This window comes from Pseudoalteromonas sp. SWYJZ98 (assembly GCF_015864495.1).
Classification (GTDB): Bacteria; Pseudomonadota; Gammaproteobacteria; order Enterobacterales; family Alteromonadaceae; genus Pseudoalteromonas; species Pseudoalteromonas distincta.
The window spans coordinates 1-51,288 of the sequence record NZ_JADYXA010000028.1; the positions used below are offsets into that span (position 1 = coordinate 1).

50 protein-coding genes and 1 tRNA gene are annotated in these 51,288 nt (G+C 39.7%); 17 read left to right on the forward strand and 34 right to left on the reverse strand.

Going from position 1 to position 51,288, the window contains the following annotated elements; all coding sequences use genetic code 11:
* Window positions 1–154 precede the first annotated feature (154 nt).
* From I6F10_RS14415 to I6F10_RS14440, 6 genes are all read right to left on the reverse strand, one after another.
* Window positions 155–1,906: a DEAD/DEAH box helicase gene (locus I6F10_RS14415; protein ID WP_165744039.1), complete on the reverse strand. Its 1,752-nt coding sequence runs from the start codon at window positions 1,904–1,906 to the stop codon at window positions 155–157.
* A gap of 127 nt (window positions 1,907–2,033) precedes the next feature.
* Complete coding sequence (locus I6F10_RS14420) at window positions 2,034–2,570, reverse strand: hypothetical protein (RefSeq protein WP_024603759.1); 537 nt, start codon at window positions 2,568–2,570, stop codon at window positions 2,034–2,036.
* A gap of 146 nt (window positions 2,571–2,716) precedes the next feature.
* Window positions 2,717–2,971 carry a hypothetical protein gene (locus I6F10_RS14425; RefSeq protein ID WP_002958531.1) on the reverse strand — a complete coding sequence of 85 codons (255 nt, stop codon included), beginning with the start codon at window positions 2,969–2,971 and terminating at the stop codon, window positions 2,717–2,719.
* 25 nt (window positions 2,972–2,996) lie between these two features.
* Window positions 2,997–3,473, reverse strand: coding sequence for an FKBP-type peptidyl-prolyl cis-trans isomerase (locus tag I6F10_RS14430; RefSeq protein ID WP_007585579.1), 477 nt, complete (start codon window positions 3,471–3,473; stop codon window positions 2,997–2,999).
* A gap of 2 nt (window positions 3,474–3,475) precedes the next feature.
* Window positions 3,476–5,896, reverse strand: coding sequence for a Lon protease family protein (locus I6F10_RS14435; RefSeq protein WP_231619972.1), 2,421 nt, complete (start codon window positions 5,894–5,896; stop codon window positions 3,476–3,478).
* Window positions 5,897–5,973: 77 nt separating this feature from the next.
* Entirely contained in the window at window positions 5,974–6,432 is a 459-nt protein-coding gene (locus I6F10_RS14440) for a zinc ribbon-containing protein (protein WP_007585575.1), read from the reverse strand.
* A 196-nt stretch (window positions 6,433–6,628) separates the two neighbouring features.
* Here I6F10_RS14440 and leuS point away from each other — a divergent pair, with 196 nt between their 5' ends.
* The 13 genes from leuS to lipA all read left to right on the forward strand — a co-directional run bounded on the left by leuS (window position 6,629) and on the right by lipA (window position 19,381).
* Window positions 6,629–9,217, forward strand: coding sequence for a leucine--tRNA ligase (gene leuS, locus I6F10_RS14445; protein WP_007585573.1), 2,589 nt, complete (start codon window positions 6,629–6,631; stop codon window positions 9,215–9,217).
* A 1-nt stretch (window position 9,218) separates the two neighbouring features.
* On the forward strand, window positions 9,219–9,710 hold the full coding sequence (locus I6F10_RS14450) for an LPS-assembly lipoprotein LptE (protein WP_010554703.1): 492 nt from the start codon (window positions 9,219–9,221) through the stop codon (window positions 9,708–9,710).
* Entirely contained in the window at window positions 9,710–10,747 is a 1,038-nt protein-coding gene (gene holA, locus I6F10_RS14455; RefSeq protein ID WP_010554702.1) for a DNA polymerase III subunit delta, read from the forward strand. The genes I6F10_RS14450 and holA overlap by 1 nt, the downstream gene beginning before the upstream one ends.
* Window positions 10,748–10,768: 21 nt before the next feature.
* On the forward strand, window positions 10,769–11,404 hold the full coding sequence (gene nadD / locus I6F10_RS14460; RefSeq protein WP_024603762.1) for a nicotinate-nucleotide adenylyltransferase: 636 nt from the start codon (window positions 10,769–10,771) through the stop codon (window positions 11,402–11,404).
* A gap of 55 nt (window positions 11,405–11,459) precedes the next feature.
* Window positions 11,460–11,777 carry a ribosome silencing factor gene (gene rsfS, locus I6F10_RS14465; protein WP_007585564.1) on the forward strand — a complete coding sequence of 106 codons (318 nt, stop codon included), beginning with the start codon at window positions 11,460–11,462 and terminating at the stop codon, window positions 11,775–11,777.
* A gap of 37 nt (window positions 11,778–11,814) precedes the next feature.
* Window positions 11,815–12,285: a 23S rRNA (pseudouridine(1915)-N(3))-methyltransferase RlmH gene (rlmH, locus tag I6F10_RS14470; RefSeq protein ID WP_007585562.1), complete on the forward strand. Its 471-nt coding sequence runs from the start codon at window positions 11,815–11,817 to the stop codon at window positions 12,283–12,285.
* A gap of 9 nt (window positions 12,286–12,294) precedes the next feature.
* Window positions 12,295–14,163, forward strand: a complete 1,869-nt coding sequence (gene mrdA / locus I6F10_RS14475) for a penicillin-binding protein 2 (protein WP_197099061.1) — start codon at window positions 12,295–12,297, stop codon at window positions 14,161–14,163.
* Window positions 14,160–15,266 carry a rod shape-determining protein RodA gene (rodA, locus tag I6F10_RS14480; protein WP_024603684.1) on the forward strand — a complete coding sequence of 369 codons (1,107 nt, stop codon included), beginning with the start codon at window positions 14,160–14,162 and terminating at the stop codon, window positions 15,264–15,266. Before mrdA ends, rodA begins: the two co-directional genes overlap by 4 nt.
* Entirely contained in the window at window positions 15,266–16,030 is a 765-nt protein-coding gene (locus I6F10_RS14485) for a septal ring lytic transglycosylase RlpA family protein (protein ID WP_039489313.1), read from the forward strand. Before rodA ends, I6F10_RS14485 begins: the two co-directional genes overlap by 1 nt.
* Window positions 16,031–16,129: 99 nt before the next feature.
* Window positions 16,130–17,293, forward strand: a complete 1,164-nt coding sequence (locus tag I6F10_RS14490; RefSeq protein WP_002958518.1) for a serine hydrolase — start codon at window positions 16,130–16,132, stop codon at window positions 17,291–17,293.
* Window positions 17,294–17,467: 174 nt separating this feature from the next.
* Window positions 17,468–17,746 (forward strand): DUF493 family protein YbeD, encoded by a 279-nt coding sequence (ybeD, locus tag I6F10_RS14495; protein ID WP_002958517.1) that lies wholly within the window; start codon window positions 17,468–17,470, stop codon window positions 17,744–17,746.
* A gap of 19 nt (window positions 17,747–17,765) precedes the next feature.
* Window positions 17,766–18,419: a lipoyl(octanoyl) transferase LipB gene (gene lipB / locus I6F10_RS14500; protein WP_010554695.1), complete on the forward strand. Its 654-nt coding sequence runs from the start codon at window positions 17,766–17,768 to the stop codon at window positions 18,417–18,419.
* Window positions 18,416–19,381 carry a lipoyl synthase gene (gene lipA, locus I6F10_RS14505; protein ID WP_002958515.1) on the forward strand — a complete coding sequence of 322 codons (966 nt, stop codon included), beginning with the start codon at window positions 18,416–18,418 and terminating at the stop codon, window positions 19,379–19,381. The genes lipB and lipA overlap by 4 nt, the downstream gene beginning before the upstream one ends.
* Window positions 19,382–19,451: 70 nt before the next feature.
* On the opposite strand, the gene I6F10_RS14510 is transcribed toward lipA, so the two are convergent.
* Window positions 19,452–20,738, reverse strand: coding sequence for a VCBS domain-containing protein (locus I6F10_RS14510; RefSeq protein WP_165744027.1), 1,287 nt, complete (start codon window positions 20,736–20,738; stop codon window positions 19,452–19,454).
* Window positions 20,739–20,993: 255 nt separating this feature from the next.
* Here I6F10_RS14510 and I6F10_RS14515 point away from each other — a divergent pair, with 255 nt between their 5' ends.
* On the forward strand, window positions 20,994–21,233 hold the full coding sequence (locus I6F10_RS14515; protein WP_002958513.1) for an RNA recognition motif domain-containing protein: 240 nt from the start codon (window positions 20,994–20,996) through the stop codon (window positions 21,231–21,233).
* A 103-nt stretch (window positions 21,234–21,336) separates the two neighbouring features.
* Here the strand turns inward: I6F10_RS14515 and I6F10_RS14520 are convergent, their stop codons facing one another.
* Entirely contained in the window at window positions 21,337–21,489 is a 153-nt protein-coding gene (locus I6F10_RS14520; RefSeq protein ID WP_165744026.1) for a hypothetical protein, read from the reverse strand.
* Window positions 21,490–21,631: 142 nt separating this feature from the next.
* Between I6F10_RS14520 and I6F10_RS14525 the strand changes: the two genes are divergently transcribed.
* Window positions 21,632–23,251: a M28 family metallopeptidase gene (locus I6F10_RS14525; protein ID WP_165744025.1), complete on the forward strand. Its 1,620-nt coding sequence runs from the start codon at window positions 21,632–21,634 to the stop codon at window positions 23,249–23,251.
* Between the two features lie 36 nt (window positions 23,252–23,287).
* Here the strand turns inward: I6F10_RS14525 and I6F10_RS14530 are convergent, their stop codons facing one another.
* From I6F10_RS14530 to I6F10_RS14650, 25 genes are all read right to left on the reverse strand, one after another.
* Window positions 23,288–24,235 carry a PDC sensor domain-containing protein gene (locus I6F10_RS14530; RefSeq protein WP_024603579.1) on the reverse strand — a complete coding sequence of 316 codons (948 nt, stop codon included), beginning with the start codon at window positions 24,233–24,235 and terminating at the stop codon, window positions 23,288–23,290.
* Window positions 24,236–24,455: 220 nt separating this feature from the next.
* Window positions 24,456–24,671 carry an EF-hand domain-containing protein gene (locus tag I6F10_RS14535; RefSeq protein WP_024597051.1) on the reverse strand — a complete coding sequence of 72 codons (216 nt, stop codon included), beginning with the start codon at window positions 24,669–24,671 and terminating at the stop codon, window positions 24,456–24,458.
* An 80-nt stretch (window positions 24,672–24,751) separates the two neighbouring features.
* Entirely contained in the window at window positions 24,752–24,958 is a 207-nt protein-coding gene (locus tag I6F10_RS14540) for a hypothetical protein (RefSeq protein WP_024591130.1), read from the reverse strand.
* 169 nt (window positions 24,959–25,127) lie between these two features.
* Window positions 25,128–25,340 carry a calmodulin gene (locus I6F10_RS14545; RefSeq protein WP_165744024.1) on the reverse strand — a complete coding sequence of 71 codons (213 nt, stop codon included), beginning with the start codon at window positions 25,338–25,340 and terminating at the stop codon, window positions 25,128–25,130.
* A gap of 597 nt (window positions 25,341–25,937) precedes the next feature.
* The gene (locus I6F10_RS14550) at window positions 25,938–26,153 is read right to left on the reverse strand and encodes a TIGR02450 family Trp-rich protein (RefSeq protein ID WP_002958506.1); all 216 of its coding nucleotides are present in this window, start codon (window positions 26,151–26,153) and stop codon (window positions 25,938–25,940) included.
* Between the two features lie 80 nt (window positions 26,154–26,233).
* Window positions 26,234–26,587 (reverse strand): cupredoxin domain-containing protein, encoded by a 354-nt coding sequence (locus tag I6F10_RS14555; RefSeq protein WP_165744023.1) that lies wholly within the window; start codon window positions 26,585–26,587, stop codon window positions 26,234–26,236.
* Window positions 26,588–26,607: 20 nt separating this feature from the next.
* Window positions 26,608–28,854, reverse strand: coding sequence for a heavy metal translocating P-type ATPase (locus I6F10_RS14560; RefSeq protein ID WP_165744022.1), 2,247 nt, complete (start codon window positions 28,852–28,854; stop codon window positions 26,608–26,610).
* The gene (locus I6F10_RS14565) at window positions 28,844–29,287 is read right to left on the reverse strand and encodes a MerR family transcriptional regulator (RefSeq protein WP_165744021.1); all 444 of its coding nucleotides are present in this window, start codon (window positions 29,285–29,287) and stop codon (window positions 28,844–28,846) included. Before I6F10_RS14565 ends, I6F10_RS14560 begins: the two co-directional genes overlap by 11 nt.
* Before the next feature lie 508 nt (window positions 29,288–29,795).
* The gene (locus I6F10_RS14570; RefSeq protein WP_024595964.1) at window positions 29,796–30,293 is read right to left on the reverse strand and encodes a DUF2059 domain-containing protein; all 498 of its coding nucleotides are present in this window, start codon (window positions 30,291–30,293) and stop codon (window positions 29,796–29,798) included.
* 130 nt (window positions 30,294–30,423) lie between these two features.
* A complete protein-coding gene (locus tag I6F10_RS14575; RefSeq protein ID WP_165744020.1) occupies window positions 30,424–30,756 on the reverse strand; it encodes a Na+/H+ antiporter subunit G in 333 nt (110 codons plus the stop codon).
* 9 nt (window positions 30,757–30,765) lie between these two features.
* The gene (locus tag I6F10_RS14580; RefSeq protein ID WP_007378493.1) at window positions 30,766–31,035 is read right to left on the reverse strand and encodes a K+/H+ antiporter subunit F; all 270 of its coding nucleotides are present in this window, start codon (window positions 31,033–31,035) and stop codon (window positions 30,766–30,768) included.
* Window positions 31,029–31,565 carry a Na+/H+ antiporter subunit E gene (locus tag I6F10_RS14585; RefSeq protein WP_002958499.1) on the reverse strand — a complete coding sequence of 179 codons (537 nt, stop codon included), beginning with the start codon at window positions 31,563–31,565 and terminating at the stop codon, window positions 31,029–31,031. The genes I6F10_RS14580 and I6F10_RS14585 overlap by 7 nt, the downstream gene beginning before the upstream one ends.
* Entirely contained in the window at window positions 31,565–33,082 is a 1,518-nt protein-coding gene (locus tag I6F10_RS14590; protein WP_197099062.1) for a monovalent cation/H+ antiporter subunit D, read from the reverse strand. The genes I6F10_RS14585 and I6F10_RS14590 overlap by 1 nt, the downstream gene beginning before the upstream one ends.
* The gene (locus tag I6F10_RS14595; protein ID WP_010554685.1) at window positions 33,079–33,432 is read right to left on the reverse strand and encodes a Na+/H+ antiporter subunit C; all 354 of its coding nucleotides are present in this window, start codon (window positions 33,430–33,432) and stop codon (window positions 33,079–33,081) included. Before I6F10_RS14595 ends, I6F10_RS14590 begins: the two co-directional genes overlap by 4 nt.
* Window positions 33,432–36,224 (reverse strand): monovalent cation/H+ antiporter subunit A, encoded by a 2,793-nt coding sequence (locus I6F10_RS14600; protein ID WP_024603510.1) that lies wholly within the window; start codon window positions 36,222–36,224, stop codon window positions 33,432–33,434. The genes I6F10_RS14595 and I6F10_RS14600 overlap by 1 nt, the downstream gene beginning before the upstream one ends.
* A gap of 215 nt (window positions 36,225–36,439) precedes the next feature.
* Window positions 36,440–37,615 (reverse strand): hypothetical protein, encoded by a 1,176-nt coding sequence (locus tag I6F10_RS14605; RefSeq protein WP_024606293.1) that lies wholly within the window; start codon window positions 37,613–37,615, stop codon window positions 36,440–36,442.
* Window positions 37,602–38,480 (reverse strand): lipoprotein NlpI, encoded by an 879-nt coding sequence (nlpI, locus tag I6F10_RS14610; protein ID WP_024606292.1) that lies wholly within the window; start codon window positions 38,478–38,480, stop codon window positions 37,602–37,604. Before nlpI ends, I6F10_RS14605 begins: the two co-directional genes overlap by 14 nt.
* A 141-nt stretch (window positions 38,481–38,621) precedes the next feature.
* Window positions 38,622–40,748 (reverse strand): polyribonucleotide nucleotidyltransferase, encoded by a 2,127-nt coding sequence (gene pnp / locus I6F10_RS14615; RefSeq protein WP_197099063.1) that lies wholly within the window; start codon window positions 40,746–40,748, stop codon window positions 38,622–38,624.
* A 394-nt stretch (window positions 40,749–41,142) separates the two neighbouring features.
* Window positions 41,143–41,412 (reverse strand): 30S ribosomal protein S15, encoded by a 270-nt coding sequence (gene rpsO / locus I6F10_RS14620; RefSeq protein WP_002958490.1) that lies wholly within the window; start codon window positions 41,410–41,412, stop codon window positions 41,143–41,145.
* A gap of 153 nt (window positions 41,413–41,565) precedes the next feature.
* Window positions 41,566–42,525 carry a tRNA pseudouridine(55) synthase TruB gene (gene truB / locus I6F10_RS14625; RefSeq protein WP_024606290.1) on the reverse strand — a complete coding sequence of 320 codons (960 nt, stop codon included), beginning with the start codon at window positions 42,523–42,525 and terminating at the stop codon, window positions 41,566–41,568.
* Window positions 42,509–42,991, reverse strand: a complete 483-nt coding sequence (gene rbfA, locus I6F10_RS14630) for a 30S ribosome-binding factor RbfA (RefSeq protein ID WP_002958487.1) — start codon at window positions 42,989–42,991, stop codon at window positions 42,509–42,511. Before rbfA ends, truB begins: the two co-directional genes overlap by 17 nt.
* A 109-nt stretch (window positions 42,992–43,100) precedes the next feature.
* Window positions 43,101–45,761, reverse strand: a complete 2,661-nt coding sequence (gene infB / locus I6F10_RS14635; protein WP_002958484.1) for a translation initiation factor IF-2 — start codon at window positions 45,759–45,761, stop codon at window positions 43,101–43,103.
* 25 nt (window positions 45,762–45,786) lie between these two features.
* Complete coding sequence (gene nusA, locus I6F10_RS14640; RefSeq protein ID WP_002958483.1) at window positions 45,787–47,286, reverse strand: transcription termination factor NusA; 1,500 nt, start codon at window positions 47,284–47,286, stop codon at window positions 45,787–45,789.
* A 39-nt stretch (window positions 47,287–47,325) separates the two neighbouring features.
* Window positions 47,326–47,781, reverse strand: a complete 456-nt coding sequence (rimP, locus tag I6F10_RS14645; RefSeq protein ID WP_002958482.1) for a ribosome maturation factor RimP — start codon at window positions 47,779–47,781, stop codon at window positions 47,326–47,328.
* A 281-nt stretch (window positions 47,782–48,062) separates the two neighbouring features.
* A tRNA-Met gene (locus I6F10_RS14650) sits at window positions 48,063–48,139 on the reverse strand.
* Between the two features lie 435 nt (window positions 48,140–48,574).
* Here I6F10_RS14650 and I6F10_RS14655 point away from each other — a divergent pair.
* On the forward strand, window positions 48,575–49,036 hold the full coding sequence (locus I6F10_RS14655) for a globin (protein WP_138489413.1): 462 nt from the start codon (window positions 48,575–48,577) through the stop codon (window positions 49,034–49,036).
* Between the two features lie 312 nt (window positions 49,037–49,348).
* Window positions 49,349–50,905, forward strand: coding sequence for a cryptochrome/photolyase family protein (locus I6F10_RS14660; RefSeq protein WP_165744014.1), 1,557 nt, complete (start codon window positions 49,349–49,351; stop codon window positions 50,903–50,905).
* Window positions 50,906–50,965: 60 nt separating this feature from the next.
* On the opposite strand, the gene I6F10_RS14665 is transcribed toward I6F10_RS14660, so the two are convergent.
* Window positions 50,966–51,288 (reverse strand): Hsp20 family protein (locus I6F10_RS14665; protein WP_197099064.1); only part of this gene is annotated, 323 nt, incomplete at its 5' end.

Genomic DNA, 51,288 nt, shown 5'->3' on the forward strand with positions numbered 1-51,288 from the left:
AGTAAGACCTTTACCAGCCTGAAGTTCAGCTAATGCTTTGTTGAAATCGAAAGATTGAGTCATGTGTCACTCCTGTTTTCTTAATAATACTGAAATGACACAGATTTCTAAACACTACCTTGCCTTTTAGTCCAATGTACTCTATCAGTTAAGCTTAACGGCTTAACTGATTTGCCTTCCTAAAATTGCCTTTATAGTCAAATAGCTTATCAGCCACTTTCCAACCATACTTTTTGCTTTTTCGTGCAATAACAAAATCTGGTGGTACTAATTCAAATTGTGCGCTTACTACTTGCGCTGCAGTTTTAAAATTAATAGGTGTTTGTCCAAGTCCTACTCGTAGACCAAATTGCTTATTAAATATAAATTGCCCGCCCTTATTTGCGAGGTTATATACCTCATCGCAACTTGCACCATCTTCATCAAAATACGTTACTTTAATAAGTTCATCTTTAATTAGAGTTACCGATAACCCACTACATCGAAGCACAAGTGCGTCTTTTAAGTTTAATGCATTGCGTAACTTATCATCAGGGTCGGCCATTACCGCGCCGCAATCATGGCATTTACGTGCAGCAATATCATTTTGGGCACCGCACTGCTCACATTCTTTAAACCTAAAACGATAATCGCACTGCTCTTTTGTACCTTCATCATTTTCTAACAGGCCTTGGCAACGCCTGCCAAAGTGCTCTATTACTTTGCCAGTGGAGTCTGTTTTACCCCAAAATATATTCGCAAACCCACAACCAGGGCAAAGTACCTGCACAGGTTCATTATCACTATCGCCTTTTTTATCACCTACTTCTGGGTGAAATAAATTAAAACCATTGCCAGCATAATCTATTACTAAGCAATCCGTTTTCGATTCAGATAACCTTAAACCTCGCCCCACAATCTGTTGATATAAACTAACCGATTCTGTAGGTCTTAAAATAGCTATAAAGTCGACATGTGGCGCATCAAACCCTGTAGTTAGTACCGAAATATTAACTAAATACTTTAATTGTTTAGCTTTAAATTGCTTAATGATTTTATCGCGCTCGGTGTTTGGCGTATCACCTGTTATTAGTGCACTTTGATGAGCTGGCAAGTAGCTTAATATTTCCTGGGCATGCATTACCGTGGCGGCAAAAACCATAACACCTTCGCGCTCTTCACTGTATTGAATTACTTGCTGTAATATAGCCTGCGTTGCGCGCTCACTGTTTTTTAAAAGCGCATTCATGTCATCAGTCGTATATTGCCCAAATGCATTGCTATCTAAGGACGAAAAATCATAATGGCTAATTGCAGCATCAACTTCGTTAGGTGGCGTTAAATAATTATATTTTATCATATACCTGAGCGGCAATTCAAAAATACAACTTTTAAACGGACTTTCTTGAGTACCCTTAACAAAACCATGATAATGGTGGTGGTATATCCACCCCATTCCTAACCGATAAGGTGTTGCTGTTAAACCCAATACTTTTAAGTGAGGGTTATACTCTTTTAAACTGTTTATTACTTTACCGTACTGGCTTTTTTTATCCCCATTTACCCTGTGACATTCATCAATGATAAGTAATGAATAATGCTCATTTAATTTATTTAAATTACGGGAAAGTGATTGCACACTGGCAAAGGTTACTTGATGGTTTAATGATTTTTCTTTTAAGCCTGCTGAAAATATACTCGCCTCTAAACCAAAACTTTTATATTTTTGCGAATTTTGCTCTACCAGCTCTTTTACATGAGCAAGCACTAATATTTTTTGCTTAGCTATACGCGCAAGTTCAGCAATAACCAAACTCTTACCTGCGCCGGTTGGTAGTACAATAACGGCAGGATCATTACTCTTTCTAAAGTGTAAAACGGTGCGTTCTACGGCTTCTTGCTGGTAAGGTCTTAGTTTATAGCTCATGAGAAAACAAATAGGTTCGACTGAAGAGATTTTAGCAAATAATAGCTGGGAGTTTTAAACTTTAATTATATTTTATTGAGGGGTAAACAAAAAAGAGAAGCCGAAGCCCACCAGCATGTTGGCGGCGCTAAATAGTATAGTCGTCGCCCCGTCTCTTCATTTCACTAATAACCAGCTCAACCATTTGTTGTTTTATTGCTGCTTGCTCTGACTTTAACTCCCCTAATTGCAGCTCTAACATATCTATTTGTTCTTGCTGTTGCGTGTTTTTATATTTTTTTGCACCTAGGTGCTCTGCATCAAAAGTTAAACTCGCATCACTTTTATTCGGCTCACTTGCAGAAGTGTTTATAGTTAAACTACGTTGTACGGGGCTTTGTTTAAGTTTATTAATTTGCTCTTGCAGCGTAATAACTCGCCCAGCGAAGTGCTTGTATACTTTTTCTAGGTTTTTATATTGATTGCCAAACGTAGCGTTATCTTCACTATATTCTTGCGCTTTGGTATCTAGAAACTTTGATAACACATATTTTGGCTCTTCCTCATTTTCTTCCTCGCTCTTTTCTTCACTCGCTTTTTCAACAGGTAGTTTATCTGATTGCGCTAAAGTTTGAGCATTTGAGCTGTGTACTTGGTATGCAATGGGAGTCGGTGAAATCTTCATTATTTTATCCCTAAAATAGCTTTGTCTCTTTTATAGGTATCGACCTCGCATTAAAATTCTTGAGTAAATTTTCATGTTAGCTAAAAGCAAAAAGCCCCACTTTATTAAAGTAGGGCTTATACCAATTTATTAAACTAACTCGTTGCTTACTTAGTGCTTTGGTTATCTTGTGAGAGCGCAATAAGTGCAAGCGCCGCATTTAGGCGAGTATTTAAATTATTATAAATAGTCATTCCAAACACACCAATAATACAAACTATTAAACCCATTTGTAGGTTAACGCTCATCTCTAGTAAAAAAACAGCTGCAACGAGTAAGCACAGCGCTAATGCATAAATAATAGATTGAAAGGTAAAGTTAATATCACCCTTGGCTATTTTAAGTAATTCGTCTTTATTCATAATTTACTTCCTTGTTATTTGATCACTAAGACTCAATTGCCAGTAACTCTACTTCAAATATAAGTACTGAGGCAGGAGGAATACTCCCTACACGTTTTTCGCCGTACGCTAATTGGTGCGGTACATATAGCGTGTATTTATCGCCGGGGCTCATCAGTTGTAAGCCCTCAGTCCAACCTTTAATAACTTGGTGTAAACCAAAGCTAATCGGTGTTTTACGCTCTACTGAACTGTCAAACACAGTGCCGTCGATTAGTGTGCCGTGGTAATGCACGTTAACCATACTTTTTGGGGTTGGTGTGTTTTCGTTTTCGCTTTTATGGATTACTTTATACTGCAAGCCAGAAGTCGTTTCTACTACGCCTTCTACCTTTGCGTTAGCGGCTAAATAGTCTGCACCTATTTGTGCATTTATGCCTGCTTGTTGTTTTGCTTTTTTACTATTTTGAAATATTAAAAAACAAAAAATGGCGATAACTACCGCCAAAATTATATTAATCATCATTAACCTTTTTCGCTGTCTAGCTCTTCGTCTTTTTCGTCATCATCGCCGTTTACTATGTCGGCAATCTCTTTGAGGCGAGCAAGTGCAATACCGTTTACTGAGTTTTCTGGATACTGGTCATCAATAATATCGCCAGCTTCTATATCCATTAACAAGTTAAGCGCTTGGTCTACGGTTTCAACTGCGTAAATATTGAATTTACCCGCTTCAACCGCATTAAGTATTTCGTCATCAAGCACTAAGTTAACTTGGTTTGATTTAGGAATGATAACGCCTTGCGAACCTGTTAAACCACGCATTTTACACAGTTTAAAAAAGCCTTCTATTTTTTCGTTTACGCCACCAATGGCTTGTACATCACCATGTTGGTTTATAGAGCCTGTAAGCGCAATTGATTGGCTAATAGGTAGGCTTGTAATAGACGAAATAAGCGCACACAACTCTGCTAAAGATGCGCTATCGCCATCTATGTAACCATAGCTTTGCTCAATGGCAATATTAGCGCTAAGCGTTAAGCTAAAGTGCTGCGCATATTTATTACCTAAATAACCGGTAAGTAGCATTACCCCTTTTGAGTGAATTGCTTTGCCAAGCTCAGCTTCGCGTTCAACATCTATTACGCCATCAGCGCCAGCATAAACCGTTGCCGTAATACGCGCAGGGGTACCAAATGAGGTATCGCCAATGTGTAATACGGTTAAGCCATTTACTTTACCAATGGCTTGGCCGTCGGTTGCAATAAGTGTGTGACCTTCTTTTATATCACTGAGCATATTTTCGCTAATTTGGCCGGTACGGTATTGCTTGCCTTCAATGGCTTCGTCAATATGGTGCGCGTCAATAACGGCTAATTTGTCTTGTTTTGCGTAGTAACTGGCCTCTGCAATAAGTTCAAGTACATCAGCAAAACGCGCTGATAATTTATTTTGATGCTCAGCTTGGCGGTAACTAAATTTAAGTAAACGCACCATAGCAGCCTGCGTTGCAGTGCACTTTAATGTTTGCTCGCAATACTCGGTTACTTTAGTAATAAACTGGTATTGCAATTTATCGCTACTTGGCAAGTAGTAATCAAAGTCAGCTAATACTCTAAATAGCTCTGCAAATTCTTCATCGTACTCACCTATGGTGTAGTACAACTCGCGCGAACCTAATAAAATAATTTTAACATCAAGCGGTATAAGCTGCGGGCGAAGTGTAAAGCTCGTCCCTACTGTGCTGTCTTGATACGGTAAGTCGTTTTTAATTTGATGTGTTTTTAACGCGAGTTTTAAACCATCCCACACTTGTGGGTTTGCCATGATTTTTTCAGCGTCCATAATTAAATAGCCGCCATTAGCACGATGCAATGCACCAGCCTGAATTGAGCGATAACAGGTAATTAAAGAGCCTTGCGATGTTGAGTACTCAATTTTGCCAAATATATTGCCAAACGTTGGATTAGGCTCGTACACAACCGGTGCTGCGTCGTCCTCTTTAAACTCAACTAAAATGTTAGGTGCAAAAAAGTCGGTAAGCATGCCTTTGCGATCAAAGTCTTCTTTGCTTTCTTCACTTTCATCTTCGTCATCTAGCCATTCAAGTACCGCGTCTATAATTTCAACGCGTATATCTTTTAAATAGCGCAGTACACCAATATGCGTGGCATATTTATGTTCTAAGTCTTTTAAAAGTGGTTTAGTGGCTTGCTCTGCAGTCGACTTTTTAAGATTGCGTTGTTTTTCTTTTGATTCGCGTTTCCAACGTGGCAGCTCTATTAACGCTTCTATTAATGCATCTTCTAGCTTTTCAATTTTTTCAAAAAACTCTTCACGTAACGTTTCTTCAAGTTCGCCAAATTCGCTGTCGCTCAATTGTTTACCATCTACAAGTGGTGCAAACCCTACTGAATTTTTTTCTTCAACTAATGCAACGCTTTGCTCAAACGCCGCAATTTCTACTGCGGTAATAGCACTGTCGTAGGCATCGTTAAATTCACGATCGATTGATTTTTTCTTACGCTGATACGCTGGGTTATCAAATGCCGCAGGAAAGGTGTCGAGTACTTCATCTAAAAATGAATCTATATCGTCACTAAGTTGCTTGCTTTGACCTGGTTGCATAAACAGCGCAATAGGTTCTCTGTGGTCATCGTAATTGTTTACGTATAACCATTCGTTTGGCGTTGAGCTGTCTTTTGCGTGTTGTTTAAGTTTATCTTTAACAAGCGTAAAGCGCCCGTGAGCGGCCTCGCCCATTACATAAACGTTGTAACCCGGCAGTTCCATCCCTAATGAAAAATCTAAAGCACTTTGGGCGCGTTGTTGGCCTATAAACGTAAGTTGCTCTGGGTATGGATTGTTCATACACGTGTTTACGTGATTAGTAGAAATACTCGGTGCGAGTTTTGAAACAGATAGTGGCAGCAATTTTTTCGTCATTCTAACTTCTTTTTTTACCAGCATATTCGCTGGCCTTTGGGCGTATTAAGTGGCCCGCAGCCACTTAATACTTATATTTAAGGGTGCAGTGCCTTACGACTAAAATAGATTCCATCACATTCAATACACGGTGTAATTTGTGTAGCGTGATAAACATCGTAACTATGGGTGCAATTCTTACATACTAATGTGCCCATGGCTATCCATTCGCCTGCGTGATACACACCATTGTGCTTAAAATCTTGGCTAAGAGATTGCCACTCAAGTTGAGTTTTATCTTCTATGTGCGACAGTTCAAACCAAAGAGACTCTTTAAGCTCTTGCCATGCAAGCGAATTATAGTGTGATTCGTTCTCTACTATATGTTCAATATCATTCTTTAAATAACTTTTGTAGAGCTCATATCTTTCTTGACTTAAATCTTTAAGCGCCTGCTCAGATTCAACAAACCCAGAAACCACATCTTTTAAACCATGCTCTTTCACATCTTTTATCCAATGGGTAAAACTGCTAAGCCATGTTTTGTAATCAGTCATTTTTTACTCCTTCAAAATTGCTGTTAAATCAGTCTGTAACTTATGCCTTTAGCTAACCACACTATAAAAAGGCAGGTTAACCTGCACTGAAAGTTACAATTTAATAAAAGCATGTTTTTGACGCTGTGAATAGTGTTTTATTTGGGGTATCCTAACGGCAATTTTTTATTAGTTTGCAAGAAGTCTGGAACCATAGATGCAAGAGCAATATAACCCGCAAGATATAGAGTCAAAAGTACAAAGCTACTGGGAAGAAAACCAGGTATTTAAAGTCACTGAAGATGAGAGCAAAGAAAAGTATTACTGCCTTTCTATGTTCCCTTATCCGAGTGGTCGACTGCATATGGGTCATGTGCGTAACTACACCATTGGTGATGTTGTTTCTCGTTTCCAGCGCCTGCAAGGCAAAAACGTAATGCAACCTATGGGTTGGGATGCGTTTGGTTTACCTGCAGAAAACGCTGCTATTAAAAACAAAACAGCACCAGCTAAGTGGACATACGAAAATATTGATTACATGCGTACTCAACTTAAGCAATTAGGTTTTGGTTATGACTGGGATCGCGAAATTGCGACATGTCATCCAGAATACTACAAGTGGGAGCAGTGGTTTTTCACTAAGCTTTACGAAAAAGGCCTAGTGTATAAAAAAATGTCGACAGTTAACTGGGATCCAGTAGATCAAACAGTACTCGCTAACGAGCAAGTTATTGACGGTCGCGGTTGGCGTTCAGGCGCTGTGGTTGAGCAAAAAGAAATTCCACAGTGGTTTATTAAAATTACCGACTACGCACAAGAGCTACTTGACGATTTAGACAAGTTAGAAGATTGGCCAGAGCAAGTTAAAACAATGCAGCGCAACTGGATTGGCCGCTCTGAAGGGTGTGATATTGAATTTAAACGCACCGATAACGACGAAACATTTAGCGTATACACAACTCGTCCAGATACCTTTATGGGTGTTACGTATGTTGCTGTTGCTGGTGGTCACCCTATTGCGCAAGAAGCCGCTAAAAATAGCGACGCTATTGCAATGTTTGTTGAAGAATGCAAAAACACCAAAGTTGCCGAAGCAGACATGGCAACAATGGAGAAAAAAGGCATAGCAACAGGCTTTTACGCCACTCACCCATTAACGGGCGAGCAAGTACCAATTTGGGTTGCTAACTTTGTATTAATGCATTATGGCTCAGGCGCTGTAATGGCAGTACCTGCACACGATCAACGCGACTTTGAGTTTGCAACAGCGTACGGCCTAGATATAAAACAAGTCATTGCGCCTGCTGAAGGTTCAGATCTTGAAGTAAACCTAAAAGAATCAGCATTTACCGATAAAGGCGTACTTGTAAATTCGGGTGAATTTAACGGCCTTGATTTTGAAGCTGGTTTTAAAGCGATTGCCGATAAATTAGAAGCACTCGGTGTTGGTGAGCGTAAAGTAAACTTCCGCCTGCGTGACTGGGGTGTGAGCCGTCAGCGCTATTGGGGTTCTCCAATTCCAATGCTTAGCGATGAAGATGGTAAAGAACTTGCTGCAACAGAAGATATGCTACCAGTTCGCTTACCAGAAGATGTGGTAATGAACGGTGTAACTTCACCACTTAAAGCAGACCCAGAGTGGGCTAAAACAACAGTAAATGGCGCACCTGCGTTTCACGAAACTGATACGTTTGACACCTTTATGGAATCGTCTTGGTATTACGCACGCTACTGTAGCCCACGCTACGACGAAGGCATGCTAGATCCAGCGGCTGCTAACTACTGGTTACCAGTAAACCAATACATTGGTGGTATTGAGCATGCAATTTTACATTTATTGTACTCACGCTTTTTCCATAAATTATTACGTGACTTTGGTTTAGTTAATTCAGACGAGCCGTTTGACCGCTTACTTTGTCAAGGTATGGTACTTGCTGAAACATTTTATCGTAAAGATGAAAAAGGCGGCGACATTTGGATTTCGCCAACTGATGTTAATACCGAAACCGACGAAAAAGGCCGCGTTACTAAAGCATGGCACAAGGAAGACGGCGAGCCGGTATTCTCATCAGGCATGAGCAAAATGTCTAAGTCTAAAAACAATGGTATAGACCCACAACATGTAATTGCCCAGTATGGTGCAGATACAGTGCGTTTATTCATGATGTTTACAGCACCACCAGAGCAAACGCTTGAATGGTCAGACTCAGGCGTTGAAGGCGCGCATCGTTTCTTAAAACGTGTATGGAAGTACGCGGTAGACGTTAAAACAGTAGGTTACCAAGCACTTGATAAATCAGCGCTAACTAATCCGCAAAAAGTACTACGTCGAGACTTACACAAAGCAATTGCTAAAGTGACTGATGATGTTGAACGTCGTCAAACCTTTAACACCGCTATTGCAGCTATTATGGAGCTTTCTAATAAGTTATTAAAAGCACCACTGAGCGACAAACAAGATGTAGCGATTGCTAACGAAGCACTTGAAGCATTAGTTATTATGCTTGCACCTATTACTCCGCATTTATCGCATGAGCTTTGGAAAGAGCTTGGTAAAAAAGGCGAAATTTTAGATGCTGCATGGCCAAAAGTTGACGAGTCTGCACTTGTTGAAGATGAAAAACTAATCATCGTACAAGTAAACGGCAAGCTTCGCGCTAAGTTAACAGTGGCAGCTGGTGCAACTCAAGAGCAAGTAGAAGCCCTTGCGTTTGCAGAATCTAACGTAACTAAATTTACTGATGGCTCAACCATTCGTAAAATCATTTACGTACCAGGCAAGCTACTTAACGTGGTAGCTAACTAATATGGCTGCATTTAACGCCATTAAAAATGGACTAGCCTTAGTGCTAGTCTGTTTTTTGTTATCAAGCTGTGGCTTTCATTTAAAAAAAGCCTCTAGCCTGCCTGATAACTTAAAACAGCTAACACTTGTAGGCGATGACGAAAAATCGACTTTATTCACTGAGCTTAAAAAAGAGCTTAAAGCGAGTAACGTAGAGTTAGTATCGTCAGCTAAAGATAAAGCCCAATTGTACTTACGCAAAGAAAGCATTGAACGCCAAACACTTTCGCTGTTTCAAAACGGCCAAGTTGCTGAATATGAGCTCGCTTATGGCGTATCGTATGTAGTTAAACGCCCAGGTGAAAAAGCGATAGAAAAACGTTTTGAGCTTTACCGTAATTACCAAGACGATCCGGATCATGCATTAGCAAAAGCAAAAGAGCTTGAGCTACTTATTAGCGAAATTCGTGAGCAAGCCAGTCGTCGTATTGTTAGAGAGCTGTCGCAACTATAATGCGCTGCTACGCTAATCAACTACCGAGTGAATTAAATAAAGGGCTAAAGCCCTTTTATTTAGTATTTGGAGAAGAGCCTTTTCAAGAAGCGCAGTGCGTACAACAAATTCGCGACAGTGCTAAGCAACAAGGTTTTGATGAAGTAATTAAGTTTACTTTAATGCAAGGATTCGATTGGCAAGAAATTATAGCCCAGTACCAAAGTATGTCGCTGTTTAGCGCCCGCACTATTATTGAGCTTGATTTAAACCAACAAAAGCCAGGCGTTATTGGCAGCAACACCTTTAAAAAAGTAGTTGAGCTGGTTAATCCCGATACTATTTTAATTGTTAAAGGCGCTAAAGCCAGCCAAGAAGTACAACGTGGAGCATGGTTTAAAGCTCTTGATAAGCAAGGTGTATTTGTACCTTGCTACCCGCTTACGGGCTCTCATGTAAAACGATGGCTTGATGAGCAATGCCAACGTTTATCACTTAATATGCAAAGCGACGCCAAAGTAAGCTTGATAAATGCCACCGAAGGCAACTTGTTAGCCTGTTTTCAGGAACTTGAGAAGCTCTCGCTACTGCACGGCAATGCATTAATTACTCAGCAATTAGTAATGCAAGGTCTGTTAAACCAAGCCAAGTTTGATATTTTTGATTTAAGCGATGCGCTATTAAATGGCCACGCTAAACAAGCTATAAAAGTATTAAACAAACTTGCCAGCGATAACACCGAAGTGGTGAGTATTTTGTGGGCTATAACCAAAGAGCTTAATACACTTATAAGCGTGCAACTTGGTTTATTAAATGGCGAACCTATCGCTAATTTATTTAAACAAAAAGCAATCTGGAAAAACCAACAAGGTCCAGTACAAAATGCTATTAACCGTTTAAACATGCATACACTAGAACAAATAAACAGTGATGTTGCGTTGTTTGATGCCAGTTACAAGCAAGGTAATTTAATTGCACCTTACCAAGCGCTTGCTCATATTTGTATTAAATTTTGCCAGCCGCTCAACATTCCTATGCCGTGCCACGCGGTTAATTAATAAATAGCTAATGGGTGTAAAATGATCGCAATTTTTGGTGGCACTTTCGACCCAGTCCATTTAGGCCATCTAAATATGGCGCTGCAATGCGTAAATGCGTTTAATTTAAATACGCTTTATTTTATGCCCTGTGCATTACCTGCACATAAAGCAGCTCCGGGTATTAGTGCAGAGCACCGAATTAATATGCTCAACGCAGCTATTGCTCCTTACCCTCATTTTGAACTCGATTTAAGAGAACTTAATCGAACCGGTCCATCGTATTCGTTGCTGAGCTTACAAGAACTTCGTAAAGAGCACCCCACTACACCTATTTTATTTTTAATTGGTATGGACTCATTTAACAACCTAGATAAGTGGTTTGAGTGGAAGGCAATAACGCAGCTTTGCCATATTGTGGTGTACCAGCGCCCTGCTCAACATTGCACTGTAACAGGTGAGCTCAAAAGCTATATGCAACGCGCAAATGCCGGCGAAGTAGCGGCACTTAAACACTCACTTGCAGGTAAACTTTATTTTTTACCGGGCGAAATGCTCGATGCGGCCTCAAGCACCATTCGCGAACAACTGAAAAAAAGTAATAAAAAGAATGAACTATTGCCCGATGCAGTGAGTCATTACATAGAAGTGCATCAGCTCTATCAAATTGATGCTTAAAAACTCCTAGCGTGTTAAAATGCGCGCCATTAAATTTTTAAATTGAGACAAAACCTTGGATTCAAAACAACTACTCGCCTTTGCTATGGACAAAATTGACGATATGAAAGCGCGTGACATCGTTCATATTGACGTTACTGGAACATCAGATATCACAGATTACATGGTAATTTGTTCTGGTACTTCTAAACGCCACGTACAGTCAATTGCCGATCACTTAGCAAAAGAAGCGCGTCATGCAGATTCAGAGCCATTAGGTTATGAAGGTGAAGGCGACGGCGAATGGGCACTGGTTGATTTAGGTGATGTGGTTGTACACGTGATGCAAAACGAAGCACGTAGCTATTACGATCTAGAAAAACTGTGGGGCTAAACGCTCACTCATTTTAGACAATGCTTGGAAGTAATACGTGAAAATACAAATGATTGCTGTTGGTACTAAAATGCCAGCATGGGTAGAAACGGGATTTGCAGAATATCAGCGACGTTTCCCTAAAGATATGGCCCTAGAGTTAATTGAAATTCAAGCCGGAAAACGTGGTAAAAATGCAGATATAAAACGTATTTTACACATTGAAGGTGAAAAAACATTAGCGGCTATTCCAAAAGGCAATCGTATTGTAACGTTAGAGGTAACAGGGAAAGCGCTGGATACTCACCAACTTGCTAAAAATATGGAAAAATGGCAACTCGATGGCCGCGATGTAAGTTTACTTATTGGCGGACCTGAAGGACTTGCTCCAGAGTGCATTGCAGCTTCTGAGCAAAAATGGTCGTTATCTAATTTAACATTGCCGCACCCTTTGGTGCGTATAATTGTTGCAGAGAGCCTTTACCGAGGCTGGAGCTTAAATAACAACCATCCTTATCATCGCGAGTAACCCCTTGCCATGCTAAAACATAGACCCACTATTCGTGACCACTCCGCAGAAGCAAACTTATTTGCTAGGCGAGCATTCGTGGGTTTTGTTTTTGTATTAGGATTAGTCGCTGTATTGCTTTCTAATCTTTATACTATTCAGGTAGAAGATCACCAAGACTACCAAACCCGCTCCAACGATAACCGCATTAAAGTTATTCCTATTGCACCCAACCGTGGTTTAATTTACGACCGTAACGGTGTGCTACTTGCTGAAAACAAACCTGTTTACAACCTTGAAGTCATCCCCGAAGAGGTAGATGACCTTGACGAATCGCTTGATCAAATAAGTAAAATAATTGCGATTACAGAGCAAGATAAACAAGACTTTTTAAAAGATATAAAACACACCCGTCGTTTTAAATCACAAGTATTAAAAGCCCGCTTAGACGAAACTGAAGTGGCGAAATTTTCGGTTAATCAACATAAATTCCCTGGTTTTAGTATTGAGGCACGTCTGGCTCGCTACTACCCATTTGGTGACACGCTAACGCATGCGCTTGGATATGTTGCCAAGCTTAATAGAAAAGAGCTAAACCAATTAGAGCAAGAAGACCGTGCAACCAATTACCGCGCCACACATGATATTGGCAAACTCGGCATAGAGAAATATTACGAAGAAACACTGCACGGTAAAGTAGGCTCACAACGGGTAGAAGTTAATAACCGTGGCCGTGTAATACGCACCCTGAGCATGACCCAACCGCAACCAGGTAGCGACTTAGTACTGACTTTAGACGTTGGCTTGCAACAAATAGCACAACACGCGCTTAAAGATATGCGCGGCGCTGTTGTAGTTATGGACGCCAAAGATGGCGGCGTGCTGGCACTTTATTCAAACCCAAGTTACGATCCAAACTTATTTGTACACGGCATTAGCAGCAAAAATTATAAAGCGCTGCTTAACCAAGACCGGCCATTAATAAACCGTACTACGCAAGGTCGTTATGCGCCGGCCTCTACTGTAAAGCCTTTAATGGCAGTATTAGCGCTTGAAGAAAATATAGTAAATGAGTCAACATCAATGTGGGATCCTGGCTTTTTTCAAATTCCAAATGTTGAACATAAATGGCGAGATTGGAAACGTTGGGGCCATGGTCATGTAGATGTATATAAAGCGATTGAAGAGTCGTGTGATACCTATTTTTACGATGCGGCTTATCGATTAGGCATTACTAAAATAAGCGATTTTATGGCCCGTTTTGGCTACGGTGATTTGTCAGGTATTGATATTCACGAAGAAACTACTGCTATTCTACCTTCAAAAGAATGGAAAGAAGTACGCTTTAAAGAATCTTGGTGGCGCGGTGATACTATTTCGGTAGGCATTGGCCAAGGTTACTGGACTGCCACACCTATTCAAATTGCAAATGCAACTAACATATTAGTTAATCGTGGTATTAATCATCCCCCTCATTTGGTGCAAGTGATAAAAAAAGATAACGACATAACGCAAATTAACAACGAAGAAAAACCCCCTGTTATTTTAAAAGATCCGCGCCATTGGCAGGTATCGTTAGATGCAATGCATAATACAGTACAAAAAATATCAGGCACAGCCCACAAAGCATTTAAAGGGACTAACTACGACTCGGCTGGTAAAACCGGTACCGCGCAAGTAGTTAGTATTGCCCAAGGTGAACGCTACGATGCAGAATCTCTTAAAGAGCGCCAACGCGATAATACAATTTATGTAGGCTTTGCACCTTATAGCGATCCTAAAATTGTGGTTTCTGTTGTGTTAGAAAACAACCACGGCGGCATTCAAATAGCTCGCCAACTTATGGATTACTACTTTGCAGCCAACCCTGTTAATCTTGCAAGGAACGAGACACCATGACCGCTTTGCACGATAAACGCTCTATTTGGATGCGTATGCACCTAGACCTACCGCTGCTTATTGCACTACTTATAATGATGGCTGGCAGCATAATAGTTGTTTACAGCGCAAGCGGGCAAGAGTCTTCTATGATGATTAGGCACATGACCCGCATGGGCGGTGCGATTGTTGCTATGATTGTTTTAGCCCAGTTTTCGCCTGCCACGTTAAAGCGGTTAGTGATCCCACTTTATTGTGTTGGGTTATTAATGCTAGTCGGTGTACTTTTATTTGGTGTAAGCTCAAAAGGCGCGCAGCGTTGGCTCAATTTAGGGGTGACACGATTTCAACCTGCAGAATTAATGAAGTTGGCTGTCCCGATGATGGTAGCTTGGTATATAGGTAGAAACCACTTACCACCTCGCCCGCTACATTTAATTATTGGTTTTATGATTGTAATGCTCCCTACATTATTAATTAAAGAACAACCCGACTTAGGTACCGCTATACTTATTGCAAGCTCAGGTATATTTGTATTATTTTTGTCTGGGTTGAGTTGGCGTTTAATAGGCTTTTTAAGCTCGATTATAGCGCTTGCTGCATGGCCATTTTGGCACTACGGTATGCACGATTATCAAAAACAACGTGTACTCACCTTTTTAGATCCTGAGAGCGATCCGCTTGGTTCGGGTTATCATATTATTCAATCGAAAATTGCTATTGGATCAGGCGGCATAGAAGGTAAAGGCTGGTTGCTTGGTACACAATCGCAATTAGAGTTTTTGCCAGAGCGCCACACCGACTTTATATTTTCGGTTTTAAGCGAAGAATTTGGCTTATTCGGCGTATGTGTTTTACTTAGCCTGTACTTATTTATTATTGGTCGTGGTTTATACATTGCTGTTAATGCACAAGATGCATTTGGTAAATTGCTCGCAGGCGCACTCACCCTCACCTTTTTTGTATATGTATTCGTAAACATAGGCATGGTATCGGGTTTATTACCTGTTGTAGGCGTACCACTACCACTGATTAGTTATGGCGGCACATCAATGGTAACGCTCATGGCAGGATTTGGCATTATTATGTCAATCGCAACAGATAAAAGGATGCTTTTAAAATAATGCGACACACTAATCAGCTTATATTTACCACGTTATTAATTTTACTTTTAAGTGCTTGTAGTAGTGGGCCAAGTAGCCGTTATAGTATGCGTCATGATGCAGCGCCATTAAGAGCTCCAACTACACTTGAGATGCAAGACGCTATAGTTACCGAAACCACTAAAAGTGCTAGCGCTAGCCGCCCATACACAGTGCTTGGTAAAAGCTATTCGCCCATGCTTGATGAGACGGGTTATAGTGAGGAAGGCATTGCCTCTTGGTATGGTCGTAAATTTCATGGTTACCACACTTCAAATGGTGAAACGTATGATATGTTTGCCATGACCGCAGCGCATAAAACGCTGCCACTACCTAGCTTTGTTAAAGTAACCAATACAGCAAATGGTAAGTCGGTAATCGTACGCGTGAACGACCGTGGCCCATTTCATGACGATAGAATAATTGATCTTTCGTACGCAGCCGCTTATAAGCTTGGCTACTACACCCATGGTACAGCAAAGGTTAAGCTAGAGGCCGTTACGCTTGCGGGCGCAACTGCGCGTCAAACCTATATTCAGGTAGCTGCAGGTAGTACACTTGCTAATATTGAAGCACTTGCCAGCACATTGCGAGAGCAATACAAATTACCAACAAATATTGTGCAAAAAGACGATATTTACAGACTGCATTTAGGGCCAATAAAAGATACCCCTCATGCAAACGAAGTATTAAAAAAATTAAAAGAAAATCAATTTCAAAACGCGTTCTTGCTTTACACTCAGTAAGACTAATACCCAAACCAGCCCAAGATGCTCGCATCTCGGGGTAGTTTGGGTATAAAATGGCGTAACGCGAATCTTTAACTTTAACCATTAATGAGTATGATGAAATCTATTAAACATAAAATCCTCAAAGGTGTATGCGGCCTAGTTTGTACAGCCGCCGTATTCTCAGCCAGCGCCCAAATTATTCCGGCACCACCTCAAGTTAATGCGAAAGGTTATTTTTTAGTCGACTTTACAACTGGTAAAGTTATTGCTGAAGGTGAAGCCGATACACAGCTAGCACCTGCAAGTTTAACTAAAATGATGACCAGTTATGTAATTGGTACTGAAATTAAAGCAGGTAATATTGCCACTACCGATATGGTAACGGTAAGCGAAAAAGCATGGGCTAAAAACTTTCCAGAATCTTCAAAGATGTTTATTGAAGTAGGTAAACAAATTAGTGTTGATGAGCTTAATCACGGTATTATTATTCAATCAGGTAATGATGCATGTGTAGCAATGGCTGAGCATATTGCTGGAAGCGAAAGCGCATTTGCTGATTTAATGAATGCCCATGCTGCTAAATTAGGTATGAGCAACAGTCACTTTATCAACAGCCACGGCCTTGATACTGACGAGCACTTCACAACTCCACGCGATATGGCGACACTTGGTGCTGCTCTTATTCGTGATGTGCCAGATGAATATGCACTTTATAAGCAAAAGTCATTTACTTATAACGGCATTAAGCAATATAACCGTAACTCATTATTATGGGATGAAAGCTTAGATGTTGACGGCATTAAAACAGGGCATACATCAGAAGCTGGTTACAGCCTAGTTACCTCAGCAACTAAAAACGATATGCGTTTAATTGCTGTTGTTATGGGTACCTCAAGCGAACGAGCTCGTAAAGTAGAAAGTAAAAAGCTACTTAACTATGGTTTTCGTTTTTATGAAACAATTACTCCGTACAAAGCAGGCGATAGCTTTGCAGAACAACGTATTTGGATGGGTAACAAAGAGAACGTATCTTTAGGTATTTTAGAAGATACACCAATTACTATCCCACGTGGTCAGCATAAAAACCTTAAAGCTAACTTTGAGCTAGATAATACGCTTGAAGCACCACTTGCTAAAGGTACTAAAGTAGGTACGTTATTCTTACAACTAGAGGGCGAAGATATTGCTCAATACCCACTAGTTACACTTGAAGAAGTGGAAGAAGGCAGCTTCTTTAGCAAAATTTATGATTACTTACGCTTACAGATCATGCAGTAATTTATATCTCCCCTATTAACTAGGTAACTAATTTAAACGTCTCCACTGTGAGGCGTTTTTTTTTGCTTGAAAAATGTTAGAATGCGCCCCATATAAGCAAGACTGCTAATTGCCTATCTGTATTAAGCTTCAAGCTTGCATAGAGTCCACACTTTTGTATGAGGAGTCACCGTCGTGGTTCAACCTGTTAAAGATACTAAATTTGATGAGTACCTAGAGTACCCTTGCCCATTTACATTCAGAATAATGGGTTTAGCTAACGTAAACTTAACTGATCAAATTTTAGCTAAGTTACAACCAATAGCACCTGGCGATTACGCCCCTAAAGTAAAACCAAGCAGCAAAGGTAATTACGAGTCAGTAAGCCTTGTAGCAACAGTTACTAGTGGCAAACACATTGAAGAAATTTACAACGTGATCAGCAATATTGATGACGTACGCCACATGCTTTAATCCATAGTTGAGATTTGTTGTGAACGAAAACACTTTGATCGTACGCCAACTGGGTCGTCAGCGTTATATGCCAATTTGGCAAAAAATGCAGGACTTTACCGACACCCGTGATGAAAATACGCCAGATGAAATTTGGCTTGTAGAGCACGAGAGTGTATTCACCCAAGGTCAGGCTGGTAAGGACGAACACTTACTAGCTCCTGGCGACATTGAGGTGATTAAAGTTGACCGTGGCGGGCAAGTAACTTACCACGGCCCTGGCCAGCAAATGATGTATGTATTATTTAATCTACGTCGTTTAAAGATTGGTGTACGTGAACTGGTTACTTGGCTTGAAGAGTGCATTATTGAATCACTCGCCGAGTATGGTATTGAAGCTTATGCTAAAGCTGATGCACCAGGTGTATACGTTAATGACAGTAAAATTGCATCCCTTGGTTTAAGGGTTCGTCGTGGTTGCTCGTTTCATGGCTTAGCATTAAATGTTAACATGGACCTAAGTCCATTTTTACGCATTAACCCATGTGGTTATGCGGGCATGAATATGGTGCAAACTAAAGAATTAGATGGTCCTCAAAACCTAGAAAGTGCGGGTGAAGGATTGGTGAAACACATGATCAAGAAGCTTAATGCAACACAGGTTAAGCATACTGAAGGGTTTGAAAACGAATGAATAAACCAGTCAAAATGGAACCAGGTGTAAAACTACGCGACGCAGAAAAAATGGCGTTGATCCCAGTAAAAGTTTTACCTACAGAAAAAACTGAAATGTTGCGTAAGCCAGAATGGTTAAAAATTCGCTTACCTAAATCAACCGATCGTATTGACGGTATTAAAAAAGCGCTACGTAAGCATGGCTTACACTCGGTATGTGAAGAAGCTTCGTGCCCTAACCTATCTGAATGTTTTAACCACGGTACAGCTACCTTTATGATTTTAGGTGCAATTTGTACTCGTCGTTGCCCATTTTGTGATGTTGCTCATGGTCGCCCATTAAAACCTGATGCCACTGAACCTGAAAAGCTAGCACTTACTATTAAAGATATGAAGCTAAGCTACGTTGTAATCACTTCAGTTGATCGTGATGATTTACGTGATGGTGGTGCACAGCATTTTGCCGATTGTATTCGTGAGATTCGTAAACATAATCCAACTATTACTATCGAAATTTTAGTACCTGATTTTCGTGGTCGTATGGACCGCGCACTAGAGATATTAATCGAGACGCCACCAGATGTGTTTAACCACAATCTTGAAACTGCGCCACGTTTATACAAACTAGCTCGTCCAGGTGCTGACTATAAATGGTCATTAGAGTTACTTCGTCGCTTTAAAGAAGCTCACCCAGAAGTAAAAACTAAATCAGGCTTAATGGTTGGTTTAGGTGAAGAAATTAGCGAAATTGAAGAAGTACTTCGCGATTTACGTGCTCACAACGTTGACATGCTAACTGTAGGCCAATACCTACAACCTTCTAAGCATCACTTACCGGTTAAGCGCTATGTGCCACCAGTAGAGTTTGACGGCTTAAAAGCATATGCAGACGAAATTGGCTTTACTCACGCGGCTTCTGGCCCGTTTGTACGTTCAAGCTACCATGCTGATCAACAAGCAGCGGGTAAAGAAGTGAAATAATCACTTTTCTCAAAAAATTAAAAAAGCCGTTAATAATGCATAATTATTAACGGCTTTTTCATGTTATAGCTTACTGCGCTATCTTACCTTTTGTAATAGAAAAATCAGCAAACCTAACACGTTCTTCATCAGCGCGAAGGCTGTCGGTATCAACAATTGAGCGGTATATTCCCCACTTAGGACGAGCAAAATCAGCATCACTAAAGCCGCGCCACATATCTATGTTTTGCTCGCTTATATTAAATATCTCTGCATTATCGCTTAAGCGCGTTAACGTCATATCTAACTTGCCATTTTCACTAAATGTAGCTTGTACAAATACCTCGACCCATTCATCTGTAATGAGTGACCAGTCGGTTTCAATGAGGTTTTTATCAAGCCCTGTGCTGTTGCCGTTTTCATCAAACCCTGCGCTATATCGCACTTGCAGCTGATTACCTGTACTGTTTTTTTGTGCTCCAGAGAGAGTGATAATAGGCTGGTCGTCGTTGCCATTAGTATTATCGTTGCTGTCATTTCGAGCTTTTATTTGAAAAAAATGGCTAAACTTACTCGTAAGCTCAAGCTCGCTGCTTACTTTAAATTTCCAGCTATATTGAAATGTCTCACCCTCAAACGCCAGTGTTTCTTGTGGTGATTTATCGTAGGTTTTTATTTCGTTACGTTGTCTATCACTTACGCCTTTGTCTTTATCTTGGTCATCATCTCGGTGAGCTAAAAAGACAAAATGGTTACCAATTATCGTATCGGTATCTTCGATAATATGGACAACACTTTCATGATTGCCAGCGTATAAGTCTGGAGATTCAATTGACCCCTCGCCGAAGGCATTTTCAATAAGTGTGTATGCGTCAAACCCCGAATTAACGCCATCTGATCGCAATAAAACGTGTGATATTTTCTCAAAGCCATCAGCTTGAGCTATTGGTGCACCTACAATTGTTATGATAATTTGTGCGCTAGTACCATCTACAGAGTTTACTGTTATTGTATCTTGTAGTGTTTCACCTTCACTTAAAGATGTTATTGATGCGTTTAAATAGTCAAGTGTGTATGACCAATCTCCACCAGCATTTAAGCTAAAAAAACCATAGCTTGTAGCGCTATTTTCTTGTGCTACAAAAGCAGCTTCACCTGATTGTTGATCCGTAATAGTTAACGAGCCTGTTATTGTATCATTCCTATCGCTAATAACTTCACCTAGAGTGTTACCACCAATTGTTGCAGGAGTTTGTGAAGAAATCGCTTCATTATTTTGCACCGTAGGATCAGAGCCTGAGCTGCCACAACCAGTAACTAAACAAGATAGAAGTATAGCTGTAACTGTATTACACGGTTTAAGGGGATATTTAGACATGAGTAGTTCTGTGGTTAATAGTAAGTTAATTAAATACAAATTTACCAATTTATTGTACAAACAACCACAATTCAATTACCAATTAATATTACCAATTTACTGATATTTTAAATTTAATTATAAAATCTATTATTTTCATAGTGATACAAAAAATTATTTCTATAGAGTGTTTATTTATATTTGTTTTAAAATAAAATTAGGTTAAACCTGAGTTACTTGAGATAATTAATACTGACATAATTATTTAGGTTCATTATGAAACTATTAGTTCGTAACTTGTCTCGTGCTACCACTGAGCATGAGCTTCGTACTTTATTTGCAGAGCACGGTAAAGTGACTACCTGTAACTTGGTACTTGATAAAGAAACTGGCCAATCTAAAGGTTTTGCCTTTGTAGAAATGCCAAACGACATAGAAAGTAAAAGCGCAATTACTGCACTTAACCAATCTACTGTTGATAAAAGTAAGATCCGCGTAAAACTTGCAGACGCATAAAGCTAACTGCAACTTATGCAAAAAAACCAGCTAATGCTGGTTTTTTGCTTTTAGTGCCAAGTATTGTATTTAAGCTTTATATTTAGCTAAAAAAACTAAGCGGTTATTCAATCGCTTTTTTTATACTTATAGTGCCCAGTATTATAAAAGAAGCAGACAGCACAAAAAATGTCTCCTGCTCAGCTAATATTGCAGCAGCAAAAAATGCAATGCCACTAGCTATAAATAAATACCCACTTTTTTTACATTGGCCCATTATGTGCTCCTTTAGATTGTTCGTTATTTATACGCCTTATAAAATCAATCTGCAATTGAATGAAAAGTTCTCTATAAAAATTCGACATCGCTGCGGTGCTTCCTTTATATTGAAAGCCTAATTAAATAACAATATGAAGACTATGGCATCTACTCTTTTAAAAAGCGCTAGCCTAAGCTTGCTAGTTGCACTCTTTGGCTGCTCAGAGCCTGCAAGCGAACAAACTCCATTAGAAAATACAGCAGGTGTAAGCCTTAGCAATATTAAACAGCATATTAAAACGCTAGCCTCTGATGACTTTGAAGGCCGAGGCCCGCTTACTCATGGTGAAGTAAAAACCGTAGGCTACTTAAGCGAGCAATATAAAGCGCTCGGTTTAACCGGTGCTTATAAAGGTAAATACTTACAGCCTGTAAAAATGGCAATGGTGACAGCTAATCAGGATATGCAGTTAAAGGTAGGTGATTTAAGCTTTGAATCAGGTAAAGACTTTACCGCACGTACCGAGCAACTTCAGCCATTAATTGATGTACGCAATTCTGACGTTGTATTTGTTGGCTATGGGATTAATGCACCAGAATATAACTGGAATGACTATAAGAATATTGATGTAACTGGTAAAACTTTAGTTGTGCTAGTTAACGATCCAGGCTTTGCTACTCAAAACTACGCCCTTTTTACTGGTAATGCAATGACCTACTACGGTCGTTGGACTTATAAATATGAAGAAGCCGCTCGCCAAGGTGCAAAGGCTGTATTTATTGTTCATGAAACCGCACCTGCGGCATATCCTTGGGGCGTAGTTGAAAGTTCAAACACCGGCACTAAATACACGTTAATGGATAACAATTTAAACGCGTCTAAATTACCGGTTATGGGCTGGCTAACACTTGATGCGACCGAGCAAATGTTTAACGCCGCAAAGCTTAACTATCAAGATTTAAAACAAGCAGCATTAAATAATGGCTTTAAAGCGACGCCACTTAACTTAAAAGCAAACCTTGCCTTTAAAAACGAAGTATCACATGCCAAATCGCATAACGTAGTTGCACAAATTACAGGTAGCGAATCACCTGACGAATACGTTGTTATTAGCGCTCACTGGGACCACTTTGGTACTAAACAAACTGATACTGGCCCTAAGATTTATAATGGCGCGGTAGATAACGCTTCAGGCACTGCAGCCACGCTTGAAATAGCACGTATAATGAGCGAAATGAACAAGCAAAAACCATTTAAACGCTCAATTATTTTTGCTAACTTTACAGCAGAAGAAACAGGGTTAATTGGTTCTGAAGAGTTTGCATCGGGTGCGGTTGTACCTACAAAACAAATGGTCGGTTTATTAAATATTGATGGCATGAACGTGCTTGATGGCACTGACTACATTTTACAATACGGTAAAGATTTATCGACAATGGAAAACTATTTAGCAAAGGCTGCAAAATCACAAGGCCGTGTTGTTAAAATGGATCCTCGCCCGCAAAATGGTTTGTTTTTTAGATCAGATCATTTCTCGCTTTCTAAGCAAGGCGTGCCTAGTTTATTATTTATGAGTCTGGGTGATACCGATCCTGAGTACATTGCGCATAAATACCATAAAGAAGCAGACGACTACTCAGCTGGTTGGTCGTTAGGTGGTGTTAAGCAAGATATAGATCTTATTGTTGATATAGCCACACAGCTTGCAAATAATGGCGATTGGCCAAAGTGGACGAGCGAGTCTGACTTTAAAGCCAAACGCGCACAAGATAAGCAATAAATAGCTATTAAATAGTTATGTAATATAAAAATCCTCCTACTTGGAGGATTTTTGTTTTAAACGAGCGCGCATTAATAGCGTTTCGGCCTTTGCCCCTAAATAAACATAAATAGCCAGTGCAATTAAAAGCCCTACCACTGCCAGCATCATCGCTATGGCAGGCATTAAATACTCCGATTGCCCCAACGCCGCTTTAAACATAGTTAACAGCGCCTCAATTGATATAGCAATCAATACAGTAGAGATAAACCGTGTAATAGTGCGCCGCGTAGACGAGTGCCTAAAAATATCCTTATGCATCAGGATTTCTTCTTCGAGTATTGTTTTACCTAAATCAAATACTGCCAATGCCAAGGTGATGTAAATAATGATACTAAAGGGTTCAAGTGGGTCTGATGAGGTATCTACATGGGTTAATAGAGCGTATATATCACTAAAAACGATATTTAGTAAAAATAATACTAAGCAAAATAAGCACGCCACAATAATACCGTAACCCGCCTTGAAGTAAGGCGACATATTAGCGCGCGCAGTATCACCCATTACAAACTCAATAAGCTGCGTTAAGCTCACATCAACGACCAAGTAATGTTGATTATTAATTGGTTTTTTTAGCTCTTTAATCGCCGATATACATAAATGGTTAGTCGCTATAGAAATATAGGGATCAGTAAAGCACACTTTATCACTTGCTTTAGCGTTCAAAAAATAGGGTCGCTCACTTAAATCTTGTTGATTACCACTTTCACCTAATTTTTTGCTGTATGCGCGTTTAAAGCAGACATTATTACCTTGCTGCAAACCTTCTGCATTCAAACAATATTGTAATTCTAAAAATGGGTACTGCTTAATCAAATAGCGGGTATCACGCTCTTTAGTTAATCCGTCCTCAATACTCATTAAAATAGATTCAAGTAAACTGTGTATTACATGCTCATATTCGTGGTAGCGCTCAACACTACTGATATAACTCATCCGCGCCATTTAAAATACTCATTAACCTAAGTTATAAATAGAGTTGCAAGTTTAAAACCAAAAATAAAATAACTTAATAATCAGTAACTTGACACTATTCAAACTCAACTTTTGCACTACTTTGGTGACTAAATAGTAATATATTAAATTAAATGCACAAAAAAGCAGCTAAGTATTAATTACTTAGCTGCTTTGTGAGTATGACTGGTAAGGTTCTACATAGAGCTTATTACTGAACCTTCGAAAACTCTTCTTTAGATAACTCGCCATTTCCATCTGTATCTAATTGATCAAAAAGCTGTACTAGTTGCGAGTTTACTTGGGCTTCTGTTTTGCTAATTACGCCGTCGCCATCTGTATCAAAAGAATCAAAATCTACCGCAGCAAACGCCGCTGAAGAAGAAGCTAGGGCGACAAGAGCTAGAGTTTTATGTAATGTTTTCATAATCGTTTCCTTAGGCTTTGGGCCTGATTAGGGGTAAGAAGTCCTTTTCAAAGATCCTTTAGGAGTAAAGTGTCTATAAATTAATATTCAAAAAAATCATTTTCTGTCGGACCACCGCTACTTTGAACATTCAGCTCGTCAAATTGCTCTATCACTTGCGCCGATTCTTCAGAGCGACTAATTGAAGCGTTGTCGTCTGCGTCGAGTGTTTCAAAGTCTGTGTTTGCAAATACTACTGACGAAGAAACAATAGCCATAAGTACAAATGTTGATTGTAGCTTTTTCATAATTTAATCCTTCAAAAGTATGCGGTGTCCTAAATAAATTTGCTCTATAGTGCTCTCTAGTCACTTCCTGGTTATTCTTTTTAGTAGGCTCCCTTGCCTACTTAGGTTGTCTTTGGCAACTCAGAATTTAGATAACATCACAGAGCATTAACTGCTTAAGGCTTTAATTTTAGGCCTTAGAAAACTCATCTTCAGATAGCTCACCATCTTGATTTGTATCGAGTTCTTCAAATTTGCTTAAAAGCTCAGCATCTACTGAAGCTTCGGCTTGGCTGATTGCGCTATTACCATCTACGTCTAGCGTATCAAAATCTGTTGCTGCAAAAGCCGCTGATGAAGAAGCTAGCGCCATTAGTACTAATGTTGATTGAAATGTTTTCATAATAGTATTCCTTCATTGGGTTGTTGCGATTAAGGCCTTTGGCTTTCATCACGTTTTGCTTAATACACTCTAGGTATTACAACTTCGGTGCCACTTTTTATTTATTACTTAAAAACAATGAGTTAAATGATATAAAGCGAGAAAAGCTTAATTTGGGGAGGTGTTATTGTTGCTATTTAGCAACAGCCATTTAACTAAAAATAGTAAACCATTATAAATCAATTGGTTAAGTTTAATTAAAAAGACACACTTTTGCTAAAAAGCCAATAAGGGGGCGTTTAGGTTAGTCTTCAAAATAAACTGAATATGAACATGGAAATTACATAGGATTTATTTGCGGCTATTAAACAATTAATTTATTTATAATCAGTAAGTTATATTGTTTTTGAAATTTATTATAAAAATTTTGGAAAGATATTTTGAAATTAACTGTTTTGTTGCCAAATGGCGAATTTATCTAGGAAGGTTTCAATGCTAAAGCTAAGTTGTAGCATTAAACTCATAATTTAATGCGCTGTAAAGCATAGGTTCGCTTGAGTTAAACAAACCTACATCGTGTGCCAGCTATTGGAGTGAGGTAAATTATATAGATTTAAACTACTTCCACCCTTGCAGCCACTTTTGGTTATCTTTTAAATCTCGCCAACTAATTGGATATTGATTTTTTGACATAACAGCCTCAGTAATACATTCAATTACATTGCCGTCTTCATCAAATTCCACCTCAACAATAATGAAGTGTTTTTCTTTATTTATAGCAGGTGTTGCGGTCCATTTACTATTCAATAATTTTTTAGGGTTTAGTTTATTCATTTAGTATAACGACTCCTACTCATCTATTTATACAGCTTATATAAGGCAATTATACGACCCCAACACCTACTTAGCTCAGATTACTGAGCAACTAGCTTGCCTTTGTACATTTGCATTTGGCAATGAAAGTCATACTCACCGGCTTCAAGCACAGGTAGTTTAACCGTATTGCCATCACCCATTGCCAGCGTTTTACTTATATCAAGCTGTGGAAATACCACTGTTTCGGCGCACGGCGCGCTGTCTTTTCTATCAAAGGTAAGTACAACCTCTTTGTTGGCTGCCACCTTAATGTGTCCTGGCTTATAAACACCGTTATCAACGACTATTGTTTCTTTGTTGTCATCACTTTGTGTTTGCTCTGGTTTGTATAGCCAAAACCAATAAATAATTGCAGCTATTAACAGTGCACCACCTATATTAATCATCAACATAATGTACTCCTTAGCTTAAATTACGATTTATTTGGTTTGAAAAAACGTAAGCGATTAGCGTTACTTACCACTGTAAGCGATGAAAGTGCCATAGCTGCACCTGCAACAACAGGGTTAAGTAGGATGCCAAAAAATGGATACAACACGCCGGCTGCAATCGGAATACCCGCCACGTTATAAATAAAGGCACCAAATAGGTTTTGTTTAATATTTGAAATAGTTGCATTACTCACTGCAATTGCATCAGCAAGACCATGTAACGAACCACGCATTAAGGTAATGTCTGCACTTTCTATTGCAACATCGGTACCTGTACCAATTGCAAATCCTACGTCGGCTTGTGCAAGTGCGGGAGCATCGTTAATACCATCACCTGTCATACCCACTATTTCACCATTTGCTTGGCGTTTTGTTACTTCGTTTACTTTATCATCGGGCATTACTTCTGCAATAAAGTCATCAATACCAACTTGTTTAGCAACGGCTTGTGCAGTGGCTTTGTTGTCACCTGTTAGCATAACTAGGTGGATACCTTTATCTTGCAGGCGTTTAATAGCTTCAACTGAATCCTCTTTAATTGGATCGGCTACTGCAATAATAGCGTGGAGCTTATTATTACTTGCAAAATACATGGGCGTTTTAGCATCACTGGCAAGTGTTTGAGCTTGCTCGGTTGCATCATCAACGGCTACATCGTATTTATCCATTAGCGCTTTATTACCAAACAACAATGTTTGCCCGTCAACACTGCCAGTGACACCTTTACCTGTAATTGCGTTAAAGTCAGCTACTTTACTTAAAGTTAACCCCTGCTTTTTAGCATGTCCCGTAATTGCTTCTGCCAATGGATGCTCTGAGCTACTTTCAAGGCTTGCAACACGTTGCATTACTGTATTTTCATCACTGTTGTTAAACGTAACTACATCGGTAACTTGCGGTGTGCCTTGAGTAATAGTGCCTGTTTTATCTAAAATCATGGTGGTGATTTTAGATGTTGTTTGCAGCGACTCACCATTTCGAATTAATATTCCTGACTCTGCAGCTTTACCAATACCCACCATAACCGACATAGGGGTTGCGAGCCCTAGCGCACAAGGACAAGCAATAATAAGTACAGTGGTAACCGCAACAACGGCATAAGCAATTGATGGCTCAGGTCCAAAGTTTAACCATGCAAGGCCTGCAAGCACCGCAATAATCATGACTGTTGGTACAAATATTCCTGATATAACATCAGCTAAGCGCCCTATTGATGGCTTTGAGTTTTGTGCACGCTTTACCATATTGATAATATTGGCAAGTGTGGTTTCGCTACCAATGTGCGTGGCTTTAAATAATAAAGTGCCACTTTTATTAATACTTCCGGCAATGACTTTGTCGCCCGTTTTTTTGCTTACAGCCATTGGCTCACCAGTAAGCATTGACTCATCAACCGTACTGCTGCCTTCAATAACATCGCCATCCACAGGGATTTTTTCACCCGGGCGTACGCGTACTTCATCATTTTTTACAACATCACTAATGTCGATGTCTTGCTCTTGGTCATCGCGAATTACGCGTGCAGTTTTTGGTTGCAGGCCAATTAAGCGTTTAATTGCTTGTGAGGTGCGCCCACGTGCTTTTACTTCAAAAGCGAGCCCTAAACTAATTAAACCGATGATCATCGATGATGCTTCAAAATATACGTGTCTTGCGACTTGTGGTAATAAGTTTGGTGCGATTACCACAAACATTGAATACAACCACGCAGTACCTGTACCAAGCGCTATTAATGTATCCATATTGGCAGCATGGTTTTTGAATGCCTGCCAAGCACCGTTGTAAAATTGCTTACCTGATATAGCCATAACCACGAGCGTGACTATACCCACTAAAAACCAGGCTATTCGTTGTGTCTCGGTGGTCACACTCATATCAAAAATAAGCCCGTATATCATTAACGGTGCACCGACTCCTAACGCTAATATCATATTACGCATTAGCTTTTTGTAATGTGCCTCGTCCGACTTTGCTTTTTCATCAAGTGCATCTTGATCAGACTCGTTACTCATTGGCTTAGCTGAATAACCAATGTTTTCGACTGCTTTAATAAGCGTGCTTTCGCGGGCTTTACCTTCTACACGTACTGTACGCTGTGCAAAGTTCATTTCTACATTTTGCGCACCTTGCACGCTATTAAGGGCTTTTTCAATTTTAGCCACACAACTGCCGCAATTAGCACCTTCAATAATAAAGTTTTGCGCGGTGTCTTTTGTATTAGTCGTCATTACGCTGCTCCTTATTTGCAGAATCGTTTATTGGATCAACAAAAGATTCTATTAAACTACATACGTCACTGGCATTTGCACCATCGGCTGATGTATCCCATTGCGCCAGAGCTGCATGCATTCTGTTTCGTAATTTTAATGTTTCTTGAAATAGTGCTTCGGTTTCTTCTAGGCGTTTAGTAATGAGTTTTCGCGTTAACGGACAAGGACAATTCCCTTGCTCTGACTCGCCTATAATGTGTTGAATATCTTTGAGTGAAAAACCAAGTTGACGCGCACTAATAATAAACTTTAAACGTTGCTGGTCTTGCTTTGTATATTCTTGATAGCCATTTTCTTCACTGCGTATTGGGTTAAGTAACCCAATACGTGTGTAATGACGAACAGTATCGGCAGTCACGCCCATTAATTTGGCAAGTTGTTTAACATACATAATTTAGCTCCGTCGTGTTTCAATAGCTTCATAATAAACCTAGGTGCAACACATAGGTCAATGGCTATTTTAAAACTAACGAAATAATACTAATTGGCTCAATTAAGTGCTCTATTTAAGACAATAAATCGAGTGGATAACAGAGCAAAGGTTTCGTTATTTAGTTGTTATTATTAATTGCCCCTGCATCCATGCAGTCGTATCTCAAAAATGTTTAACGCAGTTAGCGCCGAATTTATTCCCTCAAATTGATTATGTATTGTTGCTCATTGGCATAATGACACAAACATAATTAACTTAAGCTGATATTGGCCGTGTATTATCTGAAGGGAATGTAATTTAGCAGAGAAGCGCCTAAGTAAGGCGCGTATTAATGTAAGGGCGTGTTGATCATTGGTGATTTAATTTATGCAGACTGTTTGGTCTTTAGGCAAGGCAGAGCCTATGTTGTGTGGTTATCCCCCATAAACAGGCGATAACGCAGCATAAATACCAAATATGCGCTGCCCTAGTTTGATTCGCTACGGCTTTGCTCTAATTCGTCGCTTAGTTGCTGCGCTAAAGTTTGTATTTTAGGCATAGCATCTTTCATTAAGCTTTGTGACATTTGCATAGACTCTTGCATTACAACAGGCATTTTTTCAAGTATTTTTTGCCCTGTATCTGTTTTATAAAACGCTAACATATCGGCAATCTCTTGCTCACTAAAATGCTTGTCGTATACATTGACCATCATTGGCTGCATTTTAGCCCAGCTCATTTCGGTTTTTAATACCGTCGTCATGTCGCCGTAGTACTTATCAAAAATAGCTTGCTCAGAAGGCTTAACACCCATTTGGTCTGACATGCCTTTCATCATACCTTCAACCTGGCCGTACATAGAATCAACCATTGAATCTAAATTCATTACACTAATGAGTTCATCTATTTTTTGCTGCTTAGTATTTTGTTCAGCATATAAACTACTAGAAAAAATTAGCAATGATAAAAGTAGTACCTTACCCATAATAATATCCTTTCATATAAATAATGGATTTATAGTCACATGAATAATTTGTATTGTAAAGGGTACAAGCAATCATTAAAAAGGCCGAATAAAATGAATTTATTCGGCCTTTTATAAATTAATTTTTGCGTTAGTCGTCTTCTACATTATCTAGGCCTTTAGTGCCTTCTTTGGCTTTTAGCTTATGATGAATAGCTGACTTTATTAGCATGTAACCACTAATCGGTGCTGTAATTAGTAAAAATATAGTGATGAGTATTTCTTTAACACTTAGGCCATGCTCTGAACTTGCAAAATAAACCATAGCCGCAATTAACATACTCGCCATGCCTAACGTGGTTGCTTTAGTTGGTCCATGCAAACGCATAAAAAAGTCAGGTAGTTTAATTAAACCTATTGAGCCAATTAAAATAAACGTACCACCAAATAACAATAATACTGATACAACCCATTCGCTGATCATGTTTTCACCTTATTCAATTATATCGCCACGTAGTAAATACTTACACACTGCAACCGTACTTATAAAGCCGAGCATGGCAATGAGCAGTGCAGCTTCAAAATAAAGCCCTGTATCCATACTAATGCTGTATAAAATAATCAGTGCGATGACGTTAATGTACATAGTATCGAGCGCTAAAACACGGTCAGGCACTGACGGACCGATGATCAATCGCCATAAATTAAGCAATAATGATAAGCCAATCATCGAAAAAACAATGAGTAATACGGTGTCTAACATTGAAATATCTCCTTTAGTGGAGCTTCGTAGCGTTGTTTTATTTGTTTGATAAGTGCTTCTTCATCTTTAAGGTCAAGCACATGTATCAGTAAGTAGCGTTGCGTTGGCTCTTCACCTTCAGGTAACGACTCAGCAATTGGATAAACTTCTGCACTCACAGTACCAGGTGTAAGCGATACACAACTAGCCAATATAGTAATTGGCATGTCGTGTGTTAAATCTATAGGAACTTTTATAAAGGCCGGACGCAATTTTTTTGATGGCCCAAGTATAAGTAAAGCCACTTGTAAATTTGCAACAACAATATCGTACAGCACTATAAGTAACTGCTTAAGCGCCAAGCCTGGCTTTAAAATCAGTGGCTGAGGGTCTCGAAACGAAAAACTTAATATAGGGATGAGTATCGCAAAAATAGTCGCTAATACTAAGTGCCCTACCGATACGCTATTGTTTAACAATAACCAAACCATAAACAAAAATAAGCTACGAAATGGCGTTGGTAACCAACGAAAACGGGCTTGTAATCTCATCACATGCCTCCTTTAAGTACAGCATTAATACCGCCGCTTAGATCATGTAACTGAGTAGCAGCATTTAGCATATATTCACTTATTGGTCCGCCCAAAATAACGAGCAATGGCGAACATGCAAGTAAAGCTATAATTACAATTACCTGCACCGGGTGTGCACTTGCACAATCGGCATTTTCGCTATTTTTGCTTCTATGCTCCCAGAACAAAGTTGTGCCCGCGCGCGAAAGCGCTACTAGCAACGCAAAACTTGTTACTAAATATACTGGCCAAAATAATAAAGCTTGCTCACTGTTTAATGTCGCTTTAAGTATCCAAATTTTACCTACAAAGCCTGACAGTGGTGGCATACCAACTACCGTTAAAGACGCAATAATAAAGCACACACCTAATAAAAATGGCTGTTTTACAGAGCGACCTGCTACTAGTCTATCGCCAACTTTACCGCGCTGGATTGAAACTAAGTCTGCTAGTAAAAATAGTGCGGCACTAACAAGTGTTGAATGCACTAAATAATATAAAAGTGCAGCAGTGGCATTTACATTTTGCAATGCTATTAGCGCAACCAGCGTACCTACCGATACTAATACTAAGTTAGAGGTGAGTTTACGTAAGTCTTGTGCTGCCATCACACCAATTGCACCTACTATAATGGTCGCAATTGCTAAGCCCCAAAGCCAAGGCTGCGCCATGTGTTCAAGCGCTCCGGCTTGTTCACCAAATATCACCGTATAAACACGAAGCATAGCGTAAACGCCTACTTTGGTCATAATCGCAAACAATGCGGCAACCACAGGTTTAGCACTTGCGTAAGTATTTGGAAGCCATAAATGCAGAGGTAATAGTGCGCCTTTTAAAGCAAATACTATTAATAGTAGTAAGCCACCTGCTTTTGCTAGATATACATCATCACCTGTAAGTAGTGATACCTTTTGCGTCATATCTGCAATATTAAGCGTACCAAGCACACCGTACAAAATACCCAAACCAATTAAAAATACGCTTGAGCCAACTAAATTCAATATTACATATTGCAATGCCGCACGAGTATTTTGTTTATCACCTGCGTGCATTAACAATGCATAAGATGCAATCAGTAGCACTTCAAAAAATACAAATAGGTTAAATAAATCGCCAGTTAAAAACGCGCCATTTACACCTAATATCAAAAAGTGAACAAGTGGGTGATAAAAGCTGCCTTTTTCATCATCGCCAGCACTACCATATAAAATAGCGCCCAAACCTAAAAATGAAGTTAACGTAACCAATAAGGTAGACAACATATCGGCTACTAAGACTATTCCAAATGGTGCAGACCAATTGCCAATAGCGTAAACGTTAATACCTGTATTATTAACATGTACAAGTAAAAGCACACTAATTGCAAAAGTAGCTATTGCCATTACAATTGAAACTAAGCGGCGAATTTTAACGCTTTTACCACATGGCGGTAGCAATAAAATAACAGCCGTCAGCATAGGTAATAAAATAGGGAGCGAAGCTAAATGTTGGATCATTTTTGCTCCTTATTATCTGCCGAGGTGTTAGGCACATAACCATCAACATGGTCGCTACCTAAATCGGCGCGCCCACGTATTGCTAAAATAACCACGAATGCGGTCATCGCAAAACCAATAACAATAGCTGTAAGCACTAAAGCTTGAGGTAATGGGTCGGCGTATTCTGTACCAGTACCAAGCACTACCGCTTTATTAATAGTAAGACGACCTGCTGAAAACAAAAATAAGTTAACAGCATATGAAATCATAGTAAGTCCAAGTACTACAGGGAACGTACGAGCTCTTAGCAGTAAAAACACACCGCAACTGACCAATACTCCAACGCAAGATGCGTACAATAATTCCATTAAATATTTACCTCTTTTTTCTGGGTATCTGCCGTCATATTACCTAAGCTTGCCAAAATCATTAGCGTAGCGCCTACAACCGTTAAGTAAACACCTAGGTCAAATGCAATCGCGCTGGCAAGCTCTGTTTTACCGACAAACGGAATATCAAAGTAGTCAAACCAAGTTGTTAAAAATGGCTTATCAAAGAACCAGCTACCCACACCAGTGAACAGTGAAATACCAATGCCTGAAGCTATGATTTTACGATAATTAACATCAAAACGTCCGTTTATCCATGCTGTACCATGCGCCATGTATTGCAAAATAAACGCGATTGACGTTACCAGTCCTGCAATAAAGCCACCGCCAGGTAAGTTATGTCCGCGTAAGAAAATATATGCAGAAACCAATAACGCAAGCGGTAATAAACTTTGTGAAATACTCGCCAGTAAGATTGGGTGGCGCTCTCGTGCCCATGGGCGCCCTTCGCTGTCACTTGCTGGCATAAATAATGGGATTCGAGAAAGTACTTTAAATATACCTAATGCGGCAATGCCTAATACGGTAATTTCACCAAGCGTATCAAAGCCCCTAAAGTCGACTAAAATAACGTTAACTACATTAGTACCACCGCCACCAATTTTAGCGTTAGCAATAAAGAAGTCTGAGATTGAATCTAATGGACGTGTAAGTAATGCATAACAGATACTCGCTATAACTACACCTAACGTAGAGGCAATTCCTAAATCTCGAAGTACGCGTAATGAACTTGATTCTTTTGGCGTATGCTGGGGTAAGAAAAACAATGCCAGCATAAGTAAAATAATAGTAACAACCTCAACAGTTAACTGTGTAAGTGCTAAATCAGGAGCAGAAAAGCGTGTGAATACAACTGATACCATTAACCCTACGATTGAGAGCATTAACAACGATACCATTCGAGAGCGATGCCAAATAACAGTAGCAAGAGCACCAATAATCAATAAGCCCGCACCAATTGCATTGTGCACATCAACAGGGGTAAGTGGCATGCTGCCAGCAAGTTGTTGCATTTCAAATAATGGCCAACCGGCACACAGTAAGACTACCGCTAACATAATTACTAGGTAGCGCTGCAGCGATCCATTTTCGATACTGCTTACCTTTGACTGACACCAAGCAACAACACTTAAAATTACACGTTCAAACGTCTTTTTAGCATTTAAAGGTGGTAATGATGCTTGAAACTGAAATAAATATTTACGATTAATATAAATAAATAAGCCGCCAGCAATCGCCATTGCACTCATTAATAGAGGCAAGTTAAACCCGTGCCAAATAGCCAATTCGTAAACTGGCATCTCTTTTCCAAGTACAGCTAAAGAGGCCGCAGATAAAATGCCATCAATTGTAAAGTGTGGGAACATACCCACTAGCAAACAAATCACAACTAATATTTCTATTGGTACTCGCATATAACGCGGCGGTTCGTGCGGCGTGCGAGGTAAATCGATTGGTTCACCATTAAAGAACACGTCATGAATAAAGCGTGCGGAGTACGCAACAGCTAATGCGCCTGCAACCGTTGCCAGTACTGGAATTAACCACGACATAGAACCAAGCACTTGCTGATGCAGCGTTTCTGCAAAAAACATTTCTTTAGATAAAAACCCATTAAGTAATGGAACCCCTGCCATTGCAGCCGCCGCGACCATTGCAAGCGTTGCAGTGTATGGTAAGTATCGCCACATACCATTTAATTTACGCATATCGCGCGTGCCTGTTTCATGATCGATAATACCAACGGCCATAAATAACGACGCTTTAAACGTTGCATGGTTAATTATATGAAATATAGCAGCAACAGTCGCAAGCTCAGTATCAAGCCCGAGTAATAGCGTTATTAAACCCAAATGGCTTATTGTTGAGTAGGCTAACAGTCCTTTTAAATCGTGTTTGAATAACGCTATATAAGCACCAAACAACAGCGTAGCTAAACCTGTTAATCCAACAAGTAAGAACCACGTATCGGTGCCAGCTAAAGCCGGATGAAAACGTGCTAACAAAAATATACCGGCTTTTACCATGGTTGCAGAATGTAAATACGCGCTCACTGGTGTAGGCGCTGCCATTGCATGAGGAAGCCAAAAATGAAAAGGAAATTGTGCCGATTTAGTAAACGCACCCAATAGCACCAATACTAATGCTACTTCGTATAAATCGTGAGATTGAATTATTGCTTTACTCGCTAGGATAACATCTAGGTCATAACTACCAACAATATCACCTAATAGCATTAAGCCTGCAAGTAACGCTAAGCCGCCCGCGCCTGTTACAGCAAGTGCCATACGAGCACCCTTTCGCGCTTCAGACTTATGCCACCAAAAACTAATTAATAAAAATGAGCTGATGCTCGTTAATTCCCAAAACAACCACAGCTGAATAACATTGTTAGACATAACAATGCCAAGCATAGCGGTCATAAACAGCATTAAATAACTATATAACTTAGCCATTGAGTCGTTGGCACTGAGGTAGTAACGCGTGTAGAGGATAACGAGCAGGCCTATGCCTAAAATCATAAACATAAACAATAAACTGAGGCCGTCTAACCGCAGAGATAGGTCGAGCCCTATTGACGGGATCCAAGCGAAAGAGTAACGAATGGTTTCGCCCGCTAAAACTGCAGGTGCATGGTATAAAGTTATTCCCAAAGCCGTTAAAGGCGCAAGAGCCGTTAAGCTAGTGCTTAAATTGCGGGATAACTTACCTGTGCATGCAGAAATAACACTGCCAATTAAGGATAACAAGGGTATCCAGAGCAAAGTCATAATGTAGGGCCTTTTATAATCATAAGTTTATCAGGGCATCTCTTTTTAATACTAAGGGATGCTTTTACTGCCTGTTTTTAAACGACATTAATGACTATAGTTATACTGAAAAACACTGATTTTGTCTATAAAAAGCGGTTCTGTATGGGTGTTTTTTAAACATGAACTAACAATTTATTAAGCCTACAAAAACAATTAATTAATACTGATAATTGTTAATTTAATATGGCCTTATTTGCAAATGTAAGCGCGCTGGAGTGGCGATAAGAATTACCATTGGTCATATCTAAATGCTTCAACCAAATCTCTCTATACTGCGCCGAGAGCCCTAACTGCTGATATTGCATAATAGACCAATTTTCACTAGGTTTATATGCAACACCACCTATCTGGCAACTCTTTGCTTTATGCCAGCCTATTGGGGGCGACTCATCATGAGAAATAAATAAATTAGGTGCCACAAAACCCGTTTTTGCACACAACCATGCTTGTTTAGTTTTAGGCAAAGCATATTCATCTTCAAAACCGTTAAAATGCATCAACTCATGCAAAAACACACTGTATTTTGCTTTTGAGTTTATTAGCATTGTTCCTTTAGTAACATTAGCCGTTCCATCTTTTGGCATCATTACTATAAAATCAAAATTGTTAGGAAGCTGGTTATTGAGTTTAGCTGATTGCCAGTCACACTTTGCTATTTGATTAGTGCTACTTTTACACTCAAGCATACCTGCAACGTAAACTGGTTTTGAAAAGCAAAAAATATTTTCACGGGGCTCTGGCTGTTTATTATAAACATTAATAAACTCGGTGAGTTTATATAAGCCACTACGATGATCGCTCATAGTCAGTACGTTAAACATACATTGCTTATTAGGTTTACTTATATTTATTAAAGATGAAAAACCGAGAGCGTGGATAAACTCACTAGATACGTTACTCTGTGGTGTTTTTAACTGAAGTTTTAGATGATTTAGCACATCCCCTGCTGGTAATTTGTTTTTACTAGCGAGTAGTTTTAAATCCCCCCAACGTGAGTGCTCAAGTAACTTTGTTGCTAATATTTTACGCTCTGGGATTGTTAAGTCATTTAATGCTGTGAGCCAAAATTGTTTTGCAGTATCGCTCTGACTGTTTTTAATAAGCTTAAGAGAATACATATATTGGGCTGAAGAAATTTTACTGCGGGCAAGTATAGCTAAAGAGGTATTTGGTAACTGCTCTAAGTGATCAGAAAAATAACCAGGTGATTTCCAATAACTTTGTAGCACATTAGCTTTTGCGTTTAAAACATGCCAAAAGCCAATAGCGCCTAGGTGATTACTCGAGCCTGTAATTAACAAACAACATAGTAATACACCTATTAATTTAAAACGCTTAACTTGCGTCAACACCTTGCATCAACTCAAGCTCTAAACGCGCATATTTGTACTCAATAAACTCGTGTACATTAGTTGCTAGCGCAAGCCTAAAGTAGTCTGATGCTAAATACAGCTCACCAGCTGCTTGATGCATTTTGGCTAAGTAAAAATAAGCTTCACATAAACGCTGCGCATATTCTTGCTCGGTTCTAACACCATCACTAATGCCAGATAAAAATGCATACTCAGTCATATCCCCCGTATAAAGAGAAATTAACTGATACGCCCATTGCGATTCATCAAGTGCTGTTGCATTAGTTTTAAGTGATTCAAGCGCTGCTGCTTTATCTTCTTGTGCACTGGCTAAGTAAACCCATAAAACACGGTATGGATCATTTGGAGAGCGGGCTAAAAACTCATCAAAGTCGTTTTTAGCAAGACCTGCTCTATCACCGTAATAAAGGGCTATGCCTCTATTTAAATAAGCATATTCATGCTCTTCATCAAGCTCAAGGGCTGAATCAAAAAACTCATAGGCTTTTTCGTATTGCTGCATAAGCGTATGTTGAATACCTAGAAAGTTATATACTTCAGCTAAATCAGGTTTAAGCTTTACTGCGCGGTTAAAATCAATACGCGAAAGAGTGGTCATACCTAAACTATCAAAAAGTACACCACGGTCATAATAAAGCTTAGCTTGTTGCTCTTCGCTTAAATCAGCTCTATTCAATAACTCTGAGTAGCGTGCAATGGCAATTTCACTTCTAAAGTCAGAAGCTAAAGGTGCAGTAAATGGCACATTAACAATCGGGGTTGGTTCTGATTCGGTTGTAGTTTGGCAAGCGCTTAAAGACAAAATAGCAAAAGATGCCAAAGCTAAATGTTTGAGTATCATTAAAATCCTTAATACCAAGATATATCGCGATTAATATAAGACAGACCTTGTCCAATAAGGTTTCATTAAAGCATAAAAAAAGGGGCTAAACAGCCCCTTTTTTATCATCTAGCTAATATAACTAGATTAATAAGTTAGCAATTACGCGTCAGTTGGCGCGTCAACAGCTGGTGCTGCTGATTCCATTGCTTCTTTAATACTTAGACGTACACGGCCTTGGCGATCTACTTCTAGTACTTTAACTTTAACTTCTTGACCTTCAGAAAGGTGATCAGCCACGTTGTTAACGCGCTCAGTACTAATTTGAGAAATATGTACTAGACCATCTTTACCTGGAAGAATGTTTACAAATGCACCGAAGTCAACAATACGTACAACTTTACCTTCGTAGATAGTACCTACTTCAAGTTCAGCTGTTAATTGCTCAATACGGCTAATGGCATTAGCTGCACTTTCGCCATCTGTAGCGGCAATTTTGATTGTACCGTCGTCACCGATTTCAATCGTTGTACCAGTTTCTTCAGTAAGTTGACGAATAGTTGCGCCACCTTTACCAATAACTTCAGCGATTTTCTTCTGTGGGATTTTCATCGTGTAGATACGAGGAGCAAACATTGATAGCTCTTCAGAAGGAGCAGAAATCGCTTCATCCATCACTTCTAAGATATGTAAACGTGCAGCTTTTGCTTGTTTAAGCGCAATTTGCATGATTTCTTGAGTGATACCTTCGATTTTGATATCCATTTGAAGTGCAGTAATACCTGCAGCAGTACCGGCAACTTTAAAGTCCATGTCACCTAAGTGATCTTCATCACCTAAAATGTCAGAAAGAACAACGAATTTATCGTCTTCTTTAACTAGACCCATCGCAATACCAGCAACAGATGCTTTAATTGGTACACCCGCGTTCATAAGTGCTAGAGAAGTACCACAAACAGACGCCATTGAAGAAGAACCGTTTGATTCAGTAATTTCAGATACTACACGGATTGAGTAAGGGAACTCAGTAAGTGTAGGCATTACAGCTGAAATACCACGCTTAGCAAGGTTACCATGGCCGATTTCACGACGCTTAGGAGAACCAACAAAACCAGTTTCACCTACACAGAATGGAGGGAAGTTGTAGTTAAGCATAAAGTGGTTTTTATGAGTACCAGTTAAATCGTCGATTAACTGTGAATCACGTTCTGTACCAAGTGTCGCTGTTACTAACGCTTGAGTTTCACCACGTGTAAAGATAGCAGAACCGTGAGTACGCGGTAATACGCCAGTCATTACGTCTAGTGCACGAATCATATCTGGTTCACGACCATCGATACGTTTTTCGCCAGCAGCGATACGGCCACGAACGATTTTCTTCTCAAGTGAACCGAAGATTTTGCCAATTTCTTGCTTGTCTAAAGACTCGCCTTCAGCAAGTCCAGCTGTTAATACTGCAACAACTTCATCTTTAGCTTCACCAAGAGCTTCTTTACGCGCTACTTTATCAGTGATTAAGTAAGCTGCGCCTACTTTTTCAGCAGCAATAGTTGCTACTTTATCTTCTAGTGCAACGTTTTTAGCTGGTGCAGTCCAATCCCAAGTAGGCTTGCCTGCTTCTGCTTTAAATTCTTCGATTGCAGTAATGATCGCTTGAGATTGCTCATGACCATATACAACAGCGCCAAGCATTACGTCTTCTGCAAGTACGTTAGCTTCTGATTCAACCATAAGTACCGCTTTATCAGTACCGGCTACCACTAAATCAAGTTGGCTTTCTTCAAGCTCTTTTAATGTAGGGTTAAGTACGTATTCGCCGTTGATGTAACCAACACGAGATGCACCAATTGGACCACTGAATGGGATACCAGAGATAGCAAGTGCTGCTGAAGTACCAATCATCGCAACCATATCAGGTTGGATTTCAGGGTTAACAGAAACAACAGTAGCAATAACTTGTACTTCGTTTACAAAGCCGCTTGGGAAAAGTGGACGAATTGGACGGTCAATAAGACGTGCAATAAGAGTTTCGCCATCGTTAGGACGGCCTTCACGCTTTAAGAAACCACCAGGGATACGACCAGCAGCGTACATACGCTCTTGGTAGTTAACGGTTAGTGGAAAAAAGTCTTGACCAGGTTGTGCTTCACGCTTACCAACAACAGTTACTAAAACTGAAGTGTCGCCAATGCTTGCAAGTACAGCGCCGTCTGCTTGACGAGCGATTGCACCAGTTTCTAGAGTCACTGTATGTTGACCTAGTTTGAATTCTTTAATAATTGCTTGCACTTAAAATATTCCTTAAATGTATTCTAATAAGTTGTCATCAAAGTACCAATTACAGTACATAATTGTATTCAGTTGGAAATCAATTAAGTACTACAATTGGCAATGATGTGAATAAGCGTAGATAAACCTTTTTATCTACGCGCATAGTATATACCAAAGCTACTTCAAAATGCGAGTCTAGGGTGTGTTGATCTTTGCGGATTGAAATTTGTTCAATCTAACGACTAGATTTAAGCTGGGCTAATGAGTGGGTAAATACAACGATGCTTGATAAGCTATGAAATAGGAGTTTTACAATATAATTCAATAAGTTTATATATTTGTTTTATTTTAAAACACAAATTTTAGGCACAAAAAAAGGAGCTAAAAAGCTCCCATTTCTATAATCTAGTTCTTAACGACGTAGGCCAAGTTCTTTGATTAGTGCAGTATAACTAGTGATATCTTTACCTTTAAGGTAATCAAGTAGTTTACGGCGAGTGCTTACTTTACGAAGCAGACCACGACGTGAGTGGAAGTCATGCTTGTGATCAGCAAAGTGACCTTGAAGCTTGTTGATATCATAAGTAAGTAATGCTACTTGTACTTCTGATGAACCTGTATCGCCTTCTGCACGTGCAAATTTAGCAATGATATCGATTTTTTCTTGATTGCTTAGTGACATAGTAACTCCAAAAATTAAATTTAAAAGGTGTCTTAGCCGATCACTAATTCAGCCAAAACGATTAAGCCGGCGTATTCTACCAACTGTGGGAATAACTACAAGTTAATTATTCCCATCTACAACTAATAAGCCACTGCTGGGCACACTAATTGCTTATTCAGGCTTTACGTAATCATCTTGCTGGCTAGCAAGACCACGTTTAACCTTTAAATGACCATTTGAGTTGCGCTCGCCAGTACCAATAAACACACCATCCGCAACAACTTTAATTGCCCCCTCAGGTAAAGCTTCAGGTAACTCGACTGCTTGCCCATGACTAAATACTTTGCCCTGCTCTTTCGAAATTTCAATAACAGGTAAATCAGTTAAAGCAGTGTCTATAGGTAATAACAACGAGTCTAAATAAGTAGAAGGCGCAAGCTCTTCTGCTTTCGCTTTAGCAAGCAACGCTTCAATTTCATCAAGCGAAACCATTTTATCTGCCGGATACTGACCAACAGCAGTTCTGTGAAGCATTATAACGTGTGCGCCACACCCTAGGTTTTCGCCCAAATCATCAACGATTGTACGAATATACGTCCCTTTTGATACATGAGCCGTCATTTGTAATACGTTGTTTTGTTCATCAAATTCGTCAAACGATAAGCTAAACACATTTATTTTTCTGCATTTACGAGGGACTTCAATACCCTCTCGTGCGTACTTATATAATGGTCTACCTTGATACTTAAGTGCTGAGTACATTGATGGATATTGATCTGACTCTCCAACAAAAGCAGCTATTTCTTTTGTTAGCTGTTCACGCGTTACGTTCACATCTTTAGTGCTAACAATTTCGCCATCAGAATCTGATGTCGTTGTACGCTCACCCAGTTTTGCACGAACGATATAAGTTTTATCTGTATCAAGTAGAAACTGCGTAAACTTAGTCGCCTCACCAAAACAAATTGGCAGCATACCTGTAGCAAGCGGGTCTAAAGCCCCAGTGTGGCCAGCTTTTTGTGCAAAATAAACACCTTTCGCTTGCTGCAGAGCTTTATTTGATGAAATGCCTTGCGGTTTGTTTAACAACAAAATACCGTCAACTGCACGGCCTTTACTGCGCTTTGCCATCTGTATCAGTGCCTTCTTCGCTATCTGTATCTTCTACGTGCTTAGTACTTTGTTCACTATCTGAAATATCAGCATCAACACTTTCTACATCTTCATCGACATGCTTTGCGTTATCTTCGCGGATAATAGAATCCACTAAATTAGAAATACGCATACCTTCCATCAGTGAATTATCAACTACAAACTTTAACTCAGGCATTATACGAGCACGAATACGCTTACCAAGTAACGAGCGAATATAACCCGTTGCTTCATTAAGTACTTTTGCGCTTTGCTTTGCTGCATCTTCATCTTGTGTGTTAAACACAGTGATGAAAATTTTGGCATAAGATAAATCACGCGATACTTCTACCGCTGACACTGTCACCATACCTAAGCGTGGATCTTTAATTTCGCGTTGTAAAATTACAGCAATTTCTTTTTGGATTTGCTGTGCAACACGATCAGTGCGAGAAAATTCTCTCATTGCATTTGTCCTAAAATCATAACTTATTGAAATTTAATAATAAGCTAATTAAATAATGGATACACAAATGGGGGCTAAGCCCCCATTTATTAGTTTAGCGAGCTAACAATTAAAGAGTACGTTGTACTTCAACTGTTTCAAATACTTCGATTTGGTCACCAACACGTACGTCATTGTAGTTCTTAACGCCGATACCACATTCCATGCCGTTACGAACATCAGCAACATCGTCTTTAAAGCGACGAAGTGACTCAAGTTCACCTTCATAGATAACCACGTTTTCACGTAGTACACGGATTGGAGCGCTACGTTTAATAACACCTTCAGTAACCATACAACCAGCGATTGCGCCAATTTTTGGAGACTTGAATACGTCACGAACTTGAGCAAGACCAATGATTTCTTGTTTAAACTCAGGTGCTAACATGCCTGACATGGCTTGCTTAACTTCTTCGATTAAGGCATAAATTACGCTGTAATAACGAAGGTCTAAGTTTTCAGTATCAATCACTTTACGAGCAGAAGCATCAGCACGAACGTTAAAGCCAACTACAATTGCGTTAGACGCTGCAGCTAGTGTCGCATCAGTCTCAGTAATACCACCCACACCTGAACCTACAATCTTCACTTTTACTTCATCAGTAGAAAGTTTAGTTAGTGAATCAGAGATTGCTTCGATAGAACCTTGAACGTCTGCTTTAAGTACCACGTTAACTTCAGAAACATCACCTTCAGTCATGTTGGTAAACATGTTTTCAAGCTTAGCTTTTTGCTGACGTGCTAGTTTAACATCGCGGAATTTACCTTGACGGTATAAAGCAACTTCACGCGCTTTACGCTCATCTTTAACTACAGTTGCTTCGTCGCCCGCAGCTGGAATACCAGAAAGACCTAAAATCTCTACTGGAATCGATGGACCTGCCGACTTGATGTCTTTACCGTTTTCATCGCGCATTGCACGAACACGGCCATACTCAAGACCACATAATACAATGTCACCTTGGTTAAGCGTACCAGATTGAACAAGTACTGATGCAACTGGACCGCGGCCTTTATCAAGACGAGATTCAATAACAACACCTGCAGCCATACCTTCGGTAGGGGCAGAAAGCTCTAAAAGCTCAGATTGCATAAGTACGGCTTCAAGAAGGTCATCAATACCTAGACCAGTTTTAGCTGAGATATGAACGTACTGCGTATCGCCGCCCCATTCTTCAGGGATAACGTCTAGCTGAGCTAGTTCGTTTTTAACGCGATCTGGATCTGCGCCTTCTTTATCCATTTTGTTTACAGCAATGATTAAAGGAACGCCAGCTGCACGTGCGTGCTGTACCGCTTCTTTAGTTTGTGGCATAACACCATCATCTGCTGCAACCACTAAGATTACGATATCTGTCGCTTTAGCACCACGAGCACGCATTGATGTAAATGCAGCATGTCCTGGAGTATCTAAGAAGGTAATCATATTGCCGTTTACATCAACATGGTATGCACCAATATGCTGTGTAATACCACCGGCTTCGCCAGAAGCAACCTTCGCAGAACGAATGTAATCTAGAGTCGATGTTTTACCATGGTCAACGTGACCCATTACAGTTACTACTGGAGCACGAGGCTCTGACTTACCATCTTCATGGCGGTCGTTAAGTACTGTTTGCTCTAATTCGTTTTCTTTAACAATGATAACCTTGTGACCCATTTCTTCTGCAACTAGTTGTGCAGCTTCTTGGTCGATCACTTGGTTAATAGTAACCATGTCACCCATTTTCATCATTGTTTTAACAACTTCAGCGCCTTTAACAGCCATGCGTGATGCAAGCTCAGCTACTGTAATTGTTTCGCTAATACGCACTTCATTTTTAACATCAACAGTTGGTTTTTGGAAACCATGCTGCAGCGATGCTGGTGCTTTTAATTTAGACTTGTTACGGCCTCTTGACGCTGCAAATTTATCTTTTGCTGGCGCTTTTTTCTTTTTCTTAGCACGGCGAGTGCCTTGCTCATCACGAGCATCGGCAACATCTTCTGCTTCACGTGCATAAGTCGAAGTCGTAAGATGGTGATCCGCTGTTTCTTCGCGTTTCTTACGTTCTTCTTCTTCTTTCTTCCAGCGTGCTGAATTCTCTTCAGCTAGCTTTCTTGCCTCTTCTGCTTGACGTTTCGCTTCTTCTTCAGCTTTCTTCAATGCGGCCTCTTCTGCTTCTTTTTGCAGACGCTCAGCTTCTATGCGATCTTTCTCAGACTTAGCACTTTGCTCTGGGGTCATCTGCTTTTGTTTCGCTTTACGCTCTGCATCAGCTTTGCGTTTAGCTTCTTCTTTGGCTTTACGGTCAGCTTCTTCTTTCGCTTTACGTTCTGCCTCTTGTTTCGCTTTTAATTCTGCGGCTTCTTGTTCAGCTTTTTGTTGCTGTTCAAGACGGGCTTTTTCTTCAGCGGCTAAGCGTGCTTGCTCTTGTTCTTGTTCCATTGCGCTTTTCTTCACGTAGGTACGTGTTTTGCGAACTTCAACTTGAACATCTTTAGCTTTACCCGTAGAACCAGTCACACTTAATGTGCTTTTGCTCTTACGTTGTAAAGTCATACGCGCTGGGCCATCTGAACCTGTACCACCATGATGCTTGCTTAAATGATCAAGTAACGTTGCTTTTTCAGCTTCTGTTACGTTATCAGTTGCTTGCTTAGTGATACCTGCTTGTGAAAACTGCTGTAGCAATTTATCAACAGTTGTACCTATATCGCCGGCTAGTTTTTCAACATTTACTTCTGCCATAGTGTGTAATACCTCCGTTAATAAATTACTCGTCTGCAAACCAACAAATGTTTCGTGCAGCCATAATCAGTTCACCCGCTTTTTCAGATGAAAGTTCTGTGATATCAACTAATTCGTCAATACCTTGCTCTGCCAAGTCTTCAAGTGTAACAACACCTTTGCTTGCCATAACAAATGCTAAGTGACGCTCTAAGCCTTCAAGCGCAAGTAAGTCTTCAGCTGGCTCTGCGCCATCTAAGCTTTCTTCCGTTTTAAGTGCTTTAGTTGTCAATGCATCTTTTGCGCGTGAACGCAATAAATCTACAGTCTCTTCATCAAGACCATCAATTTCTAAAAATTCAGACGCAGGTACATACGCCACTTCTTCAAGTGTCGAGAAACCTTCGTTAATAAGTAATGATGCAAACTCATCATCTATATCTAAATTTTCAGTGAATAAGTTAAGTAACTTATCAGATTCAGCTTCATTTTTGGTACGCATGTCTTCAACAGTCATTACGTTTAGTTCCCAGCCAGTTAATTGGCTTGCTAAACGAACATTCTGACCATTACGACCAATTGCTTGTGCTAGGTTATCGGCTTCTACAGCGATATCCATTGAGTGAGTGTCTTCATCCATTACGATTGAAGCAACTTCTGCTGGCGCCATTGCATTGATAACAAATTGTGCTGGGTTGTCATCGTAAAGTACGATATCAACACGTTCACCACCAAGCTCAGACGATACAGCTTGAACTCGTGCGCCACGCATACCAACACATGCACCAATTGGATCAATGCGTTTGTCGTTAGATTTAACAGCAATTTTAGCGCGTGAACCTGGATCACGTGCAGCTGCACGTAACTCAATCATCTCTTCGCCAATTTCTGGCACCTCAATGCGGAATAATTCCATTAGCATTTCAGGTTTAGAGCGCGTTACAAATAATTGTGCACCGCGTGCTTCAGGTTTAACTTCATATAAAAGACCACGGATTCGATCACCCGGGCGGAAGTTTTCACGTGGCAACATGTCATCACGGTAAATTACCGCTTCTGCGTTGTTACCTAAATCAAGTACGATTGCATCGCGAGTTGCTTTTTTAACAACACCCGTTACCAGCTCGCCTTCTTGATCTTTGTATGCTTCAACAACTAAAGCGCGCTCAGCTTCACGTACTTTTTGTACGATAACTTGCTTAGCCATTTGTGTTGTAATACGGTCAAATTTGATTGAGTCAATTTGTTCTTCAACATAATCACCCATTTGCAAATCAGGTTCTTCAACCTGTGCTGCTTCTAGAGTGATTTCGCTGTATGGGTTCTCTAAAGAACCATCTTCTAATACAGCGGCAATTTGCCAGCGACGGAACGTATCGTAATCACCGGTTTTACGGTCAATTGCTACACGTACTTCAATTTCGCCATCGTGTTTTTTCTTTGTCGCTGTCGCTAGAGCGAACTCTAGAGCTTCAAAAATCTTTTCTTTTGGAACCGCTTTCTCATTGGAAACGGCTTCAGCAACCAATAATATCTCTTTTGCCATGGGTAATGCCTCGCTTGCCCTATTCCTTCGCACTCGAATTTAAAACTTCGCGATTAAATTCGCACGTTCGATGTTACTAAGCATGATCAGATGCTCTGCACCATCGCTAGATAGTGTGATCATATCGCTGCTAACTGCTACTAAGTCGCCTTTAAAATTACGACGACCATCCTGTGGAAGTTTAGTACGCACGCGTACTTCCTCTCCTTGCGCCTGCTCGTAGTGATCTTGTTTGAATAATAGACGATCAACACCAGGAGACGATACTTCCAAATCATATTCATTTGTAATTGGGTCTTCGACGTCTAAAATCGCACTAATTTGGCGACTGGCATCCGCACAGTTATCAACTGAGATCCCATCCTCATGAGCAATATATACTCTTAAGGTAGAATGGCGACCCGCTTGTACAAATTCAAGACCATGCAACTCAAAGCCTAACATTTCTACCGCAGGCGTTAACATGGTTACTAAATCTTGTTCAAGTTTTGTCACGAAAATCCTCCATACAAACAAAAAAAGGGCTTATAGCCCTAAAATACTGAGTTTAAATTTTAATTTGATAGCAATTGCCACAAATCGTAAGGTGCAGATACAACAACGCCCCGAACCAAGCGGGGCGTCACACCAATAAAGCATAAAACTGTGTGGCCGAGGGCCAAGCTTGGTTGCGAGTCAGTAAACTGACCTAATTAAACTACATAGTCTAAAACGCAAAACGCGCATTACTTAGAATGCGCGATATAAATTAGTAAGGTAATACCTACTAGTAGAATTGGTTGCGGGAGCCGGATTTGAACCGACGACCTTCGGGTTATGAGCCCGACGAGCTACCAGACTGCTCCATCCCGCGCCAATAGATATCAAACCTTAAATTTAATATCGCTGTTAGCTGTTATACAACACGCTAAACAATGGCCGCTATTATAAGGATGTACAGGATAATTAGCAACTATAATACGCAATTAGTTTATAAAATTTGCAATTCGTCAAGATGCTAATTTAATGTATATGTAAGTAACATAAGTAATCAGCCAACTTTATAAAATTCCCATACTTGAGTCATAGAATGTAGGAGCTTATTATTTCAGGATAAAAATCAGATAAACTGAAGTTTAATAACTCTTAAAATACGTTTTAAAGGCTCACTAATTACCAGAAAGTAAATAGATATAACAAAAAGCCATACTTTCACACTAAAAAAACGTGCAGAATTTGAACTGCCCGCTATAATCAACTTTATTCCTACTTGATAATAATAGTTATTACTCACTGCAACGAGATAAAAATGAATCAACAACAATCAGCATTATTAAATAACTTAACAATTATTAAGCCTAACTTTCATGCGTTTACGGCTAAGTTTCATAGTAAATTAGCCCAATCTAGTATTGAGATGAATTACCCGACGGCCTTACAGTTTAACGAAAAGAGCTTTACCCTCTTTTGCGTGTTAGAACGAATTGTTAAACATTTAGATAAACCAGCATCGGTAGCTCCTTTTTTAGCTCACCATTTAATGTATCTAAAAAAAAGCGGCGCTTCACACAGTGACATTGCCCTTTTATCTAACGCTTTTTACGAAACCCTTGAAGAGCACCTTGGTAAGCATTTTAATACTGAGAGTCAGCTCGCTTGGAAAAAAGCGCTTAGATACTTTGAAAGCTTTGCAAGCAATGTTCTTTTCAACGTTACCAATGTGGTTTCGTTACAACAAAGAATGCAGCAAAAGCAAAGTAATAAAATTTAGATATTCAATTGGGGGGGAGACTTAAGTTACTTAAACTCCCCTTAATTATGCTCATTTTAACACCATGGTCAAAAACGCCTCGATATGCGGTTAAACTTTTTTGCCCTATTGCTAACAGCACAATGTATTGCGTTATTTACCGCCTCTATTCGTTTTACTAATCTATTATTAAACTCAAGAAACAACTAATCCCCAGCATTAAAAACAGCAAACTATTGTCGTTATGCACTTAATTACTCCTATTTGCTTGTTGTAAAATATTAAAACGATCGTTTAATTAACTATGCCCGTATAAAAAAATTTGGCTTTACTATGACCCATCATAAAACACTTAGATTAATACTAGGCGATCAGCTAAACCCATCTCATTCATGGTATAAACAAAAAGACGACGACACGCTTTATCTCATAGCAGAATTAAAACAAGAAACCGACTACGTTAAGCATCACATTCAAAAACTGTGTGCTTTTTTTAATGCTATGGAAAACTTTGCAACTGCATTAAAAACGGCAGGTTTTAATGTTTTGCATTTGACACTTGACGATACCGCTGACGACAAAGACTTAATTGAATTACTCAAGCGAATTGCCGATAAATACCAATGCGAAACTATTGAATATCAATATCCTGATGAGTTTAGGCTTAAGTCTCAATTAGCTAAGTTTAAAAGTGATGGCTCATTTGATGTAATTGCCACAGATACTGAACATTTTTTATTACCGTTCACCGATATAAAAACACGCTTTACAAAAAACAAGCATGTGACAATGGAGCACTTCTATCGTGCTATGCGTAAGCAGTTTAATATATTAGTTGATGATACTAAGCCAACCGGTGGCAAATGGAATTTTGACAGTAATAATCGTAATAAATTTTCCAAAGCTGACTTAGCGTGTATACCAAAACCTAAGCTATTCAATAATAATGTCAAGAGCATCATTTCTCGCTTAAATAAGCACAAAATCGTTTACTTTGGCGAAATAGCCGATCAGAGACTAGAGTGGCCAACAACGCGTAAACAAGCTATTGAATCTCTAGAATACTTTTGCGAGCATTTACTTAGTTGCTTTGGTCACTTTCAAGATGCGATGACAGATCAAAGTAAAAATAATACCAGCTTGTACCATAGCCGATTATCGTTTGCCCTAAACGCAAAAATACTCCACCCGTTATATGTAATCAAACGTGTAATAAGAGAATACGAACAAAGACCAAGTGAAATATCCCTCTCGCAAGTAGAGGGCTTTACTAGGCAAATATTAGGTTGGAGAGAATATGTACGTGCCATTTATTGGATTAACATGCCCGACTACGCTGTTAAAAATCAATTACAAGCCAAAAACACACTACCATCTTATTTTTGGAACAGCTCAACAAAAATGAATTGCCTAAGCCACTCATTAAAACAAAGCCTTGAAACCGCTTATGCCCACCATATTCAACGCCTAATGGTTATTGGAAACTTTTGCATGCTTACAGGAATAAACCCTGATGACGTAGACAACTGGTACCTAGGTGTTTATATCGATGCCATAGAGTGGGTAGAGATGCCCAACACCCGAGGAATGAGCCAGTTTGCCGATGATGGAATAATTGCGACTAAACCTTATGCTGCAAGCGGTAACTACATTAATAAGATGAGCGATTACTGCAAAAGCTGTCAGTACGATGTTAAACAAAAAGTAGGTGATAAAGCTTGCCCGCTAAATAGCCTGTACTGGCATTTCATGAATAAACACAGAGACAGACTAGAAAAGAACCCACGTATTGGTATGGTATATAAAAACTGGGATAAACAAGAAAAAACACTCCAAGAACAAACGCTGCAACAAGCAACCTACTACCTTAATAATTTAGAAGCGCTGTAAACAAAAAAGCCGCCTCGAATGAGGCGGCTAAGTAATCAGGGAAATATGTACTTTAGAAGATTATTTACCTTCTATTAGATTGCTATTACCAATTTCAATTTTGCGTGGTTTTAGCGCTTCAGGGATTTCACGTTCTAAGTCAATACTTAGTAAGCCATTGGCTAAATCTGCGCCGAGTACTTTTACGTGATCCCCCAGCTGAAATTTACGCTCAAAGTTGCGCTCTGCAATACCTTGATGAATAAATTTACGCTCACTGGCTTGCTCTTTACCCGTTTTAATACCCGCAACAACTAGTGTGTTGTTTTCTGACTCTATGCTCAGCTCGCTTTCGCTAAAACCAGCAACTGCCATAGTAATTCGGTATTTGTCTTTATCGAGCG

Coding starts and splice junctions, on each gene's coding strand:
- I6F10_RS14415 (WP_165744039.1), bottom strand. CDS start 1,906: ATGAGCTATAAACTAAGACCTTACCAGCAAGAAGCCGTAGAACGCACC.
- I6F10_RS14420 (WP_024603759.1), bottom strand. CDS start 2,570: ATGAAGATTTCACCGACTCCCATTGCATACCAAGTACACAGCTCAAAT.
- I6F10_RS14425 (WP_002958531.1), bottom strand. CDS start 2,971: ATGAATAAAGACGAATTACTTAAAATAGCCAAGGGTGATATTAACTTT.
- I6F10_RS14430 (WP_007585579.1), bottom strand. CDS start 3,473: ATGATTAATATAATTTTGGCGGTAGTTATCGCCATTTTTTGTTTTTTA.
- I6F10_RS14435 (WP_231619972.1), bottom strand. CDS start 5,896: ATGACGAAAAAATTGCTGCCACTATCTGTTTCAAAACTCGCACCGAGT.
- I6F10_RS14440 (WP_007585575.1), bottom strand. CDS start 6,432: ATGACTGATTACAAAACATGGCTTAGCAGTTTTACCCATTGGATAAAA.
- leuS (WP_007585573.1), top strand. CDS start 6,629: ATGCAAGAGCAATATAACCCGCAAGATATAGAGTCAAAAGTACAAAGC.
- I6F10_RS14450 (WP_010554703.1), top strand. CDS start 9,219: ATGGCTGCATTTAACGCCATTAAAAATGGACTAGCCTTAGTGCTAGTC.
- holA (WP_010554702.1), top strand. CDS start 9,710: ATGCGCTGCTACGCTAATCAACTACCGAGTGAATTAAATAAAGGGCTA.
- nadD (WP_024603762.1), top strand. CDS start 10,769: ATGATCGCAATTTTTGGTGGCACTTTCGACCCAGTCCATTTAGGCCAT.
- mrdA (WP_197099061.1), top strand. CDS start 12,295: ATGCTAAAACATAGACCCACTATTCGTGACCACTCCGCAGAAGCAAAC.
- rodA (WP_024603684.1), top strand. CDS start 14,160: ATGACCGCTTTGCACGATAAACGCTCTATTTGGATGCGTATGCACCTA.
- I6F10_RS14485 (WP_039489313.1), top strand. CDS start 15,266: ATGCGACACACTAATCAGCTTATATTTACCACGTTATTAATTTTACTT.
- I6F10_RS14490 (WP_002958518.1), top strand. CDS start 16,130: ATGAAATCTATTAAACATAAAATCCTCAAAGGTGTATGCGGCCTAGTT.
- lipA (WP_002958515.1), top strand. CDS start 18,416: ATGAATAAACCAGTCAAAATGGAACCAGGTGTAAAACTACGCGACGCA.
- I6F10_RS14510 (WP_165744027.1), bottom strand. CDS start 20,738: ATGTCTAAATATCCCCTTAAACCGTGTAATACAGTTACAGCTATACTT.
- I6F10_RS14515 (WP_002958513.1), top strand. CDS start 20,994: ATGAAACTATTAGTTCGTAACTTGTCTCGTGCTACCACTGAGCATGAG.
- I6F10_RS14520 (WP_165744026.1), bottom strand. CDS start 21,489: ATGGGCCAATGTAAAAAAAGTGGGTATTTATTTATAGCTAGTGGCATT.
- I6F10_RS14525 (WP_165744025.1), top strand. CDS start 21,632: ATGGCATCTACTCTTTTAAAAAGCGCTAGCCTAAGCTTGCTAGTTGCA.
- I6F10_RS14530 (WP_024603579.1), bottom strand. CDS start 24,235: ATGGCGCGGATGAGTTATATCAGTAGTGTTGAGCGCTACCACGAATAT.
- I6F10_RS14535 (WP_024597051.1), bottom strand. CDS start 24,671: ATGAAAACATTACATAAAACTCTAGCTCTTGTCGCCCTAGCTTCTTCT.
- I6F10_RS14540 (WP_024591130.1), bottom strand. CDS start 24,958: ATGAAAAAGCTACAATCAACATTTGTACTTATGGCTATTGTTTCTTCG.
- I6F10_RS14545 (WP_165744024.1), bottom strand. CDS start 25,340: ATGAAAACATTTCAATCAACATTAGTACTAATGGCGCTAGCTTCTTCA.
- I6F10_RS14550 (WP_002958506.1), bottom strand. CDS start 26,153: ATGAATAAACTAAACCCTAAAAAATTATTGAATAGTAAATGGACCGCA.
- I6F10_RS14555 (WP_165744023.1), bottom strand. CDS start 26,587: ATGTTGATGATTAATATAGGTGGTGCACTGTTAATAGCTGCAATTATT.
- I6F10_RS14560 (WP_165744022.1), bottom strand. CDS start 28,854: ATGACGACTAATACAAAAGACACCGCGCAAAACTTTATTATTGAAGGT.
- I6F10_RS14565 (WP_165744021.1), bottom strand. CDS start 29,287: ATGTATGTTAAACAACTTGCCAAATTAATGGGCGTGACTGCCGATACT.
- I6F10_RS14570 (WP_024595964.1), bottom strand. CDS start 30,293: ATGGGTAAGGTACTACTTTTATCATTGCTAATTTTTTCTAGTAGTTTA.
- I6F10_RS14575 (WP_165744020.1), bottom strand. CDS start 30,756: ATGATCAGCGAATGGGTTGTATCAGTATTATTGTTATTTGGTGGTACG.
- I6F10_RS14580 (WP_007378493.1), bottom strand. CDS start 31,035: ATGTTAGACACCGTATTACTCATTGTTTTTTCGATGATTGGCTTATCA.
- I6F10_RS14585 (WP_002958499.1), bottom strand. CDS start 31,565: ATGAGATTACAAGCCCGTTTTCGTTGGTTACCAACGCCATTTCGTAGC.
- I6F10_RS14590 (WP_197099062.1), bottom strand. CDS start 33,082: ATGATCCAACATTTAGCTTCGCTCCCTATTTTATTACCTATGCTGACG.
- I6F10_RS14595 (WP_010554685.1), bottom strand. CDS start 33,432: ATGGAATTATTGTACGCATCTTGCGTTGGAGTATTGGTCAGTTGCGGT.
- I6F10_RS14600 (WP_024603510.1), bottom strand. CDS start 36,224: ATGACTTTGCTCTGGATACCCTTGTTATCCTTAATTGGCAGTGTTATT.
- nlpI (WP_024606292.1), bottom strand. CDS start 38,480: ATGATACTCAAACATTTAGCTTTGGCATCTTTTGCTATTTTGTCTTTA.
- rpsO (WP_002958490.1), bottom strand. CDS start 41,412: ATGTCACTAAGCAATCAAGAAAAAATCGATATCATTGCTAAATTTGCA.
- truB (WP_024606290.1), bottom strand. CDS start 42,525: ATGGCAAAGCGCAGTAAAGGCCGTGCAGTTGACGGTATTTTGTTGTTA.
- rbfA (WP_002958487.1), bottom strand. CDS start 42,991: ATGAGAGAATTTTCTCGCACTGATCGTGTTGCACAGCAAATCCAAAAA.
- infB (WP_002958484.1), bottom strand. CDS start 45,761: ATGGCAGAAGTAAATGTTGAAAAACTAGCCGGCGATATAGGTACAACT.
- nusA (WP_002958483.1), bottom strand. CDS start 47,286: ATGGCAAAAGAGATATTATTGGTTGCTGAAGCCGTTTCCAATGAGAAA.
- I6F10_RS14655 (WP_138489413.1), top strand. CDS start 48,575: ATGAATCAACAACAATCAGCATTATTAAATAACTTAACAATTATTAAG.
- I6F10_RS14660 (WP_165744014.1), top strand. CDS start 49,349: ATGACCCATCATAAAACACTTAGATTAATACTAGGCGATCAGCTAAAC.